Annotated in this window: 60 protein-coding genes (1 of these 60 only partly in view); 23 read left to right on the forward strand and 37 right to left on the reverse strand. The window is 47.0% G+C overall.

The window, feature by feature from the left end:
- Positions 1-328: 328 nt before the first annotated feature.
- The gene (locus NDJ01_RS16850; protein ID WP_257888110.1) at positions 329-877 is read left to right on the forward strand and encodes a gamma carbonic anhydrase family protein; all 549 of its coding nucleotides are present in this window, start codon (positions 329-331) and stop codon (positions 875-877) included.
- 7 nt (positions 878-884) lie between these two features.
- Here NDJ01_RS16850 and NDJ01_RS16855 read toward each other — a convergent pair whose 3' ends face one another.
- From NDJ01_RS16855 to NDJ01_RS16870, 4 genes are all read right to left on the reverse strand, one after another.
- Positions 885-1148 (reverse strand): DUF1488 domain-containing protein, encoded by a 264-nt coding sequence (locus tag NDJ01_RS16855; RefSeq protein ID WP_012841273.1) that lies wholly within the window; start codon positions 1146-1148, stop codon positions 885-887.
- 3 nt (positions 1149-1151) lie between these two features.
- Positions 1152-1985 carry a shikimate dehydrogenase gene (aroE, locus tag NDJ01_RS16860; protein ID WP_258587033.1) on the reverse strand — a complete coding sequence of 278 codons (834 nt, stop codon included), beginning with the start codon at positions 1983-1985 and terminating at the stop codon, positions 1152-1154.
- A gap of 101 nt (positions 1986-2086) precedes the next feature.
- The gene (gene hemF, locus NDJ01_RS16865) at positions 2087-3004 is read right to left on the reverse strand and encodes an oxygen-dependent coproporphyrinogen oxidase (protein WP_258587034.1); all 918 of its coding nucleotides are present in this window, start codon (positions 3002-3004) and stop codon (positions 2087-2089) included.
- Between the two features lie 47 nt (positions 3005-3051).
- Positions 3052-3609 carry an L-threonylcarbamoyladenylate synthase gene (locus tag NDJ01_RS16870; protein ID WP_046874602.1) on the reverse strand — a complete coding sequence of 186 codons (558 nt, stop codon included), beginning with the start codon at positions 3607-3609 and terminating at the stop codon, positions 3052-3054.
- Positions 3610-3808: 199 nt separating this feature from the next.
- On the opposite strand from NDJ01_RS16870, the gene purE reads away from it, so the two are divergent.
- A complete protein-coding gene (gene purE / locus NDJ01_RS16875; RefSeq protein WP_258587035.1) occupies positions 3809-4294 on the forward strand; it encodes a 5-(carboxyamino)imidazole ribonucleotide mutase in 486 nt (161 codons plus the stop codon).
- Between the two features lie 4 nt (positions 4295-4298).
- On the forward strand, positions 4299-5432 hold the full coding sequence (locus NDJ01_RS16880; RefSeq protein WP_258587036.1) for a 5-(carboxyamino)imidazole ribonucleotide synthase: 1134 nt from the start codon (positions 4299-4301) through the stop codon (positions 5430-5432).
- Positions 5433-5497: 65 nt separating this feature from the next.
- On the opposite strand, the gene NDJ01_RS16885 is transcribed toward NDJ01_RS16880, so the two are convergent.
- The 4 genes from NDJ01_RS16885 to NDJ01_RS16900 all read right to left on the reverse strand — a co-directional run bounded on the left by NDJ01_RS16885 (position 5498) and on the right by NDJ01_RS16900 (position 8813).
- Positions 5498-6067, reverse strand: a complete 570-nt coding sequence (locus NDJ01_RS16885; RefSeq protein ID WP_065646625.1) for a type I DNA topoisomerase — start codon at positions 6065-6067, stop codon at positions 5498-5500.
- A gap of 76 nt (positions 6068-6143) precedes the next feature.
- On the reverse strand, positions 6144-6623 hold the full coding sequence (locus NDJ01_RS16890; protein ID WP_005379074.1) for a DUF494 family protein: 480 nt from the start codon (positions 6621-6623) through the stop codon (positions 6144-6146).
- A 2-nt stretch (positions 6624-6625) separates the two neighbouring features.
- Positions 6626-7735, reverse strand: coding sequence for a DNA-processing protein DprA (gene dprA / locus NDJ01_RS16895; RefSeq protein WP_006742929.1), 1110 nt, complete (start codon positions 7733-7735; stop codon positions 6626-6628).
- A complete protein-coding gene (locus NDJ01_RS16900; protein WP_258587037.1) occupies positions 7719-8813 on the reverse strand; it encodes a LysM peptidoglycan-binding domain-containing protein in 1095 nt (364 codons plus the stop codon). Before NDJ01_RS16900 ends, dprA begins: the two co-directional genes overlap by 17 nt.
- Positions 8814-8951: 138 nt before the next feature.
- On the opposite strand from NDJ01_RS16900, the gene def reads away from it, so the two are divergent.
- The 6 genes from def to NDJ01_RS16930 all read left to right on the forward strand — a co-directional run bounded on the left by def (position 8952) and on the right by NDJ01_RS16930 (position 15321).
- Positions 8952-9470 carry a peptide deformylase gene (gene def / locus NDJ01_RS16905; RefSeq protein ID WP_005379068.1) on the forward strand — a complete coding sequence of 173 codons (519 nt, stop codon included), beginning with the start codon at positions 8952-8954 and terminating at the stop codon, positions 9468-9470.
- A 33-nt stretch (positions 9471-9503) separates the two neighbouring features.
- Entirely contained in the window at positions 9504-10451 is a 948-nt protein-coding gene (gene fmt, locus NDJ01_RS16910; protein ID WP_258587038.1) for a methionyl-tRNA formyltransferase, read from the forward strand.
- Positions 10452-10531: 80 nt separating this feature from the next.
- Positions 10532-11815 carry a 16S rRNA (cytosine(967)-C(5))-methyltransferase RsmB gene (rsmB, locus tag NDJ01_RS16915; protein WP_005394040.1) on the forward strand — a complete coding sequence of 428 codons (1284 nt, stop codon included), beginning with the start codon at positions 10532-10534 and terminating at the stop codon, positions 11813-11815.
- 64 nt (positions 11816-11879) lie between these two features.
- Positions 11880-13256 carry a Trk system potassium transporter TrkA gene (gene trkA, locus NDJ01_RS16920; protein ID WP_005394041.1) on the forward strand — a complete coding sequence of 459 codons (1377 nt, stop codon included), beginning with the start codon at positions 11880-11882 and terminating at the stop codon, positions 13254-13256.
- Positions 13257-13265: 9 nt separating this feature from the next.
- The gene (locus NDJ01_RS16925; protein ID WP_258587039.1) at positions 13266-14711 is read left to right on the forward strand and encodes a TrkH family potassium uptake protein; all 1446 of its coding nucleotides are present in this window, start codon (positions 13266-13268) and stop codon (positions 14709-14711) included.
- 25 nt (positions 14712-14736) lie between these two features.
- Positions 14737-15321: a DUF3157 family protein gene (locus NDJ01_RS16930; RefSeq protein ID WP_170903501.1), complete on the forward strand. Its 585-nt coding sequence runs from the start codon at positions 14737-14739 to the stop codon at positions 15319-15321.
- 38 nt (positions 15322-15359) lie between these two features.
- On the opposite strand, the gene NDJ01_RS16935 is transcribed toward NDJ01_RS16930, so the two are convergent.
- Both NDJ01_RS16935 and NDJ01_RS16940 read right to left on the reverse strand, forming a co-directional pair.
- Complete coding sequence (locus NDJ01_RS16935; RefSeq protein ID WP_005394044.1) at positions 15360-16013, reverse strand: hemolysin III family protein; 654 nt, start codon at positions 16011-16013, stop codon at positions 15360-15362.
- Positions 16014-16083: 70 nt separating this feature from the next.
- Positions 16084-16890 carry a sporulation protein gene (locus NDJ01_RS16940; protein WP_005394045.1) on the reverse strand — a complete coding sequence of 269 codons (807 nt, stop codon included), beginning with the start codon at positions 16888-16890 and terminating at the stop codon, positions 16084-16086.
- A 296-nt stretch (positions 16891-17186) separates the two neighbouring features.
- Between NDJ01_RS16940 and NDJ01_RS16945 the strand changes: the two genes are divergently transcribed.
- From NDJ01_RS16945 to NDJ01_RS16965, 5 genes are all read left to right on the forward strand, one after another.
- Positions 17187-17354 carry a hypothetical protein gene (locus NDJ01_RS16945; protein WP_005379043.1) on the forward strand — a complete coding sequence of 56 codons (168 nt, stop codon included), beginning with the start codon at positions 17187-17189 and terminating at the stop codon, positions 17352-17354.
- A 166-nt stretch (positions 17355-17520) separates the two neighbouring features.
- Positions 17521-17787 (forward strand): YihD family protein, encoded by a 267-nt coding sequence (locus NDJ01_RS16950; RefSeq protein ID WP_047010287.1) that lies wholly within the window; start codon positions 17521-17523, stop codon positions 17785-17787.
- A 313-nt stretch (positions 17788-18100) separates the two neighbouring features.
- Entirely contained in the window at positions 18101-19522 is a 1422-nt protein-coding gene (gene ccoG / locus NDJ01_RS16955; protein ID WP_258587040.1) for a cytochrome c oxidase accessory protein CcoG, read from the forward strand.
- Between the two features lie 54 nt (positions 19523-19576).
- Entirely contained in the window at positions 19577-20563 is a 987-nt protein-coding gene (locus tag NDJ01_RS16960) for a serine/threonine protein kinase (RefSeq protein WP_258587050.1), read from the forward strand.
- Between the two features lie 34 nt (positions 20564-20597).
- A complete protein-coding gene (locus NDJ01_RS16965; protein WP_005379036.1) occupies positions 20598-21200 on the forward strand; it encodes a thiol:disulfide interchange protein DsbA/DsbL in 603 nt (200 codons plus the stop codon).
- A gap of 46 nt (positions 21201-21246) precedes the next feature.
- Here the strand turns inward: NDJ01_RS16965 and NDJ01_RS16970 are convergent, their stop codons facing one another.
- The gene (locus tag NDJ01_RS16970) at positions 21247-22125 is read right to left on the reverse strand and encodes an acyltransferase (RefSeq protein ID WP_139060353.1); all 879 of its coding nucleotides are present in this window, start codon (positions 22123-22125) and stop codon (positions 21247-21249) included.
- A 149-nt stretch (positions 22126-22274) separates the two neighbouring features.
- Here NDJ01_RS16970 and NDJ01_RS16975 point away from each other — a divergent pair, with 149 nt between their 5' ends.
- Positions 22275-23231, forward strand: a complete 957-nt coding sequence (locus NDJ01_RS16975; RefSeq protein ID WP_258587041.1) for a DUF2860 domain-containing protein — start codon at positions 22275-22277, stop codon at positions 23229-23231.
- Between the two features lie 57 nt (positions 23232-23288).
- Here NDJ01_RS16975 and NDJ01_RS16980 read toward each other — a convergent pair whose 3' ends face one another.
- Positions 23289-24812 carry a YifB family Mg chelatase-like AAA ATPase gene (locus NDJ01_RS16980; protein WP_006742918.1) on the reverse strand — a complete coding sequence of 508 codons (1524 nt, stop codon included), beginning with the start codon at positions 24810-24812 and terminating at the stop codon, positions 23289-23291.
- A gap of 464 nt (positions 24813-25276) precedes the next feature.
- Here NDJ01_RS16980 and ilvG point away from each other — a divergent pair, with 464 nt between their 5' ends.
- From ilvG to ilvA, 5 genes are read left to right on the forward strand one after another with little or no spacing between them, the layout of a single operon-like run.
- Positions 25277-26923: an acetolactate synthase 2 catalytic subunit gene (ilvG, locus tag NDJ01_RS16985; protein WP_005394061.1), complete on the forward strand. Its 1647-nt coding sequence runs from the start codon at positions 25277-25279 to the stop codon at positions 26921-26923.
- An 11-nt stretch (positions 26924-26934) separates the two neighbouring features.
- Complete coding sequence (gene ilvM, locus NDJ01_RS16990) at positions 26935-27219, forward strand: acetolactate synthase 2 small subunit (protein WP_005378958.1); 285 nt, start codon at positions 26935-26937, stop codon at positions 27217-27219.
- A 12-nt stretch (positions 27220-27231) separates the two neighbouring features.
- Entirely contained in the window at positions 27232-28170 is a 939-nt protein-coding gene (gene ilvE, locus NDJ01_RS16995) for a branched-chain-amino-acid transaminase (protein WP_005378953.1), read from the forward strand.
- Between the two features lie 14 nt (positions 28171-28184).
- Positions 28185-30026: a dihydroxy-acid dehydratase gene (gene ilvD, locus NDJ01_RS17000; RefSeq protein WP_139060355.1), complete on the forward strand. Its 1842-nt coding sequence runs from the start codon at positions 28185-28187 to the stop codon at positions 30024-30026.
- A gap of 2 nt (positions 30027-30028) precedes the next feature.
- On the forward strand, positions 30029-31576 hold the full coding sequence (gene ilvA, locus NDJ01_RS17005) for a threonine ammonia-lyase, biosynthetic (RefSeq protein WP_053807526.1): 1548 nt from the start codon (positions 30029-30031) through the stop codon (positions 31574-31576).
- Positions 31577-31631: 55 nt separating this feature from the next.
- Here ilvA and punR read toward each other — a convergent pair whose 3' ends face one another.
- The gene (gene punR, locus NDJ01_RS17010; RefSeq protein WP_065646617.1) at positions 31632-32534 is read right to left on the reverse strand and encodes a DNA-binding transcriptional activator PunR; all 903 of its coding nucleotides are present in this window, start codon (positions 32532-32534) and stop codon (positions 31632-31634) included.
- A gap of 152 nt (positions 32535-32686) precedes the next feature.
- Between punR and punC the strand changes: the two genes are divergently transcribed.
- On the forward strand, positions 32687-33892 hold the full coding sequence (gene punC, locus NDJ01_RS17015) for a purine nucleoside transporter PunC (protein WP_031780373.1): 1206 nt from the start codon (positions 32687-32689) through the stop codon (positions 33890-33892).
- 45 nt (positions 33893-33937) lie between these two features.
- Here the strand turns inward: punC and NDJ01_RS17020 are convergent, their stop codons facing one another.
- Entirely contained in the window at positions 33938-34714 is a 777-nt protein-coding gene (locus NDJ01_RS17020) for a transporter substrate-binding domain-containing protein (RefSeq protein WP_005394073.1), read from the reverse strand.
- A gap of 115 nt (positions 34715-34829) precedes the next feature.
- Here NDJ01_RS17020 and NDJ01_RS17025 point away from each other — a divergent pair, with 115 nt between their 5' ends.
- A complete protein-coding gene (locus tag NDJ01_RS17025; protein WP_258587042.1) occupies positions 34830-35570 on the forward strand; it encodes an amino acid ABC transporter permease in 741 nt (246 codons plus the stop codon).
- An 81-nt stretch (positions 35571-35651) separates the two neighbouring features.
- Here NDJ01_RS17025 and glmU read toward each other — a convergent pair whose 3' ends face one another.
- From glmU to NDJ01_RS17140, 23 genes are all read right to left on the reverse strand, one after another.
- Entirely contained in the window at positions 35652-37013 is a 1362-nt protein-coding gene (gene glmU, locus NDJ01_RS17030; protein ID WP_005394079.1) for a bifunctional UDP-N-acetylglucosamine diphosphorylase/glucosamine-1-phosphate N-acetyltransferase GlmU, read from the reverse strand.
- Between the two features lie 149 nt (positions 37014-37162).
- On the reverse strand, positions 37163-37585 hold the full coding sequence (locus tag NDJ01_RS17035) for a F0F1 ATP synthase subunit epsilon (RefSeq protein ID WP_005378937.1): 423 nt from the start codon (positions 37583-37585) through the stop codon (positions 37163-37165).
- Between the two features lie 18 nt (positions 37586-37603).
- Entirely contained in the window at positions 37604-39007 is a 1404-nt protein-coding gene (gene atpD, locus NDJ01_RS17040; protein WP_005383849.1) for a F0F1 ATP synthase subunit beta, read from the reverse strand.
- Between the two features lie 35 nt (positions 39008-39042).
- Complete coding sequence (atpG, locus tag NDJ01_RS17045; RefSeq protein WP_005394082.1) at positions 39043-39909, reverse strand: F0F1 ATP synthase subunit gamma; 867 nt, start codon at positions 39907-39909, stop codon at positions 39043-39045.
- A gap of 44 nt (positions 39910-39953) precedes the next feature.
- Positions 39954-41495 (reverse strand): F0F1 ATP synthase subunit alpha, encoded by a 1542-nt coding sequence (gene atpA / locus NDJ01_RS17050; protein WP_005394084.1) that lies wholly within the window; start codon positions 41493-41495, stop codon positions 39954-39956.
- 13 nt (positions 41496-41508) lie between these two features.
- Positions 41509-42042 carry a F0F1 ATP synthase subunit delta gene (gene atpH, locus NDJ01_RS17055; RefSeq protein ID WP_005394085.1) on the reverse strand — a complete coding sequence of 178 codons (534 nt, stop codon included), beginning with the start codon at positions 42040-42042 and terminating at the stop codon, positions 41509-41511.
- A gap of 14 nt (positions 42043-42056) precedes the next feature.
- Positions 42057-42527: a F0F1 ATP synthase subunit B gene (gene atpF / locus NDJ01_RS17060; protein ID WP_031780375.1), complete on the reverse strand. Its 471-nt coding sequence runs from the start codon at positions 42525-42527 to the stop codon at positions 42057-42059.
- A gap of 74 nt (positions 42528-42601) precedes the next feature.
- Positions 42602-42856, reverse strand: a complete 255-nt coding sequence (atpE, locus tag NDJ01_RS17065; RefSeq protein ID WP_002540812.1) for a F0F1 ATP synthase subunit C — start codon at positions 42854-42856, stop codon at positions 42602-42604.
- Positions 42857-42913: 57 nt separating this feature from the next.
- Complete coding sequence (gene atpB / locus NDJ01_RS17070) at positions 42914-43726, reverse strand: F0F1 ATP synthase subunit A (protein ID WP_005378922.1); 813 nt, start codon at positions 43724-43726, stop codon at positions 42914-42916.
- Between the two features lie 8 nt (positions 43727-43734).
- A complete protein-coding gene (locus NDJ01_RS17075) occupies positions 43735-44124 on the reverse strand; it encodes a F0F1 ATP synthase subunit I (RefSeq protein WP_005378921.1) in 390 nt (129 codons plus the stop codon).
- Positions 44125-44313: 189 nt separating this feature from the next.
- Positions 44314-45195 (reverse strand): ParB/RepB/Spo0J family partition protein, encoded by an 882-nt coding sequence (locus tag NDJ01_RS17080; protein ID WP_258587043.1) that lies wholly within the window; start codon positions 45193-45195, stop codon positions 44314-44316.
- Positions 45196-45219: 24 nt separating this feature from the next.
- Positions 45220-45993, reverse strand: a complete 774-nt coding sequence (locus NDJ01_RS17085; protein ID WP_005383838.1) for a ParA family protein — start codon at positions 45991-45993, stop codon at positions 45220-45222.
- Positions 45994-46003: 10 nt separating this feature from the next.
- Positions 46004-46639, reverse strand: a complete 636-nt coding sequence (gene rsmG / locus NDJ01_RS17090; protein ID WP_005378902.1) for a 16S rRNA (guanine(527)-N(7))-methyltransferase RsmG — start codon at positions 46637-46639, stop codon at positions 46004-46006.
- Positions 46639-48534 carry a tRNA uridine-5-carboxymethylaminomethyl(34) synthesis enzyme MnmG gene (gene mnmG / locus NDJ01_RS17095; protein ID WP_005394094.1) on the reverse strand — a complete coding sequence of 632 codons (1896 nt, stop codon included), beginning with the start codon at positions 48532-48534 and terminating at the stop codon, positions 46639-46641. Before mnmG ends, rsmG begins: the two co-directional genes overlap by 1 nt.
- 477 nt (positions 48535-49011) lie before the next feature.
- Positions 49012-49446, reverse strand: a complete 435-nt coding sequence (gene mioC, locus NDJ01_RS17100) for an FMN-binding protein MioC (protein ID WP_005394096.1) — start codon at positions 49444-49446, stop codon at positions 49012-49014.
- A 99-nt stretch (positions 49447-49545) separates the two neighbouring features.
- The gene (gene mnmE, locus NDJ01_RS17105; RefSeq protein WP_258587044.1) at positions 49546-50907 is read right to left on the reverse strand and encodes a tRNA uridine-5-carboxymethylaminomethyl(34) synthesis GTPase MnmE; all 1362 of its coding nucleotides are present in this window, start codon (positions 50905-50907) and stop codon (positions 49546-49548) included.
- Between the two features lie 117 nt (positions 50908-51024).
- On the reverse strand, positions 51025-52647 hold the full coding sequence (gene yidC, locus NDJ01_RS17110; protein WP_005383834.1) for a membrane protein insertase YidC: 1623 nt from the start codon (positions 52645-52647) through the stop codon (positions 51025-51027).
- Positions 52648-52649: 2 nt separating this feature from the next.
- A complete protein-coding gene (gene yidD / locus NDJ01_RS17115) occupies positions 52650-52907 on the reverse strand; it encodes a membrane protein insertion efficiency factor YidD (RefSeq protein WP_005378822.1) in 258 nt (85 codons plus the stop codon).
- On the reverse strand, positions 52874-53197 hold the full coding sequence (rnpA, locus tag NDJ01_RS17120; protein ID WP_005394102.1) for a ribonuclease P protein component: 324 nt from the start codon (positions 53195-53197) through the stop codon (positions 52874-52876). Before rnpA ends, yidD begins: the two co-directional genes overlap by 34 nt.
- A gap of 46 nt (positions 53198-53243) precedes the next feature.
- A complete protein-coding gene (rpmH, locus tag NDJ01_RS17125) occupies positions 53244-53378 on the reverse strand; it encodes a 50S ribosomal protein L34 (RefSeq protein ID WP_005378825.1) in 135 nt (44 codons plus the stop codon).
- Positions 53379-53620: 242 nt separating this feature from the next.
- The gene (locus NDJ01_RS17130) at positions 53621-54358 is read right to left on the reverse strand and encodes an amino acid ABC transporter ATP-binding protein (protein WP_005378827.1); all 738 of its coding nucleotides are present in this window, start codon (positions 54356-54358) and stop codon (positions 53621-53623) included.
- Positions 54355-55026: an amino acid ABC transporter permease gene (locus tag NDJ01_RS17135; RefSeq protein WP_005378829.1), complete on the reverse strand. Its 672-nt coding sequence runs from the start codon at positions 55024-55026 to the stop codon at positions 54355-54357. Before NDJ01_RS17135 ends, NDJ01_RS17130 begins: the two co-directional genes overlap by 4 nt.
- A 114-nt stretch (positions 55027-55140) precedes the next feature.
- Positions 55141-55887: an amino acid ABC transporter substrate-binding protein gene (locus NDJ01_RS17140; protein WP_005378831.1), complete on the reverse strand. Its 747-nt coding sequence runs from the start codon at positions 55885-55887 to the stop codon at positions 55141-55143.
- 412 nt (positions 55888-56299) lie between these two features.
- Here NDJ01_RS17140 and dnaA point away from each other — a divergent pair, with 412 nt between their 5' ends.
- A protein-coding gene (gene dnaA, locus NDJ01_RS17145; protein ID WP_005378835.1) for a chromosomal replication initiator protein DnaA crosses the window boundary here: on the forward strand, positions 56300-56703 show its 5' portion. 1003 nt of this gene lie beyond the right edge of the window; only the first 404 of its 1407 coding nucleotides appear in the window; the start codon lies at positions 56300-56302; its stop codon lies off the right edge, out of view.

Here is a 56703-nt window from a genome sequence, read left to right on the forward strand (position 1 = left end):
TATATTGTTAAAGAGCTTTTCCTGTTGAGCTTTGCTCAAAACAGGACGGCCATTTTAGCGAGTTAAAGTTTAGTGTCAATCACTTTTTTCAAACTTTTTTCAAGCGTTTCCGCTTGGCTAATTTGGCTTGCTAACCTCAACTTCGTTTCTTTCGAAGCGTTGCCGTGTCAGCGAGGTGGCATTATAGAGATTGCGATCACATTGGCAAGCCCTTTTTCACGTTTTTTTTGATTTTTTTATCGTTTGGGTGTTTTTTATTCTAAAAGGCGAGTTTTCACTACTATTCTACCTCCATGTCCTCTGTACTCGCCCCTAATAAGGAGAAAAGATGAGCTTAATTAGAAGCTACAAAGGTATAAAGCCTCAACTTGGTGAGCGTGTTTACGTTGACTCAACCTCAGTGTTAGTCGGAGATATCCGTGTTGGGGACGATTCTAGCATTTGGCCATTAGTAGCGGCACGAGGCGATGTGAACCACATTCACATTGGTGATCGAACTAATATTCAAGATGGCAGTGTTTTGCATGTCACCCATAAGAACGCCGAAAACCCAAACGGCTACCCACTTATCATTGGCAATGACGTTACGATTGGCCACAAAGTGATGCTGCACGGTTGTGAGATCCACGATCGTGTTTTGGTTGGTATGGGGGCGATTGTTTTAGATGCTGTCGTTATTGAATCAGAGGTGATGATTGGAGCGGGCAGTTTAGTGCCGCCAGGAAAGAGATTAGAAAGCGGCTATCTTTATGTCGGTAGTCCAGTTAAACAAGCTCGTCCTCTATCAGAGACAGAACGAGCTTTTTTGCAAAAGTCTGCCAATAACTATGTTCAAAACAAAAACGACTACTTACATGAAGTAGAAGACTTGAACTAAAGGTCTATTAGCCGATGATAATATGGCCTTCTTCGTTGAAGGCTTCATCTTCTATTAACTCTTCTGCTATTTCTTCCAGATCAAATCGGTAGTCAATAAAAGCAGAGAGCACGGCCTGCTCCGTATCTAACTCTGAGCCAGATAACTTTTCTAACTTTTGTTTCGTCACAAAGCATTCTATTAGTGCGCCTGATTGTTGCGCCGCAAAGTTTACTGATTGTGATACTTCATCCCATGATTGCATGTCTGGGAATAAAATGGATTGATTCATCGCTTATTGACCTTCAAGGTTCTTTCTTAATTCACGCAAAATCTGTTTGGCGCCTGGACGAAGACCGCGCCATAGCATAAAACTCTCAGCAGCTTGGCCAACTAACATACCTAAACCATCATAAGCATGTGCCGCACCGTGTTGCTTAGCCCATTGGTTAAATGTGGTATCACCTTTGCCATACATCATATCGTAGCTTGTACTATTGGTGGCGAATACCGAGGAAGAGATTGCAGGTAACTCACCACTCAATGATGCAGATGTGGAGTTAATTACGACGTCGTACTCTTCAGCAATGGTATTCATCTCTTTTGCTGTAACAGGGCCATACGCAGAAAACAATTCTGCCAATTGTTCGGCTTTGGAAAATGAACGATTAGTTATCGTTAGAGATGTTGGCTTTTGATCGAGCAATGGTTTAATCACTCCTCGAGCGGCACCACCAGCTCCTATGATCAGGATGCGTGCACCTTCTAAAACGACTTGATGTTGCAACAAGTCCTGCACTAAGCCTGCACCATCAGTGTTATCACCAATGATTTCACCATCATCAAGCTTCTTAAGTGTATTCACTGCTCCAGCAAGCTGAGCACGCTCGGTCAAACGGCTGGCAAATTGATAGGCATCTTCTTTAAAAGGCAAGGTCACGTTACAGCCTTTGCCGCCGTCAGCAAAAAATGCTTTCGCCGCTTCGATAAATCCACCCACAGGCGCACATTCTGCGGTGTATGTTAGGGACTGATTAGTTTGACGAGCAAAGAGTGTATGGATAAATGGCGACTTGCTGTGCCCGATAGGGTTACCAAACACGGCGTAACGATCGATTTGCGGGGTCATGTCCTTACCTTTATTCCTTACTTAGATATAGAGAAAACAGGGCCATCTGATTACGGATGACCCTATCACTATCTATCTATATAGAAAAGGAGATTCCGTGCTTACCACTCTCGTGGCGTTAGGTATCGCTCGTAAAGTTCAGCTTCTGGCGATCCCGCTTCTGGCTCGTAGCAGTACTCCCATCGCGCTAACGGCGGCATCGACATCAGAATCGACTCGGTACGCCCACCACTTTGTAAACCGAATAAAGTGCCACGGTCGTACACTAAGTTGAACTCAACATAACGACCACGACGGTAAAGTTGGAATTCACGTTCGCGCTCGCCATATTCGATGTCTTTACGACGAGACACGATCGGCAAATAAGCTTGGCAATAGCCTTCACCCACCGCTTTGATGTAATCGAAACACTTATCAAACTCCCAGTGATTCAAATCATCAAAGAACAAACCACCGACACCACGAGTTTCGTTTCGATGTGGCAAGAAGAAGTACTTATCACACCAAGCTTTGTGTTCTGCATATACTTCTTCACCAAATGGGGCACAGATTGCCTTAGCTGTATCGTGCCATGACTGACAATCTTCTTCGAAAGGATAGAAAGGAGTCAGGTCGAAACCACCACCAAACCACCAAATTGGTTCTTCGCCCTCTTTCTCGGCGATAAAGAAGCGGACATTGGCGTGTGAAGTCGGTACATAAGGGTTTTTGGGATGGATAACCAAAGAGACCCCCATCGCTTCAAAGCGGCGACCAGCTAGCTCCGGACGATGTGCCGTCGCAGATGCTGGCATTTCTTTCCCTTCTACATGCGAAAAGTTCACCCCACCTTGCTCGAAAACAAGGCCATCACGCATAACACGTGAGCGCCCACCGCCACCAAGACGTTCGCCCGGTTCACGATGCCATGCATCCTCGACAAAGACGGCCTCTCCATCTTCTTGTTCTAACTGCTGACAAATGGAGTCCTGAAGTGACATCAGGAACTGCTTTACGGCGTGCTTATCGATTGCTGACATACGTTATTACCTATTACGTGATACCGGTTGATGACTGGCAAGCAGGGTTAGCCCTGTCTTAATATTTGTGAAGTCTTGGCGTCACGAATCTCGCTGGGTTTATCACGACCGCTGGTTTCACCACGAAGAATGGCCACCAGCTTGTCACCCAATTGCTCTTCGACTTCTTCCGTGGTCATACACGGTGGCAAGCCGGAAAGATTCGCGCTGGTAGAGGTTAACGGCTTTCCGAATGCATTACACATCTTTTGAACCAAAGGATGATCAGTCACACGAACTGCAATTGAATCAAACTGCCCTGAAACCCAGTTGGAGACTTTATCGCTCGCAGGCATGATCCAAGTGTATGGACCTGGCCAAGTTGCATGAACGGTCGCTAATTGTTCTCGAGTCAGTTGAGATTCATCAATATACGGCAAGAGCTGCTCATAACTTGCAGCGATCAGAATCAGCCCTTTTTCCACCGGGCGCTGCTTGAGCTCCAGCAGTTTTTGAATTGCTTCTGGGTTATCTGGATCGCATCCGACACCAAAAACCCCTTCTGTTGGGTAGGCAATCACTTCGCCTTGTTGTAGTGCGTTGAGCACTTGTTCAAAGTTATCCACCGATTACTTCCTGATTGTCTGACTGTATTATTTTCACTAAGTGTACAAATATTCATTCTCAGACACTAAAGCAATTTTTTTATAAAATGTATCAATAGCGTCAACAACAAGACGCAAACGTTTGCTTGAGATAAAAATCCTCGTATAATGCGCACAAATTTATCAGCTCACCTAATTTTGCAGCTTGAAGGAGTTTGAGATGAAAGTCGGTATCATCATGGGTTCTAAATCCGATTGGCCAACCATGAAACTAGCAGCGGACATGCTAGACCAATTTGGCGTACCTTACGAAACAAAAGTCGTGTCAGCACACCGAACTCCTCAATTACTGGCGGACTACGCCAGTGGCGCAAAAGAACGCGGCATCAAAGTTATCATCGCAGGCGCAGGTGGTGCAGCCCACCTACCAGGTATGGTTGCTGCGTTTACTAGTTTGCCAGTGCTTGGTGTTCCCGTTCAGTCTCGTGCACTGAAAGGTATGGATTCACTGCTCTCTATTGTACAGATGCCAAAGGGAATTGCGGTTGGTACATTAGCGATTGGCGAAGCGGGCGCAGCAAACGCCGGTATCCTAGCAGCGCAAATCCTAGGCACTCATGATGAAAACATCATGGCGAAGGTAGAAGCGTTCCGCAATGAACAGACGGAAACCGTACTGGCTAACCCAAATCCAGCTGAGGATTAATCAAATGCATGTACTGGTTCTCGGATCAGGTCAGTTGGCTCGCATGATGTCTCTGGCTGGTGCACCACTGAATATTCAAATTTCAGCTTACGATGTCAGCAGCGGTGATGTCGTTCACCCTTTAACTCAACAGGTACTTGGCCATGGCTTGGAAAATACGATTACGCAAGTTGATGTGATTACTGCCGAGTTCGAGCATATTCCACATGACGTGCTCAAGGTTTGCGAAGCGAGCGGCAAGTTCCTACCAAGTACGCAAGCCATCAAAGCAGGTGGTGATCGCCGTATTGAAAAAGCACTGCTTGATGATGCTGGCGTGCGCAACGCGAAATACTACGTCATTGAAACTCGTGAAGACTTTGAGCGCGCAATTGAACACGTTGGTATGCCAATGGTTCTGAAAAGTGCATTAGGTGGTTACGATGGTAAAGGCCAATGGCGCTTAAAAGAAGCTTCTCAAGTCGACGACATTTGGACTGAGATGGCAGAGTGCATCGCGGCAACACCAACTCAAGCGATTGTTGCTGAAGAGTTTGTTCCTTTTAACCGCGAAGTATCACTGGTTGGTGCTCGAAGCAAAGATGGCAGTGTGGAAGTGTATCCTCTGGCAGAGAATGTTCACACCAACGGTGTATTGAGTCTTTCTACTGCGATTGATGCGCCAGGGTTACAGGAACAAGCAAAGCAAATGTTCACGGCAGTCGCAGATAGCCTAGATTACGTTGGCGTATTAGCGCTTGAGTTCTTTGATGTCGATGGGGCACTTTTAGTGAATGAGATTGCTCCACGCGTGCACAACTCTGGTCACTGGACACAGCAAGGTGCAGAAACGTGTCAGTTTGAAAACCATCTGCGCGCAGTATGCGGCTTACCATTAGGTAGTACGAAATTGGTTCGTGAAACCTCAATGATCAATATTCTTGGTGAAGACACACTACCAGAAGCATTGTTATCAATGGATGGTTGCCACCTTCATTGGTATGGCAAAGAGAAACGTGCAGGTCGCAAGATGGGACACATCAACGTGTGTGGCGACTACCCAGGAGAATTGCACCGCAGGTTGTGCGCTCTGGCAGACATCTTAGACCCAATAGCTTTCCCAGCCGTGCAAGCGTTCGCTAAACAGCCTCAGCACTAACGTTTGGCAGCAAAAAAACAAAAAAGGGTCGCACGATGCGACCCTTTTTAATTCCTTTGATGTCTTTACCCTTGTTGGGTGTGCTGGCACTTACGATTGGCACATTGCAATTTCACACCACTGGCGAGTTTCTTCTCCACCAACAAAGTAAAACCACATTCTTCGCATCTCCCTTTAACCGGAGGGAGATTCACTGCAAATTTGCATTTAGGGTAGTTATCACATGCGTAGAAAGCTTTACCAAAGCGCGTCTTACGCTCAACTAAATGACCTTTACCACATTCAGGACACGCGTGTTGCTCTTGCGGCTGCTTTTCTGGCTCAGGTTGATTAATCGACTCAATATGATGACAAGCCGGATAGTTACTGCAACCAACAAACATCCCATAACGCCCTTGGCGTAATACCAACTCGTTACCACACTCTGGACAAGGAACGCCAAGCTCTTTGACGATGTGTCCATCATTGTTGTACAGGGCTTTGATGTAATCACAGCTTGGATAGTGGCTACAGCCAAGAAAGGGACCGTGTTTGCCATGTTTGAGGGTCAACTCGCTGCCACATTTAGGACACGGCTCGTGTTCCAATGCGTGTTCATGGGCAGAGAAAAGGGTGTTGTCGATTTTACTACTCATACTTACCGTTTCGTGAAAAACACACAAAAAGACAAGCTCGCGTTTATTCTAGCTAAACTCGAACTTGCCCAGATGGTTAGTGAAGAATCCCTTGTTCCTTGGTATACAACAGCTCTTCCATTAGCGTGTAAGCGTTTTCGTTGCCAGGCACATTAAACAGCACCATCAGAATGATCCATTTGAGATCTTCAAGCTCAAACTCACTCGTTTCTAATCCCATCACTCGGTCAATCACCATTTCGCGAGTTTCTGTGGTTAACACATTGATTTGCTCGAGAAACAATAGAAACCCTCGGCATTCCAAATCTAAACGCTGCATCTCTTTCGCTGTGTAGATACGAGTTGATGACGAAGCCATGCAAGTCGAGATTGCAGAAGAGGTGTCACTTTGCTGCAATGCGGCAAGCTCTTCTAACCAGACAAGGGCTTTGTAGATATCTTTTTGTTGGAAGCCTGCACGGAGCAATTCTTCTTCCAACTCGTCTTGTTCGACCTGTAACTCTGCATCGCTATGGATGTAGGTTTCGAATAGATACATCAATATATCCATCATCATAGCTAGCCCCTCCCCTTTCGAATATAGCCACCTGAAACCGCAACGACATGCCCAGAGAGTTCTAACTCTAAGAGCTGCATCATGACTTCCTGGACAGGTATATTGGTCCTGTTTGCAAGAATATCAACCGGTGTAGCTTCACTTCCTACGTTAGCTAACAGCTGAGGAAATGGCAATTCTTCTTCATCATTTAACGTAGAAAATAAATCGGTACTCTGATTAATAGACCAATCAAGCAAAGACTGTATTTCATCTAAGACATCTTTCGTCTTTTCTACGAGGCAAGCACCATGACGTATCAACTGGTTGCCACCGCTGGCATTAGGGGCATTTATCGAAGCTGGCAGCGCAAACACTTCTCGACCTTGCTCAAGCGCGTAACGAGCAGTAATTAACGAGCCACTCCTTTCCGCCGCTTCCACAACTAACACACCTAGCGATAATCCGCTAATAATGCGGTTTCGACGCGGGAAGTTTTCCGGGCGCGGCTTGGCGTTGGGGCGAAACTCAGACACCAAAGCCCCATGTTCAATAACACGTTGCGCTAAACCACGATGACGTGCCGGATAAATATTTTCTAAGCCAGATCCCAGCACCGCAATCGTCTTACCTTTTGCTTGCAACGCACCATCATGCGCATGACCGTCAATGCCTAAAGCGAGACCACTGGTGACAATAAAATCGTGCTGAACAAATTCTGCGGCAAAGTGGCGTGCATGCTGTAAGCCATCAATACTCGCATTTCGGCTGCCAACCATTGCTATTTGTGGCTGCGAAAGACAAGTAGAATTTCCTTGAACAAAAAGCAGAGGTGGCGGCGCAACGATTTGTTTGAGTTGAGGTGGATAAAGAGGGTCAGTCAGTGTCAGGATATGATGATTTGTAGAAGCCTCAAGCCAACTTAAACAAGCATCAACTTCTTTATCTGTTGAAGCCCAAGCTTGAATTTGCTTAGTTGTTAACCCAAGTTGTTGTAGCTGTTCGGGAGAGAAGTTTACGATGTTACGCGGCGTGTCTCTTGCCAGTAGCTTATTCATTTTGACCCCGCCAATGCCTGGTAAACAACTCAGTTTTAACCAGGCAGCGAGATCATCGTTATTTCGTCGATTCATCGATGGTTAATTCGTTCGCCAACGGTGACACCACCGAAACATCTTGGTTAATGGGTTTAGTACTGTTAGTGATCAGTGCCAAGCTAAAGTACTGATACGGACGAATCACAAGCAATTCGCCAACTTTACTCTGTGGCAGAGTAATTTTCTTATCAAGCACGCCAAACTCTTTCTTGAACTCATCGCCGTCTTTGTAAACTGGGTGCGCGTCTTCTTTTAAATCAAACACACTGCCTTGTTTCAGATTGTCTGACGTGCCTTTATCAATCACCACGACTTGGTTAGTTGAACTAAAGCGAATACCTTCGATATTGCCCAGCAACTTTGCAGAGCTGTCTCGTGGCGACGGCAGCGGGTAGAACGTTGTTGTGAAGTCAGTGTTCTCAACCGATTGATTTGGCAACGCGATATCGTTACGCAGGATTTCTTGCAATTGAGAAGTGATCTTCAAACCAGAATAATCGCTCGAAGCTTCAACGAGCTCACCTTTGGCAATCAAACGCAGCGCGGTAATCTCTTCGGACACATCGTCACGCGAAAAGGTAGCTACTGGTCGGTAAATAGCCCAACCTGTCGCGGTCTGATTACCATTGATATACAGCACATCTTCTGCAGTCAGATACTTACTGCCTTTGCTGCTACCCATCACTTTTGCTGCACTGTTCAACGCATCTTGATCCAGCAACCGATCCGATTTGAGGTAAGGCATCACCAAACCTTCCGCGACCGTTGGTACCGCTTTCTTTTCCGTGATACGTGCTTTCGGGCTCAGCTTCTTAACCGGTTTTAGGCTCAACACGGGCTGACCGTTAATCCACACCAAAGACAGCTTGTCACCGGGATAAATTAAATGAGGGTTGTCGATTTCCGGGTTTACTTGCCATAAACGAGGCCACAACCACGGGCTATCCAAGTACATGGCCGAAATATCCCATAGCGTATCGCCCTTCACGACTACATATGTTTGTGGCGCATCATCTTTAACAGTCAGTGGTTTCGCATCCACATTTGCTACAGCGTTGAAAGAGAAAAGTAACGGCAACGTAACACTGGCAACGTTGCGGAAAATTCGATTCATGACCCTTGTCCTTGGTCTATTAAGCAGGAACCAGAATGGAAATTGGTGCAAGGATGCTGTCATTTAGGCTATAAAATGTCTAGAATTGAGCCAACAAGGTTTGTGCTGTTTCGGCACAGTTCAATATTTCGAGTGAATATGTCTGTATTACAAGTATTAACATTCCCGGATGATCGCCTGCGCACAGTCGCAAAGCCTGTTGAAGCGGTGACGCCTGAGATTCAAAAAATCGTCGATGACATGATTGAAACCATGTACGACGAAGAAGGTATTGGCCTTGCTGCAACGCAGGTTGATATCCACAAACGTATCGTAGTGATTGATATTTCAGAAACTCGCGATGAGCCGATGGTGCTAATCAACCCTGAGATTCTGGAAAAGCGTGGCGAAGATGGCATCGAAGAAGGCTGTCTGTCGGTACCAGGTGCACGCGCACTTGTGCCTCGCGCTGCAGAAGTTACCGTTAAAGCACTGGATCGTGATGGCAAAGAGTTCACCTTTGAAGCCGACGACCTGCTAGCGATTTGTGTTCAACACGAGCTTGATCACCTACAAGGTAAGCTATTCGTGGATTACCTATCGCCACTGAAACGCAAACGCATTCAGGACAAGCTAGCGAAAATCAAACGCTTTAACGAGAAGCAGCAAAACGCTTAATCTCGAACCATACCAATTAGAAGGAAGCCTACCTTGAGTCAGTCTTTACGTATTGTCTTTGCAGGTACTCCGGATTTCGCCGCCCGTCACTTGGCGGCGTTGTTGTCTTCGGAGCATGAAGTCATCGCGGTTTACACAAACCCAGATCGTCCAGCGGGTCGTGGCAAGAAATTGGCTGCGCCACCGGTAAAACAACTGGCGCTGGAACACAACATCCCGGTTTACCAACCTGAAAGCTTTAAGTCCGACGAAGCGAAACAAGAACTTGCCGACCTGAACGCCGATCTCATGGTTGTCGTGGCATACGGTATGCTACTGCCACAAGCGGTTCTTGATACCCCTAAACTGGGTTGTATCAACGTACATGGTTCTATCCTACCTCGTTGGCGTGGTGCGGCTCCAATCCAACGCTCTATTTGGGCGGGCGATGCAGAAACTGGCGTGACCATCATGCAGATGGACATCGGTCTCGACACTGGTGATATGCTGAAGATTGCCACGCTGCCAATCGAAGCGACAGATACCAGCGCTTCAATGTACGAAAAATTGGCGGAGCTTGGTCCAGAAGCCCTGATTGACTGCCTAGCAGACATTGCTGCGAGTAAAGCAGTGCCAGTGAAGCAAGACGATGAGCTCGCGAACTATGCGAAAAAGCTCAGCAAAGAAGAAGCACGCATCAACTGGAACGACGATGCGGCGCACATTGAGCGCTGCGTTCGCGCATTTAACCCATGGCCAATGAGCCACTTTGAGGCGGCAGAAAACAGCATCAAAGTATGGCAAAGCCGTGTGGCAGAGCAAACCAGTGACAAGCCAGCCGGCACCATCGTGCAAGCAGATAAAACCGGTATCTATGTTGCGACAGGCAACGGCGTACTGGTGCTAGAGCAACTGCAAGTTCCTGGCAAAAAAGCCATGTCAGTTCAGGATATTCTGAACTCACGTGCAGCTTGGTTTGAAGTCGGCACTCTGCTGGTTTAAGCCATACTAGGGGTAATCATCCCCAATAATACGAACTTTTAGAGGGCAGAGATGCCCTCCTTTACTTTAAGGTACTCATCATGAATGTTCGCGCTGCGGCTGCTAACGTCCTGTATCTTGTCGTCGACAAGGGCCACTCACTTTCAAGCGCTCTTCCAGCGGCTCAACAAACGGTACGACCTCGTGACCACGCTCTGCTACAAGAGATCTGTTACGGTGCGCTACGTTACCTACCTCGCCTAGAAATGATCGCAAACCAGTTGATGGATAAGCCGCTCAAAGGCAAACAACGTGTATTCCATCACCTAATTCTGGTTGGCATTTACCAACTGAGCTTCATGCGTATTCCTGCGCACGCAGCAGTCGGTGAAACGGTTGAAGGCACTAAAGAGCTGAAAGGTCCTCGTCTGCGTGGTTTGATTAACGCTGTATTGCGTAACTACCAACGCAACCAAGAAGAACTCGACCAAATGGCTGTCAGCAACAACGCTGGCAAGTACGGTCACCCAAGCTGGTTACTAAAACTGCTGCAAGAGGCCTACCCACAGCAATGGGAAAGCATTGTTGAAGCGAATAACCAAAAAGCACCAATGTGGCTGCGTGTGAACCATCAACACCACACTCGTGATGAATACCTTGCGCTGCTCAAAAATGAAAACATTGATAGCACGCCACACACAGAAGCAATGGACGCCATAAAATTGGCCGCACCATGTGACGTGATGAAGCTACCTGGCTTTGATAAAGGTTGGGTTTCGGTACAAGATGCGGCGGCGCAGCTCTCGATCAACTATCTAAAACCACAAGACGGCGAGCTGATTTTAGATTGCTGTGCTGCGCCAGGTGGCAAGACGGCGCACATTCTAGAGCGCACGTCGGGCAGTGAAGTGGTCGCGATTGACTGCGACGACACACGCTTGAAACGTGTGCATGAAAACCTGAAGCGTCTCAACCTTCAGGCAAAAGTGGTTTGCGGTGATGCGCGTAATCCACAAGAATGGTGGCAAGGCGAGCAATTTGATCGCATTTTGCTGGATGCCCCATGTTCTGCGACTGGCGTGATTCGTCGTCACCCAGACATCAAATGGCTACGTCGTGCAGACGACATCGCCGCATTAGCAGAGCTACAAAGTGAAATTTTTGATGCCATGTGGACGCAACTGAAACCCGGCGGCACCATGGTTTACGCGACTTGTTCAATCACACCGCAAGAAAACGTGGAGCAAGTAAAAGCGTTTTTAGCACGTACCGCGGATGCGCAACTGCTGGATTCTGATCCCGACCAGCCTGGTCGTCAAATTCTACCAGGCGAAGAAGACATGGATGGTTTCTACTACGCAGTGCTAACTAAAACACACGCGTAACAGCATGCTAAATAGGGCGATTGGAGTGATTTCAATCGCCTTTTTCAGATAACGAGAAAAGAGTATGAAGATCATTATTCTTGGTGCAGGTCAGGTTGGCGGCACACTGGCAGAAAACCTAGTGGGTGAAAACAACGACATCACCATCGTCGATAACAATGCCGATCGACTGCGTGAATTGCAGGACAAATACGACCTGCGTGTGGTCAATGGCCATGCGAGCCACCCCGACGTGCTGCACGAAGCTGGTGCGCAAGACGCCGATATGCTCGTCGCAGTAACCAACACTGATGAAACCAACATGGCCGCCTGTCAGGTCGCGTTCACTCTATTCAACACCCCAAACCGCGTTGCGCGTATTCGATCTCCAGAATATCTGGCCGAAAAAGAAGCCCTGTTTAAATCTGGCGCCATTCCTGTCGATCACCTTATCGCACCAGAAGAACTCGTTACGAGCTACATCGAACGTCTGATCCAATACCCAGGCGCGCTGCAAGTGGTGAGCTTTGCTGAACAGAAAGTCAGCCTAGTGGCGGTAAAAGCCTACTACGGTGGACCGTTGGTGGGTAACGCGCTGTCTGCTTTGCGTGAGCACATGCCACACATCGATACCCGTGTGGCAGCGATTTTCCGTCAAGGCCGTCCGATTCGCCCGCAAGGCACTACCATCATTGAAGCCGACGATGAAGTGTTCTTCGTTGCAGCAAGTAATCATATTCGCTCAGTGATGAGTGAACTTCAGCGCCTAGAAAAACCGTACCGCCGCATCATGATTGTTGGCGGGGGTAACATTGGTGCCAGTCTCGCAAAGCGCTTAGAACAAAACTACAGCGTGAAGCTGATTGAACGTAACTACCAACGTGCAGAAAAACTGTCAGAAGAGCTAGAAAACACCATCGTGTTCTGCGGCGACGCGGCAGACCAAGAGCTTCTCTCGGAAGAGAACATCGACCAAGTCGACGTCTTCATCGCGCTGACCAACGAAGATGAAACCAACATCATGTCTGCGATGTTGGCAAAACGCATGGGTGCGAAAAAAGTAATGGTGCTGATCCAACGTGGCGCTTATGTAGATCTGGTACAAGGCGGCGTAATTGATGTGGCGATATCACCTCAGCAAGCGACCATTTCCGCCTTGCTGACACACGTTCGTCGTGCCGACATCGTGAACGTATCCTCACTTCGCCGCGGCGCTGCAGAAGCCATTGAAGCCGTCGCTCACGGTGATGAAAGTACATCCAAAGTGGTTGGGCGCGCGATTGGAGATATTAAACTTCCACCTGGGACCACCATTGGTGCTATCGTTCGTGGCGAAGAAGTCCTTATTGCCCACGACCGTACGGTCATCGAGCAGGATGACCATGTGGTGATGTTCCTGGTCAACAAAAAATACGTATCAGACGTCGAAGCGCTATTCCAGCCGAGTCCATTCTTCCTCTAGGATTTTCCTATGGTCAACTTACGTCCCGTACTATTTGTTATCGGGCTGGTTTTATCCAAACTGGCCCTTTTTATGTACGTGCCGACTTTGGTCGCTTTCTTCACTGGTACGGGGGGATTTCTCGATTTCGCCCAAGCCGTTGTGATCACGCACCTTGCCGCCTTCATTTGTTTGACGATCGGTCGAACCGCTAAGTTCAAACTCAGCGTACGCGATATGTTCCTCATCACCAGTTTGGTTTGGACCATCGCGAGTGCGTTTGCCGCCTTGCCGTTTGTGTTCATCAACCACATCAGCTTCACTGACGCCTACTTTGAAACCATGTCAGGCATTACTACCACTGGTTCCACAGTGCTCAGCGGTTTAGACAACATGGCGCCAAGTATTTTGTTGTGGCGTTCTATCTTGCAGTGGCTTGGGGGGATTGGTTTTATCGTAATGGCGGTGGCGGTGCTACCTATGCTCAATGTCGGTGGTATGAAACTATTCCAAACCGAATCATCCGACTGGTCGGATAAAAGTAGCCCGAGAGCAAAAACGGTCGCCAAAAACATCGTAGCAGTTTATTTGATGCTTACTGGCTTATGCATTGTGGGCTACTTGGTCACAGGCATGAACCTGTTTGAAGCGATCAATCACGCCTTTACCACGCTATCAACGGGCGGATACTCTACATCCGACGGGTCGATGAACCACTTCTCTAATGGCGCACACTGGGTGGCCACTACCTTTATGTTCTTAGGTGGCTTGCCATTTTTGCTCTTCATCGCCGCGTTACGTAAACGCCGTATTGATGTGTTGGTTAACGACGCTCAAGTTCGAGGATTCGCGTACCTGTTCGTGTTCTCAAGCTTAGTGATTTCAGCCTGGTTAGTGATTCGAGATGGATACACCATTTTGGATGCGCTACGAGTGTCGATGTTTAATATCGTCTCTGTCGTCACCACAACCGGCTTTGGCTTAGAGGACTTCACCGCGTGGGGCGCATTACCCACAACTCTTTTTGCCTTCTTAATGATGGCGGGGGCATGCTCAGGATCAACGTCTGGCGGGATCAAAATCTTCCGTTTCCAAATCGCAATGACACTGCTGAACAAACAGATGATGAAATTGATTCACCCTTCAGGTGTGTTTGTACAGCGCTACAACCAACGCCCAGTGAATGATGACATTGTTCGCTCGGTGGTCGCGTTTGGCTTGATGTTCTTTATCACCATCATCTTTATCGCGGGTTGCTTGAGTGCACTGGGTTTAGACCCTATCACTAGCATCTCTGGTGCCATCACTGCGGTAGCCAACGTCGGCCCAGGTATGGGAAGCGTGATTGGACCGACGGGTAACTTCGCGTCTCTGCCAGATACCGCCAAGTGGCTCCTGAGCTTTGGCATGTTAATGGGCCGCTTGGAAATTCTGACTATTCTTGTACTGTTCTTCCCTGCGTTTTGGCGCCGTTAAGCAGACACAAATAAAAGGTATAACAATGAAAACATGGATCACTCTGGCGACCCTACTTGCCGCCTCATCCACATACGCCGCTGAAGTCATCACTTTAGCCGATGGTCGAGAAGTGAAGTTAAACGATGACTTTACTTGGGAATACGTCATGAAAAAAACTGCGCAGCAAGCAACAGAGACGCAAGCGACAACAAGTGCGGTTGAAACGATCGCATCTCCCGCAATTGCGACAATTCCAGTGGTGACGAAAACTGTTGGCACTACCGTGGTGGTAAACGCCAAAAAGCCAACCATGCAGCTGTCTGACTCTGGTGTCGACGTACTGATTGGCTCCGCGAGCTATCAAGATGGTGAGCTCGTACTGCCAACGTCCATTACCAATCAAAGCTCACAATCGGTGATTCAAGTTGAAGTGGAAGTTCAGGTATTTGATATGTCTGGCCAGCAACTGGCGAAAGAAAAAGTCACAGTTTGGCAATCCATCAAGCGAATGGCGGATACTTACCTGCGACCAAAGCAAGCAGAACAGGGTAAAAGCATCAAACTGGCAGTGCCGCAGTCTCAGCAATACCAGTTTTCAGCCAAAGTGTTAGAAGTGAAAACTCGTTAATGTGATAACACATGTTTTGTCGAGTTCATATCTATCCGTTAGATAGGCTCGACAAAATAATAAATTGCGAAGAAGTGACACACACAACCCGCTAAAACGAAGCCGTGCCAAATCGCATGATTGAATGGAATACGCTTCGCAACGTAGAAAATCACCCCCAGTGAATACACAATCCCACCAGCTGCGAGTAATGTCAGTCCGCCAATATCCAAGTTGATCGCCAACTGATAAATCACAATCAACGACAGCCAGCCCATGACCAAATACGTCATCAAGGAAAGCTTTTTAAATCGGTAAACAAACGCGACTTTCATGATGATGCCGAGTAGAGCGATGGTCCAGATAACAATCATCAAACCAAACGCGAGCGGCGTACGTAAACTCACCAACAAAAAAGGCGTATAACTGCCAGCAATGAGTAGATAAATGGCGCAGTGATCGAAAGTTTTTAGCCAACGTTTGGCGTTGGGGTGCGGAATTGCATGATACAGCGTCGAAGCCAAAAATAGCACGATAATACTCGCACCGTAGACAGCCATACTGGCCAGCGTCAGCGTATCAGCTTGCTGGTCTATGGCTTTGATTAGCAGCAGTATCAGGCCAACAATACCAAAAATCATCCCAATGCCATGAGTGATGGTATTGGCCAGTTCTTCGCGTTGACTGTATTGAGGTTTCTGCAGTTCAGACATCAATGCGCCTATACTAGAGTTTGAAATTTGCTCTAGTATGGCACATTAGGCTTACACGTGTAAGCTTAAATTAAGACTCATGAACGGCCGTGGTTTGGTCGAGGTAATTAAGTACAAGTTCGCCCACTTGATCAAGCTTAGTTGTTGCTGGAATGGTCAACTCTCGTTTGAGTTTTCCGCTACCCAGTAAGCTTGCGAGCATGCCACCCTCGCCCTTGCGTGTTCGGTCAACTTCAAACCATAATTTGAGTTCTTGCTCGCTACGATGAGCGACAAATTCTAACTCACGCCACACGCCATGGTATGGCCCGTCAGTCGGCACCATCTCAAATTCTTGCACAAATGGCAGGTCGAACCCTTTCACTTCCTCACACTCCACTTGGCGAATACGCAAACCTTGCGCTTCAAATGCGGATAACACCGCATCCATTAGTGGATCAGGTCGAACGGTGAGGATGTCTTTATCGGTCGGGTCTAAAGCAGCAGCAACGTCCAAGCCGGTTTCGAGCCACACTTTGGCGTCACCAATGGTGACAGGCGTATTCCAAGGCACATCGAGCTGAACATCGAAGGTACGCTCTTCGCCGGAATGGATGGTAAACGCATAAGGGAGGCTCCACTTAGCAAGCACATGAGTCTGAGGTACTCGGCGCATGCTGTGTCCTTCTCGCGCACCACGGTCATCAGGAGCTTCCGCGATATAGCGGCAACACAGTTTTAAATCGATGTTGTCGATCGCTTGTTCAGTGGCACCACCATAAACATGGATAGACACATCCACACTTTGACCAGGATATAGCACGTCTTGATTTAGGATTGAGTCGACCTTAGCGCTCCCAATCCCAAAACTGGCAAGTGTCTTCTTCAAAAATGACATAGGCACCTCCTTCGTCGAGATATCATACTACTACTGCTGATCGAGGGATCAAACAAAAATTGCCTCGATCATCGCGACAAAATGACAAAATCTAAACAATTCAATTGCTCAACTATCGACCAATTATTACAAGGATGCTAATCTTATACATGATATGCATGCATATCGGTATTCCTGATTCATTAACTGGATTGGCGAGAGCCAGAAGAGTGATTCTTCAATCTTGTTGGAGCCTAGCTCATAATGATTCAGGCCATTACATCGGCAATGGATATGCCTGACAGTTAGGTAAATTAATGCGCCCAACAACAGTCAGGTTCGCACACACTAATACTAGTGCAATGCGCCGCCGCAGTGGCTTTACTACTGCACCAAAGGCAAAGCAAGTTGCGCCAGCAATGACATTGGTTGAGAAGACAGCAATGATGTCGAGTGTTCCGGCCAAAGTTATCAAAGCAGCTTAATCAAAAGCGCGGCGCCAGCTGCGCTTTTTTCTTTGCACGCGACTCAAACCACCTCAACGACTTAGAACAAAACACAGTGAAATAGATAGTTTTTCCTATTTGGTCTTCGCAAAGCAATTTGGTACCTTTACAGCTAATTACACCTATAAATTCTGTGGAGAAAGAAATGAAGTGTCATCGCATTGAAGAGCTGCTTGAGCTACTAGAGCCTGAATGGCATAAAGACCAAGAAATGAACCTACTGCAGTTCATCGTGAAGCTAGCGAAAGAAGCAGGCTACGAAGGCAAGCTAGAAGATCTGACCGACGACGTGCTGATCTACCACCTTAAAATGCGTAACAGCAGCAAAGACGAAATGATCCCAGGTCTTAAGAAAGATCAAGAAGATGATTTTAAAACTGCGATTCTGCGCGCTCGTGGCGTCATCAAATAACCGGCTCAACAACCCAGTATTCTTTAAGCGACTCCCTCAAATGAGTCGCTTTTTTATAACTAAAATTTTTAGTCCCACAGTTGGTTATAACTGTTCAGCCAATTATCAGGTTAACTGTACTGACTTTTGTTGTTAAACGTTGACTGCGTTAAAGAAAAGGAATTGTTATTGATTGTATAATCGCCGTTCATCAGTATTTACTAAAATAATTATGTCCGGTCATGATTTATGATAAGGACGAAGTAGCAATGTCATCGAGCGACATCAATAGAAATGACGCCGTACATTATAAAAGCCTAAGAAGGATGAGTGCATGAGTCAGGATAAGATCGATATCAAAGATGTGACTCCTAAAACCTACAACCCCAAGACTCATAAAGGGAATGGGGATCGGTTCAACCCAAGTAATCGCATCTATGTACGCGAAAGCAAAGGGACTTACCAGAAACTGCGTCGTTACGGTGGTTGGTTCTTACTGCTTCTCTTCGCTTTGATACCGTGGATCCCTTACGGTGAACGTCAAGCGATCTTGCTCGATATTGGCAACCAGCAGTTCAACTTTTTCGGTACCACGTTGTATCCGCAAGATCTTACCCTACTCGCCTTGCTATTTGTGATCGCGGCGTTTGGGTTGTTCTTTATTACCACCTTCTTAGGTCGAGTTTGGTGTGGCTATCTCTGCCCACAAACCGTCTGGACCTTCATGTATATCTGGTTTGAAGAGAAACTGGAAGGCAGCGCCAATAAGCGTCGTAAGCAGGACTCCAATAAGCTGACGGCAAGTTTAGCGATGCGCAAAACCATCAAACATATCGCTTGGTTTGCCATTGCGCTCGCCACTGGTTTTACTTTTGTTGGCTACTTCGTTCCAATGAAGCAATTGGTTATCGACTTTTTCACTTTTAACGCCAACTTCTGGCCCGTCTTTTGGATAATGTTCTTTGCCATTTGTACTTATGGTAATGCTGGTTGGATGCGTTCCATCATGTGTATTCACATGTGTCCTTACGCGCGCTTCCAGTCTGCCATGTTTGATAAAGACACCTTCATCGTTGGCTATGATGCAAAACGTGGTGAAAAGCGTGGTCCACGTCCACGCAAAGCCGATCCAAAGCAGCTTGGTTTGGGGGATTGTATTGATTGTGATTTGTGTGTGCAGGTGTGCCCAACAGGTATCGATATTCGTGACGGCTTACAATATGAATGTATTAACTGTGGCGCCTGTATTGATGCGTGTGACAACACCATGGACCGCATGGGTTACGAAAAAGGCCTAATCAGCTACACCACCGAGCATCGCTTATCGGGTAAGAGTACCAAAGTCATGCGTCCGAAGCTGCTGGGCTATGGAGCTGTGCTACTGGTCATGATTGGTCTGTTCTTTGCCCAAATCGCAGCGGTAGACCCAGCAGGCATGAGTGTTATTCGCGACCGTAACCAACTGTTCCGGGTAAATAGCTCAGGCGAAGTAGAAAACACCTACACCCTCAAAGTGATCAACAAAACCCAGCAAGTGCAAGAATACTCGTTGGATGTTGAAGGGCTATCCGATGTAAGCTGGTACGGTAAGCAGACAATTCAGGTACAGCCAGGTGAAGTATTGAACTTACCAATGAGTCTTGGCGCCGATCCTGACAAGCTAAACTCTGCGATTACGACAATTCAGTTTATACTCACCGATAAGAGCAACGAATTCACCATTGAAGTGGAAAGCCGCTTTATAAAAAAACTATAGCGTCTACTTCAGTGACTAATGGAAAAAGGCTCAGCAATGAGCCTTTTTGTTTATATGTCCCAAAGTATGTTTAACTTTGACGCCCTTACCCCAGATTTTATGTGGTACGCGTTAGAAAGCATCGTCGTTCGCGCAGAATCAGGCTTTCTTCCCCTCAATAGCTACGAAAACCGTGTTTATCAATTCACTGACGAAGAGCGTCGTCGTTATGTCGTCAAGTTCTACCGCCCTGAACGTTGGAGCAACGAACAGATCCAAGAGGAGCACGACTTCACTTTAGAACTAATTGGCAACGAAATCCCCGTCGCACCACCTGTGCGCATCAACGGTAAAACCCTGCATCACTATCAAGGCTATGCCTTTGCGCTGTTTGAGAGCGTGGGTGGTCGCCAGTACGAGGTTGACAACTTAGATCAGCTCGAAGGTGTAGGGCGTTTCCTTGGTCGCATCCACAAAGTGGGTAGCCGCCAAGCCTTCCAACATCGCCCAACGATTGGCTTGCAAGAATACCTGTATCAACCAAGAGAGATTCTGCAAAACGCCAACATGATTCCAATGCACTTGGAGAACAGCTTCTTCAATGACTTGGATATGCTGATCAAATCGATTGAAAGCCACTGGCAAGAAGGCTTCAATACCATTCGCCTGCATGGCGATTGCCACCCAGGCAACATTTTGTGGCGAGATGGCCCTATGTTTGTTGATTTGGATGACGCTCGTAACGGCCCTGCTGTGCAGGACTTATGGATGCTGCTGAACGGTGAGCGCCAAGACAAACTGATGCAGCTGGATATTGTTTTAGAAGCTTATCAAGAGTTTTGCGACTTTAACCCCGCAGAATTGAAACTAATTGAGCCACTTCGCGGTCTACGAATGGTGCACTATATGGCATGGCTAGCAAAACGTTGGCATGACCCTGCGTTTCCTCTCGCTTTTCCATGGTTTAATGAGCCAAAATACTGGGAAGGTCAGGTCCTTGCATTTAAAGAGCAGATCGCCGCTTTAGAAGAAGCACCGCTGTCTTTAATGCCTCAATGGTAAGTCAGGCCACAAATTCAAAAATGGAGATATTTCGATGAAAAAACTGTTCGCACTGTTTTCTATGCTGATGCTAAGCCTGTCGGCACATGCAGCGCAATTCAAAGAAGGTGAACATTACAAAGTATTGGATCTTGAGGCATCAAAAAAACCTCTTGTGACGGAGTTTTTCTCTTTCTACTGCCCGCACTGTAATAGCTTTGAACCTGTTATCCAGCAACTGAAAAAGCAGTTGCCAGAAGGTACTAAGCTACTAAAAAACCACGTTTCTTTCATGGGTGGCAACATGGGCCCATCAATGAGCAAAGCCTACGCGACCATGGTTGCACTAAAAGTGGAAGACAAAATGGTGCCAGTGATGTTTAACCGCATTCACAATCTAAAGAAGGCGCCACGTAACGATGAAGAGCTTCGCCAAATCTTCCTTGATGAAGGTGTAGACGCGAAGAAATTCGACTCTGCATTCAAAGGCTTTGCGGTTGATTCCATGGTTCGCCGTATGGACAAGCAATTTGAAAACAGCGGTCTAACCGGCGTTCCTGCGGTTATCGTTAACAACAAATACCTAGTTCAAGCACAAAGCATCAAGACGATGGATGAGTACTTCTCTCTGGTGAACTACTTGCTGACACTAAAATAAGCGCATCGATATCAATCAAAAGGGGAGCTCACCGCTCCCCTTTTGTTTATTTGTAAATCTCTTGTAGCAACCGATCTTTTTCTTGCCACACATCACCCAACCATTGCTGAAATTGTCGCTTATAGGGCTTATCGTTAAAGTAATCACCAAGCACTCGTTCATCGACGGGCAACACATTCACACGCACGACAACCTTGCCCATTCGGCCCATTAATAAATCCTTGAATGGCTTATTTGTATTTTCTGGGTACGCCAGCGTCACATCGATAATGCTCTCGAACTGCTCCCCCATTGCCGCTAACGTGTATGCGATCCCGCCCGATTTTGGTTGCAGCAAATATTGGTAGCTCGTCTTGCTCTTACGCTGTTTTTCTTCGGTAAATCGAGTGCCTTCGACATAATTAACCACTGTGGTTGGTGCATGTTTGAACTTGGCGCACGAACGACGTGTCGTCTCTAAATCTTGACCTCGTTTGTGCGGGTTTCGGATCAGATACTCTCGCGAATAACGACGCATAAATGGCATGTCGAGCGCCCAACACGCCATCCCAATGAAAGGCACATACAACAGTTGTTGTTTGAGGAAAAACTTCGGCATAGGAATGCGATCTTTAAACACACAACAAAGCACCACAATATCGGTCCAACTGAGATGGTTACTGATCAACAGATACCACCCGTCTTTTTTCAGCGCCTCACCGCCCTGAACATCCCAGTCAACACGGTTAGAAACCGCCAGAATGCCCGCATTGACGGTAGCCCATAACCACATCACCTTGTTGGCACAAGCGGTCGCTTTCGCTTTTAGCTCCACGCTTGGAAGCAATACTTTAAACACAGCGATAATACAAATTGCGATTGAACACAGCGCAGAATTGAGAATCACAAAAGAAGCGTTAAAAAAAAATAACAAATATGCCAACATGATAGTCAAACAACAGTGATAATGTGTGAAGAATAAAACAGCGTGTAATTATACTGCGCCTTTGCCACATTGGAATATGCGTGGGAATGGTCAGATTTGTTACCTCAACCAATATTTGCACCACTCATTCGACAATAAGGAGATAACGAATGAAACCAAGGCTAATTCTCTTGCCTTTGGCCTTTGTCGTCAGTTCTGCTCAGGCTCAACTCGCTGAAACCGCAGGTTTTGGCGGTGAAATTTCGCTGAATGCCGGATTTGTATCATCAGAATCCAACTTCAATACGGAAAGTAGTAACACCATCGATTCTCTCGATAAGCGCGCCGATAGTGACAGTTCCGTTATCGCTGCGCCGCTAGGAAGCATTACTTACACTTTTGGTAACCGACTCAATCACCAAGTATACGCGGGTACCACACGCTCCGATGTCGCGGTTGGTACACTCGCTTTTCAGTTGGGCTATCAACACGAGTTGCCGTCCGGCACCGTGCTCGATATTTCCTATCTACCGACCGTGCTCAAAAGCGAAACTTGGCGTAACCCATATCAAGTCGGAATCGCCCGTCAAGAAACGGATGTGGACGGCAATGCCTATCGCTTTCAAATCAAAGGATTGATTGATAAAAACTTCAACCTTGATCTCGCTTATGCTGATAAAGACATTGAGCAAGAAGAAGTAACGGACCGTTCACTCGCTCGCGATGCGAGCCTTTACTACGTTAAAGGTGACTATCGGATTTCACTTAATCAAACATCCATGTTGCAACCCGCTTTCACCTACATCAATCAAGATGCCGACGGTAAGGCGGAATCATTTGATTCGTACGGGTTTGACATCAGCTGGTTTAAATTTATCAACCGCCATCGATTGGCCCTCACCGCAGGTTATGCATGGAAAGACTATCAAGCCGCTAGCCAAACTTTTGCTAAAACACGAAATGACGACACCGTCAGCCTATTTGCAGCCTATGAATATCAAAACGTATTTGACTGGCAAAACTGGTCGTTCATCTCTTTAGCCGGCTACAGCCAAACGGACTCCAATATCACGTTCTATGATGAGAAAGAGTACCTGTTGTCTCTTGGTCTCAACTACACCTTCTAACGTCCTTCATCGCAACAAGGCACTTACAACACTTGTTGCGGTGATATTTGCACGTATCTATACCGCTTGCGCCGTGAGTTGTTTCAGTAAGCGATCCATCGCTCGATACCCAAGCGCCTCGGCCAAGTGCGCTCGTTCAATCTGCTCCGCCCCATCAAGATCGGCGATTGTTCGCGCCACTTTGATAATGCGATGATACGCGCGAATCGAAAGCCCCAAACGATGCAAAGCGGTTTCAAGAAACTCCGCATCACTTTTGTGTAAGGGGCAAAACGCCTCGATTTCTCGACTACCTAACAGTGCATTTACCTTACCGCTGCGGTTCAACATATTGGTACGCGCATGATTCACACGTTCTTTAACGATAGCGGTCGGCTCACCGCGATCACCACCTTCTGCTAATGTTCCTTTGGGCAAAGCTGGGATTTCTAAAGACATATCAAAGCGATCTAACAGTGGTCCAGATAATCGACCAAGGTAACGCAAAATAGCTTGTGGATTGGTGCGAGCTTGATTGCCTTCGTAATATCCTGTCGGACTTGGGTTCAGTGCACCAACTAATTGGAAGCGAGCCGGAAAACGTGTTTTACCTTGCGCCCGAGAGATAATGATCTCACCAGATTCGAGCGGTTCGCGTAACGAGTCCAGCACCTTTCGGTCAAATTCGGGCATTTCGTCGAGAAACAACAAGCCGTTGTGGGCTAAAGAGATCTCCCCTGGTCTGGGTACCGAGCCACCGCCAACTAATGCAGCCATTGAACTTGAATGATGCGGAGAGCGAAACGGACGCGACTTCCAATTGTGCTCATTAATTTCACTCTGCGTCAGCGACGCCACCGAAGCGGTTTCCATTGCTTCTTCGTCACTCATCTCCGGTAGTAAGTCACACAAACGCGAAGCCAACATGGTTTTCCCGGTACCTGGCGGGCCAAGGAAAAGTAAGTTGTGGTTTCCAGCGGCAGCAATCTCCAGTGCGCGCTTACCTTGTTGTTGGCCAATAATATCTTGTAAGTCTCGACCATGTTTTTCGACTATTTTGCGCTTAGGCGTTTGAAAAAGATTCAGTCGATGTTGGCCACAAAGCTCAGCACATACTTCCAGTAGAGATTGAGCCGATTTATGTTGTTCTTTCCCCACTAGAGCCGCTTGATCGCCATTCACATGTGGGACCACTAAATGACGCTGAATCTTACTGGCTTCCAACGCAGCAGGCAGCACACCTTTTACAGGTCTTAGACCACCAGATAACGCTAACTCTCCAACAAATTCGTAGTTTTTAAGCTTATCTGTCGCGATTTGCTCCGAAGCGGCCAAAATCCCTAATGCGATAGGAAGATCAAAACGCCCTCCCTCTTTGGGCAAATCTGCTGGAGCTAAATTAACGGTGATCCGCTTAGCTGGAAACTGAAAATTAGAATTAATGATCGCGCTACGAACGCGATCTTTGGACTCTTTTACCGTCGTCTCTGGCAGCCCTACCAAGGTAAACCCGGGCATACCATTGCTAATATGAACTTCTACACTAACCGATGGCGCTTGCACCCCGACGCTTGCTCGACTATGAATGATTGCCAGCCCCATACGTTCCTCAATTTATTGAACACTCTGTAAACAAATGTTTTATCTAGTTGGTTATGTTATATACCGCGTCCCAATTGAGAGTTAATGTGAAAAAAGAATGACTTTTTGCTTGTCATGCAGCGGAATTGTGTGATACCACTAATGACGCAAACAATTTCGTAGAACATTACACAACATTTTTTAACGAAAAAAGAACGACAGACAGATGAACCTTTTCGCTCATATCAACGCACTGCTAGCCCTGATTATCGTGGTCATTATTGGCACCGCGCGGGGTATTGTGGGCGAAAGGTAACCACAAATTACAAAAAACCCCCGCACTGAAAAGTCCGGGGGTTTTTTTACAACTACAAGTTGTCATCTGTCTAACCCTCGGACAGTTTAACGGGAAGAATGGGAGTGCACATGAAGTGCAATAAATATGGCAATAGCTACGAGCCACAACGTAGCAAAGGAGGTTTACGATGACTGGTGCACAACTTGTCGTAGCCGCTTTAAGACAGCAAGGCATCGAAACCGTTTTTGGCTACCCTGGCGGGGCCATCATGCCAATCTACGATGCTTTGTATGACGGAGGGGTGGAGCACATCCTATGCCGTCATGAGCAAGGGGCCGCCATGGCCGCAATTGGTATGGCTCGTTCCACTCAAGACGTTGCTGTATGCATGGCAACTTCCGGCCCAGGGGCCACTAACCTTGTTACCGGCCTTGCCGACGCTTTCCTTGACTCCGTACCTCTAGTTGCCATCACAGGCCAGGTTGCTAGCTCTCATATCGGTACCGATGCATTCCAAGAAATGGATGTGATCGGAATGTCCCTAGCCTGTACTAAGCACAGCTATCTCGTGACCGAAATTGAAGACCTAGCGCCAACGCTAGCCGAAGCGTTTGAAGTGGCCAAAACGGGTCGTCCGGGTCCAGTCATTGTCGATATCGCCAAAGACGTTCAACTGGCTCAAACCCCAACAGATCTACTGCCTCCATACGTAGCGCCTGCAATCGAAGATGTCAGCGCTGAAGATATCAAACGTGCGCAAGATGTACTGGCGGCCTCAACTCGCCCAGTGTTGTATGTTGGTGGTGGCGTGCAACTCGCGAAAGCAACCGATGCAGTACGCGAATTCCTTCGCTTAAACCCAATGCCAGCAGTTAGCACACTAAAAGGCCTCGGTACCATTGAACGCCATGACCCTCACTATCTTGGTATGTTGGGCATGCACGGCACCAAAGCCGCTAACCTAGTGGTTCAAGAAGCCGATCTATTGATTGTGGTTGGCGCGCGTTTTGATGACCGTGTGACGGGTAAGCTCGACACGTTTGCACCAAATGCGAAAGTGATTCACATCGACATTGATGCTGCGGAGATTCATAAACTGCGCCACGCCAACGCACCATTACGTGGCGACATCAACACCATTCTTCCTCAGCTAGAGCTGACTCAAGATATCTCACCGTGGGTTCATCACAGTGAAAGTCTGCGCAGCGGCTTTAAGTGGCGTTACGACCACCCGGGCGAGTTAATCTACGCACCGCTATTGCTTAAACAACTGTCAGACATGATGCCAGACAGCTCAATTGTCTCGACTGATGTCGGTCAGCACCAGATGTGGGCAGCGCAACATATCCAGCCACGCGAACCACAAAATTTCATCACTTCTGCTGGCCTTGGCACCATGGGCTTTGGCTTGCCAGCAGCGATGGGGGCAGCAGTCGCACGTCCTGATGATCAGTCTATCCTTATTACAGGTGACGGTTCATTTATGATGAACGTGCAGGAATTGGGCACGCTGAAGCGTCGTCAGATTCCAGTGAAGATTGTCCTTCTTAATAACCAACGTCTTGGCATGGTTCGCCAATGGCAATCGCTGTTTTTCGACGGTCGCCACAGTGAAACCATTCTTGATGACAACCCAGATTTCGTGATGCTAGCCAAAGCGTTCGATATCCCGGGCAAGACCATCACCAAGAAAGAAGAAGTGGAGCCAGCGCTGAAAGAGATGCTAGCGAGTGAAACTTCTTACATGCTTCACGTTTTGATTGATGAAGAAGAAAACGTGTGGCCATTGGTGCCACCTGGCGCATCAAACAGTGATATGTTGGAAAATACATAGGAGACAATCGCATGGACAGATATTTACTCGACATCAAAGCCGATGACAAACCGGTACTGTTGGAGCGCGTTCTACGTGTGATTCGTCACCGAGGCTTCGTGATCAAACAAGTCGCTGCTACGCAAAACCATGAAAGTAAAGTAGCCAGCGTCGAGATCATTGTCGACAGCGATCGACCAATCTCGTTTTTGATCAATCAAATAGAGAAGTTGTGGGACGTTCGTAAGGTTGAGGTGCTAAAAATCCGCAACGATGAACTGCCAAATCACAACTTACAACAACACGTAAGTGCATAAGGAAGGCAACAAATGGCAACGAAAACTGCAGATTTCATTTGGTTTAATGGTGAGATGGTTCCATGGGCAGAGGCGAACGTTCACGTTCTAACTCACGCAATGCATTATGGTACATCCGTGTTTGAAGGCGTGCGCTGTTATAACACACCAAAAGGCCCAATTGTCTTCCGTCACCGTGAGCATGCACAACGTTTAAAAGATTCCGCCAAGATTTACCGTTTCCCGATCCCTTTTTCTGTAGAAGAAATCATGGAAGCGACCCGCGAAACACTGCGCCAAAACAAACTCGATAGCGCTTACATTCGTCCATTAGGTTTTGTCGGTAATGTTGGTTTGGGCGTGTGCCCACCAGTTGGCACTGAAATGGATCTAATCATTGCGGCATTTCCTTGGGGCTCTTACTTAGGCGAAGAAGCGCTAGAGAAAGGCGTGGATGCGATGATTTCAAGCTGGAACCGCGCGGCACCAAACACCATCCCGACAGCAGCCAAGGCCGGCGGTAACTACCTATCTTCACTACTGGTTGGTGGTGAAGCCCGTCGTCACGGATACGACGAAGGTATCGCACTGAGCGTTGATGGTTACCTATCTGAAGGGGCTGGCGAAAACATCTTCGTTATCAAAGATGGCGTGATCACCACACCACCAGCAACCAGCGCGATTCTGCCAGGCATCACTCGTGATTCGATCATGACGATTGCACGCGATAAAGGCTACGAAGTACGTGAAGCCAACATTGCTCGTGAAGCCCTTTACCTTGCCGATGAAGTCTTCATGACAGGTACTGCGGCTGAAATTGTGCCAGTGGCAACCATCGACAAAATTGAAGTGGGCACAGGTAAACGCGGCCCAATCACTAAAGAACTACAAGCAGCCTACTTTGGCCTATTTGACGGCACCACGGAAGATAAGTGGGGCTGGTTAGACTATGTGTACCCAGAACAGAAGTAAGAAGGATTTAAGAAATGCCAAAATATAGATCAGCAACCACAACACATGGTCGTAACATGGCGGGTGCACGAGCACTATGGCGTGCAACGGGTGTGAAAGAAGAAGACTTCGGTAAACCAATCATTGCCGTCGTAAACTCGTTTACTCAATTTGTTCCGGGTCACGTACACCTAAAAGACATGGGTCAGCTTGTCGCACGCGAAATTGAAAAAGCTGGCGGTATTGCCAAAGAGTTCAACACCATCGCGGTTGATGATGGTATCGCAATGGGTCACGGCGGCATGCTGTACTCACTGCCTTCACGCGAACTGATCGCAGACTCAGTAGAATACATGGTGAATGCGCATTGTGCTGATGCCATGGTATGTATCTCTAACTGTGACAAAATCACTCCGGGAATGTTGATGGCATCTATGCGTCTTAACATCCCAGTTATCTTTGTTTCTGGTGGCCCGATGGAAGCGGGTAAAACAAAGCTTTCTGATCAGATCATCAAACTAGACCTTGTTGATGCAATGATCCAAGGCGCGGATCCAAAAGTATCTGATGAGCAAAGCGAGCAAATCGAACGCAGCGCATGTCCAACCTGTGGATCGTGTTCAGGCATGTTCACGGCAAACTCGATGAACTGTCTAACGGAAGCGCTGGGTCTTTCTCAGCCGGGCAACGGTTCTATGCTGGCAACGCACGCTGACCGTGAACAGCTGTTCCTTAATGCAGGTCGTCGCATCGTTGAACTGACTCGTCGTTACTACGAGCAAGATGACGAATCAGCACTGCCTCGCAACATCGCTACGTTTGATGCCTTCGAAAACGCAATGGCACTGGATATTGCAATGGGTGGCTCAACCAACACCATTTTGCACCTGTTGGCTGCAGCGCAAGAAGGTGAAGTGGATTTCGATATGGAAGATATCGATCGCCTATCACGCCAAGTACCACACCTATGTAAAGTGGCACCATCTACCCAGAAATATCACATGGAAGACGTACACCGCGCTGGTGGCGTAATGGCGATTCTTGGTGAATTAGATCGTGCTGGTCTACTGCACAATGATGCGCGCACCGTACTGGGTCTTTCAATGAAAGAGCAGTTGGCAAAATACGACATCATCCAAACGGAAGACCAAGAAGTACTTAAATTCTACCGTGCCGGTCCGGCTGGTATTCGTACCACCCAAGCGTTCTCGCAAGATTGTCGTTGGGATCGCCTTGATGACGACCGTGCAGAAGGTTGTATTCGCGCGAAAGACAACGCCTTCAGCCAAGAAGGTGGCCTAGCCGTTCTATCAGGCAACATCGCATTGGATGGCTGTATCGTTAAGACAGCCGGTGTTGATGAAAGCATTCTTAAGTTCACTGGTCCAGCTGTGGTATTTGAGAGCCAAGAAGATGCGGTGGAAGGCATCTTGGGTGGCAAAGTCAAAGCAGGTGACGTGGTTGTTATCCGTTACGAGGGCCCTAAAGGTGGTCCGGGCATGCAAGAAATGCTTTACCCAACCACTTACCTAAAATCGATGGGCCTTGGTAAAGAATGTGCACTGCTGACTGACGGTCGCTTCTCTGGTGGTACATCAGGACTCTCTATCGGCCATGCTTCTCCTGAAGCCGCTAACGGCGGTGCTATTGGACTGGTGAAACCGGGCGATATGATCGCGATTGATATTCCGAACCGTTCAATTTCACTCGAAGTGTCTGAACAAGAACTTGCAGAGCGCCGTGCAAAACAAGATGAACTTGGCTGGAAACCTGTTGATCGTCAAAGAGAAGTTTCCTTTGCACTTAAAGCGTACGCGAGCATGGCCACCAGTGCTGACAAGGGTGCAGTACGAGACAAGTCGAAGCTAGAGGGCTAGCAATGATGGAATCTCAACCCGAAAAGAAAGTAAATCAAACTGGCGCAGACTATCTGCGCCAAATCCTCCGCGCTCCGGTGTATGAAGTCGCAACAGTAACACCACTGCAAGAAATGCCTCGTTTATCTGCGCGTATTGGTAACAATGTGCAAATCAAGCGCGAAGATCGCCAACCCGTGCACTCATTTAAATTACGCGGTGCGTACAACATGGTGGCAAGTTTATCTGAAGCGCAGAAAGCCGCTGGTGTCATCGCTGCATCGGCAGGTAACCATGCTCAAGGCATGGCACTGTCTGGCACTAAGCTGGGAATCAAAACCACTATCGTGATGCCAAAGACCACGCCGGATATCAAAGTCGACGCAGTACGCAGCTTTGGTGGCAATGTGGTACTACACGGCAGCAACTTTGATGAAGCAAAAGCAGAAGCCGAACGTTTGTCAGAGCAATATGGCTATACTTTTGTGCCCCCCTTTGATCACCCACTGGTGATCGCAGGTCAAGGCACCATCGGTATGGAAATGCTGCAACAAAATGGTCACCTTGATTACATCTTTGTTCCTGTCGGTGGCGGCGGTTTGGCCGCTGGTGTTGCGGTACTCGTGAAGCAGTTAATGCCAGAAATCAAAGTCATTGCTGTAGAGCCGGAAGACTCATCTTGTCTTAAAGCCGCGCTGGATGCTGGTGAACCTGTCGTACTAGACCAAGTCAGCATGTTTGCCGATGGCGTCGCAGTAAAGCGCATTGGTGAAGAGACTTTCCGTCTGTGCCAGAAGTACATTGATGGCCATATTGCGGTCTCTAGTGATGAAATCTGCGCAGCCGTAAAAGACATCTTTGAAGATACCCGTGCGATTGCTGAGCCTTCGGGTGCGCTTGCTCTGGCCGGTTTGAAGAAATTTGCTGAACAGAACAAGCTGAAAGACAAAAACCTAGGCACGGTACTGTCTGGCGCAAACACCAACTTCCACGGGTTACGCTATGTGTCAGAACGTTGCGAGCTAGGTGAAAAACGTGAAGGTTTATTGGCAGTGACGATCCCTGAACGCCAAGGAGCGTTCTTTGAGTTCTGTAACTTGATTGGCGGCCGTGCAGTTACGGAGTTTAACTATCGTTATAACGATGACGAACTCGCTAATATCTTTGTCGGTGTCCGTCTGCAAGGCGGTCAAGAAGAGTTGGAAAACATCATTCACGATCTACGTGAAGGTGGCTATCCGGTGGTTGACCTTTCTGACGATGAAATGGCGAAGCTACACGTTCGCTACATGATCGGCGGGAAGCCATCGAAGCAACTCAAAGAGCGACTCTACAGCTTTGAATTTCCAGAGTACCCAGGTGCCTTGCTGAAATTCTTAAGCACTCTTGGTACCCATTGGAATATTAGCTTGTTCAACTACCGTAACCACGGCGCAGACTACGGACGCGTTTTATGTGGTTTCGAGTTAGATGAAGGAGATTTAGCTCAGTTTTCGGCACATTTGCGCGAACTTGGCTATCAATGCAAAGACGAAACAGACAACCCGTCTTACAAGTTCTTCCTGTCATAAAACGCCACGCTCCAAACATATCAAATAAAACACCTCGCTATTGCGAGGTGTTTTTTTATGACTGTAACCAATCTTGATGTAGTTGATTAGGCGATCCTAGGTAATCCACCATCCATTGGATCAATTTATGATTATCATCTTTGCGCCAGACCAAGCAACAATGACTGAGCGGCTTATCATCTGGCATCACCTTCTCCACCAGCACACCATCATTGATCAGTGGCGTTGCAATATGACGTGGCATATAACCCACGCCAACTCCATTTTTCAAACATTCAATTGCACTGTACCAGTTGGGTAGTAACAATCGGCGTTGTTGCGGATAATGGCCAGTATGGCGCTTTGGCAGCACGTTCGAAGTATCATCAAGGCAGATCGCCGGAAATTGACTCACAAACTCTTCAGTAAGCACTTGTTGGCGAACACAGGGATGAGCGGGAGACATCACAAATGCCCAATCCAATACGCCCATATCTTTGACTTCAAAATCCCCACCAACGGGAACCGCAGACGTGGCTCCAACGACTATATCAGCTCGTCCTTGTGCTATAGCCTCCCAAGAACCATTGAAGACCTCCATATTGATCTGCAATTCAGCAAATTCAAACTCGCGATAAAAATCTTCCACCAAAGGCTTGAGCTTCTCTAACTTCACCACGTTATCTAAGGTCAGTTTTAACGTGCTCTTCCATCCTTGAGCGACTCGGCGTGTTTGTGCTTTCACCTCTTCCATTTGACGCAGCAAAGAGCGCGCCTCGGCCATAAAAAGTTCACCCGCTGGAGTTAGCTCCACTTTCCTCGGTAAGCGTCGAAACAGCACCACATCTAAATCTTGCTCGACCTGCCTTACTCCATAACTGATGGCTGAAGGGACTTTATGCAGCACCTCAGCCGCAGCGGTGAAACTGCCTAAACGGGCAACCGTATCCAGCATTTCCAGAGACGCTTTAGAGAACATGATTTAACCTTTCAAAAAATTTGATTGATAACCAACAATTTTAGCGTTTTATTTTCTTAAAATCGAAAAATAGAATAATAAGGTAAATAAATCAGGGTTGGCGCCAACTGATGTTGATTAAAAAATGATTAAATAATTTGACTGGTTGAATCATGAAAATATCAAAACTACAGCTCATTTATCTGGCAGCATTATCGATGCTTGGCTTCGTTGCTACCGATATGTATCTGCCAGCATTCAAAGCGATGGAAATCGACTTTGCAACAGGCCCTGAGCAAATAGCGCTCTCTTTAACAGTATTCCTAGTTGGTATGGCGGTTGGCCAGCTAATGTGGGGATTGGCATCCGATAAATTTGGCCACCGCAATACACTCGCGGCCGGGTTAGTGCTGTTTACTATCGCGTCATTCGGTTTGGCTTTCTGTGACCAAGTATGGCAACTACTGACACTGCGCTTTATCCAAGCTATCGGTGTATGTGCACCAGCCGTGATCTGGCAAGCTATGGTCATTAAACGCTACTCAAGCAGCAGTCAGCAAATTTTCGCAACGATCATGCCGTTAGTCGCGCTATCACCAGCGCTAGCACCTCAATTAGGGGTAGTGTTGGCAGATAACTTCGGCTGGCACAGTATCTTTATTACGCTAACACTAGTTGGTGTCTTCTTGGTCTTTGCGACAATGGCCCAAAAAGACGAGAAAGCAGAAATCAAACAAACCAGTATGTCTGCCGACATCAAAGCGCTGCTGAGTTCTAAAAAGTACCTTGGCAACGTGTTTATGTTTGCGACGGCTTCGGCTGCATTCTTTGCTTACCTAACTGGTATGCCAGAAATCATGGCGCAACTAGGCTATGAAGCAAAAGATATTGGTTTGAGCTTTATCCCACAAACTATCGCGTTTATGGCTGGTGGTTACTTGGGTAAAGTCGGCGTTCGTAAATTTGGTGATGAAAAAGTTCTACGTCAATTGATTGGACTATTTAGTGTCGCGGCAATAATGATATTCATTGCCTCACAATGGGAACTGTCTTCTATCTGGCCAATTCTAGCGCCTTTCTGTTTAATTGCGGTAGCCAATGGTGCGCTATACCCAATCGTAGTAAACCGCGCGTTGGCAAGTGCTAAGCAAAGCCCTGCAACAGCTGCAGGCCTGCAAAACAGCTTACAAATTACTGTGAGCAGTCTATCAAGCGCATTAGTTGCTGCAATGGCAAGCCAAGCTCAAATGGTAACGGGCGTTGCAATCATCATCTGTATGGGTGGTCTTTGGATGGGTTACATCTTATCTAACCGTGAATTGTCTCAGCACTTCACGACTCCAGACAATGCTCGTGTAGTGAGTGAAGACGAACTTTAATTGTTCAGATAATAAAAAAGAGCCGCGTAATGCGGCTCTTTTTGTTTATAAGCTTTTCAACCCCCACTTCTTGGCAGTCAGCTTGAAAAAGCCTTGGGTCTTTTTCAGCTCAACCCAATGGTTGATGTAATTAATCCATACTTGATCGTCTTGCGGCAACAGCATCGCAATTGGTGTCGGTTTACGCGGAGCGGTCACTGGTACTATCGCCAGTTGTTTAAACTTGTCCACCAACGTCGCTGCTTCCACATTGGACGTCACCGATACATCGGCCCTGCGAGCTAGTAATTCTTGGAAGTCGCGCGCTGGCGCTTCAATCACAATGTGTTGAGCCAGCGGGAAAAACTCTTTCACCATTTTTTCTTGCACCGTTCCTAGTGTCGCCGCGACTTTCACATCAGGCGTATTAAAATCTGCCCAATCAGAGAATTTGGCGAGATCTTTCTTTTGCACAACAGGTACAAAGGCAAGGTAGAAATACGGTTGGCTGTATCCAGCGACTTTCGCGCGCGACATATTCAGGGACGCGCTGCCAGTAATATCGTATTTGTTGGCGGTAATGCCATTGACTAGCGTCTTCCAATCCGTGGCTACATACTCTACTTTTACACCGAGATCTTTAGCAAGCTCTGTCGTTACGTCGATATCAAAGCCACGATAACTGTTGGTTGCAGGGTCTTTCATCGTCATCGGATTCCAATCTCCCGTCGTTCCAACACGGAGTACACCACTGTCTAAAATGGATTGAAGACGGCTTTCAGCATGAGCAATTTGAGTTGCAGCAAGTAAACACATTCCTAGCGCTAGTAAAATCTTTTTCATTTTTATTCCCTTAAAAATAATGACCTTATGCGGTTTAATGATTAACCTTTATTAAAGCTCTATTGATAACATAGCAGCAACAATGGAAGTTTTTTAGTTAATTCAGGGAGTAAATGTGACCTTTCGAACTCTATGGCTGATTTCGCTGCTGTTGCTCACAGGTTGCTCAGATTATCAATGGGGCTGGTATGTGCTCGATCCCTCCACGGAGCAAGGACTCACCAATCTGAAGTTTTTAATCGCCGGATTTAGTGACACCATCCAAGTATCACTCCTCAGTATGTTATTTGCGATGACCTTAGGTTTAATCATCGCCCTACCGGCTCTGTCGAACTCTCCCTACTTGAAGTGGATCAACCGCATTTATGTCGAGGTAGTCCGTTCAGTGCCTGTTTTAGTCTTACTACTTTGGGTGTATTACGGCATGCCAACGCTGTTGGATGTCTCACTCAATCACTTTTGGGCGGGTGTTATTGCCCTGACCATTGCTGAGAGTGCGTTTATGGCGGAGGTGTTTCGCGGCGGAATCCAAGCCATCAGTCGTGGCCAGCATGAAGCGGCTGAATCTTTGGGCTTAAGCTATTGGCAAAAGATGCACTTGGTAATTCTTCCCCAAGCGTTTCGACAAATTCTCCCACCATTGGGCAATCAATTTGTCTACATCCTCAAGATGAGCTCTTTAGTCAGTGTGATTGGTTTAAGCGATCTCACTCGCCGTGCCAATGAGCTGGTGGTGCATGAGTACTTACCCCTAGAGATTTATACCTTCCTCGTTTTGGAGTACTTGTTGCTCATTCTATTCGTATCCCAAGCCGTTCGTTGGCTCGAAAAACGCATCGCCATTCCCAGTTACTAACGATGAAGCCTTTAGCTAGAAACAACAAAGCCGCTCTTGTTGAGCGGCTTTGACAATATATCTACAGAGTGCAGGTACTGCTTATTTCTGTTTTACAGGGCGTTGCCAGCCATTAATTTTGCGCTCTTTGACGCGAGTAATCACTAACTCGCCTTCTTCAACATCTTTTGTCAGCGTCGTGCCTGCACCGATGGTTGCGCCATCAGCGATAGTGACAGGAGCCACCAGCTGACTATCAGAACCAACAAATACATCATTACCGATGATGGTTTTAAACTTGTTCGCACCATCGTAGTTACAAGTAATCGTACCGGCACCGATGTTCGTACGTTGACCGATTTCAGCATCACCAAGGTAAGTTAGGTGGTTCGCTTTTGAGCCTTCTCCGATGCGCGCATTTTTCACTTCTACGAAGTTACCCACATGGGAATCGTTACGCATCTCAGCACCAGGACGAAGGCGAGTAAATGGACCAACGGTACATTCTTCACCAACCGTTGCACCTTCAATCACACTGTAAGGGCGAACGATGGTGTTGTCGTCGATTTCGCAATCTTTCAGTACACAGCCAGCACCGATAACCACGTTATCACCGAGTGATACTTTACCTTCAATGATAACATTCACGTCAATTTCACAGTCCATACCGCACTGCAACTCACCACGCAAATCAAAGCGTGCTGGATCGCGTAGCATCACACCTTGCTCTAGTAGCTTCTGAGCTTGCATTGATTGGAAGGCACGCTCTAGACGAGCAAGCTGTGCACGGTCGTTGACCCCTTCCACTTCAATCGCGTTTACTGGGTGTACTGCCTCAACGGCACGACCTTCATCATGTGCGGCTGCAATAACGTCAGTTAGGTAGTACTCGCCTTGCGCGTTGTTATTGTTTAAGCCAGACAACCAACGCTTAAGATCCCCACCAGTCGCAACCATCACGCCAGTGTTGATCTCTTTAATTTGTTTTTGTTCTTCCGTTGCGTCTTTTTGCTCAACAATCGCAACAACAGGACCATTTTTACGAATAATACGACCATAACCTGTTGGGTTATCAAGCATCACTGTAAGCAGTGCAATACCACCAGTTGGTTGAGCATCCAACAAATTCTCGATGGTTTCAGCTGAGATTAATGGCACATCACCATAAAGCACGAGGATTTTCTCATCGTCTTCGAAGCGAGGAGATGCTTGGTCAACTGCATGGCCAGTTCCCAACTGATCCGCTTGCAGCACCCAGTTTACTGGCTCTTCAGCAAGAGTGGTTTGCATTTGATCACCACCGTGACCAAATACTAAGTGAATATTTTGTGCACCAAGACCAGTACATGTATCAATCACATGTTTTGCCATTGGCTTCCCTGCCAAAGTGTGTAGCACTTTAGGCATGTTCGAATGCATACGGGTACCTTTACCCGCAGCAAGAATCACAGCACTGAATTTCATTGAGAACCTATTGACGTTTTATGTTAATTGGCCGTTATTTTAAACAGCTCTTTTAAAATAGTTAATGGAGTAAGGTAAATTTCCAACTAAAATTAATCAAAAAGGCGACCATTTGGCCGCCTTTTGTCATGCAACGTTGCTAATTGAGCTTAGCGACGCTTTTTTGTCAGCTCGATAACTCGTAGCTGAGCAATGGCTTTAGCCAGTTCACTGGCCGCTTGTGCGAAGTCCATGTCACCATGCTGATTCTGGATTTGCTCCTCAGCGCGGCGCTTGGCTTCTTCTGCCTTCGCTGCGTCTAGCTCTTCACCACGGATAGCGGTATCAGCCAGTACAGTCGCTGTACCAGGCTGAATCTCTACCATACCACCAGAAACATAAATGATTTCTTCGTGGCCGTGCTGTTTCACAATACGCACCATACCAGGCTTGATAGCGGTCAGCAGCGGTGTGTGACCATGGAAAATACCAAGTTCACCTTCGCTACCGGTCACCTGAAACGTTTCAACACGACCAGAGAAGATTTTCTTCTCAGCGCTTACTACGTCTAGGTGAAAGGTTATTGCTGCCATATCGCCTCCTAGTTAGCCTTATAGCTTCTTCGCATTCTCAATAGCATCGTCGATGCTACCGCAGTACATGAATGCCTGCTCAGGAATGTCGTCGTATTCACCAGCTAGTAGACCTTTGAAGCCACGTAGAGTCTCTTTTAGAGGTACGTAAATACCAGGGTCACCTGTAAATACTTCTGCTACGTGGTAAGGCTGAGTTAGGAAACGCTCAATCTTACGTGCACGAGATACAACTTGCTTATCTTCTTCAGATAGCTCGTCCATACCTAGGATAGCAATGATGTCTTTCAGCTCTTTGTAGCGCTGAAGTGTCTGCTGAACGCCACGAGCAACTTCGTAGTGATCTTGACCAACTACTAGTGGATCAAGCATACGAGATGTTGAATCTAGTGGGTCGATCGCAGGGTATAGACCCATTGCAGCGATGTTACGGTTAAGTACAACCGTTGCATCCAAGTGCGCGAACGTTGTTGCTGGAGACGGGTCAGTCAAGTCATCCGCAGGTACGTATACCGCCTGTACAGACGTGATAGAACCTGATTTCGTTGACGTGATACGCTCCTGAAGTACACCCATCTCTTCTGCAAGAGTTGGCTGGTAACCTACCGCAGAAGGCATACGACCTAGCAGTGCCGATACCTCTGTACCTGCCAGTGTGTAACGGTAGATGTTATCAATGAACAGTAGTACGTCACGACCTTCGTCACGGAAACGTTCTGCCATTGTTAGACCAGTCAGTGCAACACGTAGACGGTTACCTGGTGGCTCGTTCATCTGACCGTAAACCATCGCTACTTTCGATTCTTCAGGCTTCTCAACGTTTACAACGCCCGCTTCCTGCATCTCGTAGTAGAAATCGTTACCTTCACGAGTACGCTCACCAACACCCGCAAATACGGATAGACCTGAGTGCTGTAGTGCGATGTTGTTGATAAGTTCCATCATGTTAACGGTCTTACCTACACCTGCACCACCGAATAGACCGATTTTACCACCCTTAGCGAATGGACAAATTAGGTCGATTACTTTAACGCCCGTTTCTAGAAGTGCGATCTCGTTTGATTGTTCTTCGTAGCTTGGTGCGCTGCGGTGGATAGAGTAAACCTCTTCCGCGCCCACTTCACCACGCTCATCAATCGCGTCACCTAGGACGTTCATGATACGACCTAGAGTTTTAGTACCGACTGGTACTGAAATTGGAGCGCCAGTGTTAACCACTTCAACTCCACGACGTAAACCATCAGAGCTACCCATTACGATACAACGAACTACGCCACCGCCTAGCTGTTGTTGAACTTCAAGAACTAGACGCTCTTTTGAGTCCGTTACGTTTAGAGCGTCATATACACTAGGTACATTGCTCTGTGGGAACTCTACGTCGACTACCGCACCGATGATCTGTACGATCTTACCTGTAGCCATCGTTAATCCTCTAAACTATTTCGTTTTACCTAAGCTTAAACCGCAGCTGCACCACCAACGATTTCCGATAGTTCTTGTGTGATCGCAGCCTGACGGGCTTTGTTGTACACAAGTTCCAAATCGTCAATCAAGTTGGTTGCGTTATCCGTTGCAGCCTTCATCGCAATCATTCGAGCCGCTTGTTCACAAGCAAGGTTCTCAACCACACCTTGGTATACCTGAGACTCTACGTAACGCACTAGTAGCGTATCCAGTAGAGGTTTTGGCTCAGGCTCATAGATGTAGTCCCATGAGTGCTCACGCTGCATCTCTTCGCTGTCCGATTTAGGCAAAGGTAGCAATTGATCGATCGTTGGTTGCTGAACCATAGTATTCACAAACTTGTTGAATACTACGTATAGACGGTCCAGTTCACCTTCATCGTATTTCTTCAGCATTACGCCAACAGAACCGATTAGGTCTTCTAAGCTTGGGTTATCACCCAGGCCAGAAACCTGTGCCGCAACTTTTGCGCCACCATGTTTAAAGAAAGCTGTTGCTTTTGAGCCAACAACGGCAAGCTCAATCTCAGCACCTTTCTCTCTCCATGCTTGCATGTCTGTAACGGCTTTTTTGAACACGTTAATGTTCAAACCACCACACAGACCACGGTCTGTCGAAACGATGATGTAACCAACACGTTTAGCTTCACGCTCTTCTAGGTACGGATGACGGTACTCTAGGTTTGCGTTAGCCACATGACCGATCACTTTACGCATTGTTTCAGCGTATGGACGAGAAGCTTCCATTGCATCTTGAGAACGACGCATTTTTGAAGCTGCTACCATTTCCATCGCTTTCGTAATTTTCTGCGTGCTTTTAACACTACCGATTTTATTACGTATCTCTTTTGCGCCGGCCATCGTTACTCTCCGTTAGTTGGTGGCAGAAACTGCCACCGACCTAATTACCAAGTTTGGGTTGCTTTGAAGTCGTCAGTCAGTTTCTTCAACTGAGCTTCGATTTCATCGTTGTAAGCGCCAGACTTGTCGATCTCAGCTGCTAGTTCAGCGTATTGACCGCGAGCGTACGATAGTAGAGCCGCCTCGAAATCTAGAACTTTGTTAAGTTCTACATCATCAAGGTAACCGCGCTCTGCCGCGAAGATAGTTAGAGCTTGGTCAAATACAGACATTGGAGCGTACTGCTTCTGCTTCATTAGTTCTGTTACTTTTTGACCATGGTCTAGCTGTTTCTTCGTTGCTTCATCAAGGTCAGAAGAGAACTGAGCAAATGCTGCTAGTTCGCGGTATGCAGCTAGTGCTGTACGGATACCACCTGATAGTTTCTTGATGATTTTCGTCTGAGCTGAACCACCTACACGAGATACTGAGATACCTGGGTCAACCGCTGGACGAACACCGGCGTTGAATAGCTCAGTTTGTAGGAAGATCTGACCATCGGTAATCGAGATTACGTTAGTCGGTACGAATGCTGAAACGTCACCTGCTTGAGTTTCGATGATAGGAAGAGCAGTCAATGAACCAGTCTTACCTTTCACTTCACCGTTAGTGAAACGCTCTACGTACTCTTCGTTTACACGAGCTGCACGCTCTAGTAGACGCGAGTGTAAGTAGAATACGTCACCTGGGAATGCCTCACGGCCTGGTGGACGTTTAAGTAGTAGAGAGATCTGACGGTAAGCTACCGCTTGCTTAGATAGGTCATCGTAAACAATCAGTGCGTCTTCACCGCGATCGCGGAAGTATTCACCCATCGCACAACCTGCGTATGGCGCTAGGTATTGCAGCGCTGCAGATTCAGAAGCTGATGCAACTACAACAATCGTGTTTTGTAGTGCGCCGTGCTCTTCTAGTTTGCGAACTACGTTAGCGATAGTCGATGCTTTCTGACCAATTGCTACGTAGATAGAGAAAATACCAGAGTCTTTCTGGTTGATGATCGCGTCGATCGCCAGTGCTGTTTTACCAATCTGACGGTCACCGATAATAAGCTCACGCTGACCACGACCGATTGGGATCATTGAGTCAACTGACTTATAACCAGTTTGCACAGGTTGGTCTACCGATTTACGGTCGATTACACCTGGTGCGATCACTTCTACAGGCGAAGTCATTTTCGCTTCGATTGGACCTTTACCATCGATAGGCTCACCCAGCGTGTTTACTACGCGGCCTAGTAGTTCTGGACCAACTGGCACTTCAAGAATGCGGCCAGTACCTGTAACTTTCATGCCTTCCTTAAGGTCAGCATATGGGCCCATTACAACCGCACCAACCGAGTCACGCTCAAGGTTAAGTGCCAGTGCATAACGGCCACCCGGTAATTCAATCATTTCACCTTGCATCACGTCCGCTAGGCCGTGGATGCGGATGATACCATCGCTTACCGATACGATAGTACCCTCGTTGCGAGCTTCACTAACAACTTCGAAAGATTCGATGCGTTGTTTGATTAGATCGCTAATTTCCGTGGAATTAAGTTGCATGCTCCAATCCCCATTAAGACTGCAATGCATCGCTCAGGCGGTTCAAACGACCACGCGCTGAGTCATCGATGACTAGGTCTCCGGCTCGAATAATAACCCCACCAAGTAGGGTCTCATCTACACTGCAATTCAGCTTCACTTTGCGTTCAAGACGCTTTTCAAGTTTGCTGCCAATGTTTGCAAGTTGCTCATCAGAAAGTTCTGTTGCTGAAATGACTTCAACATCGATTTCTTTCTCATGCTCTTTCTTCAGAGTGTAAAACTCTGTGCAAACATCAGGAAGGGCCGCTAAACGACCATTCTCAGCCATCACCTTCAAAAGGTTTTGACCGTGCGTATCAACTTGTTCGCCGCAAACTGCAACAAAAATCTCTGCCATTTTATCAGCAGAAACCGAACCGGTTAGAAGTTCGTTCATTTGTTCGTTTTTGGCCACTTCAGCAGCAAAAGATAACATTTGGCCCCATTGGTCCAACTGGTCTTTCTCTAAAGCAAAGTCGAAGGCTGCTTTAGCATAGGGGCGTGCGATAGTAGTCAAATCAGACATATGCGCCCCCAGACTTAAAGTTTTGCAGTAATGTTGTCGAGAATATCTTTTTGCGCATCTTTATCGATAGAACGCTCAAGGATTTTCTCAGCACCAGCTACAGCCAGAGTAGCAACTTGTTTGCGCAGGTCATCGCGCGCACGATTGCGTTCAGCTTCAAGTTCTGCTTCTGCTTGCGCTAGGATTTTCTGGCGTTCTGCCTGAGCTTCCTCGCGAGCTTCATCAAGAATTTGAGACTTGCGCTTGTTCGCTTGTTCGATGATCTCAGTTGCTGTGCGCTTCGCTTCTTTCAATTGATCAGAAGCGTTGGCTTGTGCTAGATCCAAGTCTTTCGCAGCACGTTCTGCTGCTTGAAGGCCATCAGCAATTTTCTTCTGACGCTCTTCGATCGCTTTCATCAATGGTGGCCATACATACTTCATGCAGAACCACACAAATAGTGCAAACGAGATTGCTTGACCTAGCAGAGTTGCGTTTATGTTCACAACAGCTACCCCTCTATTTGGACTTAGTGTTAATCAGTGACAAGCGCTAATCGCTCGTCCCGAGTTAAAGGTGATTAACCTAGTTGACCAACGAATGGGTTTGCGAAAGTGAATAGTAGCGCGATTACGATACCGATCATTGGAACCGCATCAAGTAGACCCGCGATGATGAACATCTTAACTTGTAGCATAGGAGCCATTTCTGGTTGACGTGCAGCACCTTCTAGGAATTTACCACCTAGCAGTGCGAAACCAATCGCTGTACCAAGAGAAGCAAGACCGACGATAATACCTACGGCGATTGCAGAAAAGCTCAGTAAAGTTTCCATTACTATCTCCAATTTATAGTTGTTGGCTTAGTGCCCAAATAAAAAGCTTTAAAAAAATTAATGATCAGGATCTTCGTGTGCCATTGACAGGTAAACAATTGTCAACATCATGAATACGAAGGCTTGAATCGTAATAACCAAGATATGGAAGATTGCCCACGGTAGTGAACCCATCCATTGTAAGTACCATGGTAGCATTGCCGCACAAAGAATGAATACAACCTCACCCGCGAACATGTTACCGAATAAACGCATACCAAGTGATAGAGGTTTCGCCAGTAGCGATACCACTTCAATCAGTAGGTTAAACGGAATCATAAGTGGGTGATTGAATGGATGTAGTGCAAGTTCTTTTGCGAATCCACCTAGACCTTTCACTTTGATGCTGTAGTAAATCATCAATGCAAAAACGCCTAGAGCCATAGCCATGGTGATATTCACATCAGCAGACGGTACAACCTTAAGGTAAGGGATACCTAGCCAATGTTCTGCTGGGTACGGTAAGAAGTCGATAGGAACTAAGTCCATCACGTTCATCAAAAATACCCAACAAAAGATAGTCAGTGCTAAAGGCGCGATCAGTGGGTTGCGTCCATGGAACGTGTCTTTGACGTTATCGGCGACAAATTCAACGATCATTTCTACAGCACACTGAAGCTTACCCGGTACACCCGCTGTTGTTCTCTTCGCTACTTTGTAAAAAATTCCGAGGAAGATTAAACCAGTAAACCAAGAAAAAAACAGGCTATCGATATGTACGTTCCAGAAACTTGTCTCCGACCCTACTAAACCCAACTTATACAGCGATAGGTTAGAAAGGTGGTGGGCAATGTAACCGGACGATGTTAGCGCTTCACCTGGCGCAGCCATAACTCATCCTATTTTTTGTTGTTAATGAATAGCACTGGTGCACAGATATTAATACCTAGTACCAGCAAATAGGTTAGTTTGAGGGGAACAAGTTCCACCTGCATATACATGTAGGCAACATAGAACAGTGCAACCGTGATGAGAATTTTCAGTACTTCACCCGTATAGAAGGAAGCCGCGATGCGCTTGGCAGCGCGAGCCCCACTAAACATGAAAGCACACAGCGCGAATACTGCATTGGCAACAACAAAAATGCCTCCGCCAATCAGCGCTGAAAATCCCCAGTCAGGATTTATGGCTACCGCCATTCCTGCTGCCACAAAAATAACCGCGCCAGACTGGATCATTAACAATTGCCTTGCGAGCTCTCGTCCTGGTCTAGCTAACGCAGCTACCATGTATTCGTACCTCTAGTAATATCCACTTCGCACTAAACTCTCTGTGCTGGGAAATTGGCGAAAATTATACGTTCAGTTCAACGTAAAGCAATTCGATTGCATCAAAAACTTACAGTTTTGTTTACAAAACGACAACTTTCGCACAAAATTCGATTAATTAGATTAATTGACCTAAATCAATTATCTCATCTAGGCCTCAAGCTTGGCAATTAGTTGGTCCAATTTGTGAGGCTCATCAATACTTATCGTCAATTTCGCTTTTCCGTTTGCAGAACGGGTCAGAGAAACTTTTGCATCAAGCAGCTGACTCAATTTATGCGACATTTGCTCAGCTTCGGTATCTTCTTGTTGCCCTTTTTGCTCATTTTGTGGGGCTAAGCACTTTTTTACTAACTGTTCGGTTTGGCGAACAGTCATTTGCTTTTTCGCGACTTGTTGAGCAACCTCAACCTGCTGCTCACCCTGCAAGGCCAATAGCGCTCGCGCATGACCCATTTCTAGCAATTTATCCGCAACCAAGCTTTTCACATCGGACTCAAGCTGGTTTAAACGTAACAAGTTACTGACCGTCGTTCTCGACTTACCAATCACTTCTGCGACTTGTTGATGCGTAAGCGTAAATTCGTCTTGTAAGCGCTCAAGCGCTTGTGCTTCTTCAATCACATTCAAGTCTTCACGTTGAATGTTCTCAATCAACGCCATGGCAATCGCCGCGCGATCTTCGACTTTCTTCACCAAACACGGCACGCGTTTTAAACCAGCCTGCCTTGCCGCACGCCAGCGGCGCTCACCTGCGATGATCTCAAACTGGCCGTTTTCAACCTGGCGAACCACAATTGGCTGAATAATGCCTTGTGACTGAATCGAAGCCGCTAATTCTTCTAGCGCTTCAGGCGCCATATCTTTACGCGGTTGGTATACGCCCGGTTGCAAGTGACCAATCGCTAAGTCGGTTAACTCACCGTCTGCCGATAATTCTTGGCTATGCGATGCAATATGCTGTTTTTCACGAGCAAACGAACTGGTCGACAATAACGCATCCAGTCCTTTTCCGAGACCACGCTTAGACATGGGATTGAATTCCTTAGGTTAGAGTTAAACTGGGATTTCTTCGCGGCGGAGCATTTCGCCCGCTAGAGCAAGATACGCTTTGGCCCCTGCAGAGTACTTATCGTAGTACATCGCTGGTTTACCGTGACTTGGCGCTTCAGCCAAACGCACATTACGCGGAATGACGGTACGGTAAACTTTATTGCCAAAGTGTTTTTTAAGTTGATCGGACACTTCATTCGATAGGCGGTTGCGCGGGTCGTACATCGTACGCAGTAAACCTTCAATCTTGAGGTTTTCGTTTACCACAGCCGCCAACTTGCTGATTGTGTCCATAAGAGCAGTTAAACCTTCTAACGCAAAGTATTCACATTGCATCGGCACCAGCACAGAATCAGCTGCTGCCATCGCATTGATTGTAAGAAGGTTTAGAGAAGGAGGACAATCAATAAAGATGAAATCATAGTTATCGCGAACTGACGACAATGCATTTTTTAAACGCACTTCGCGAGCGAACACTTCCATCAATTTGATCTCTGCCGCGGTTACGTCACCGTTCGCCGCGATCAAATCATACTTCCCTGTGGTTTGGGTACATACGACTTGATCGAACGGTGTATCTTCGACCAAAAGATCGTATGCGGTGGCATCGACCATATACTTATCCACGCCACTGGCCATCGTAGCATTGCCTTGCGGGTCGAGATCGATCACCAAAACCTTGCGCTTTGTTGCCGCCATCGAAGCCGCTAAGTTAATGCACGTTGTTGTTTTGCCGACCCCACCTTTCTGGTTGGCGATTGCTACAATTTTACCCACGATTACCTCGCTAATTTTCCTTGCGCGATAAGATTACTAGATGACGATCACCTTCCAACTCAGGAACAGCTAAAGATATGATCTCTGTCACACTGCACCATTCAGGAAGCTGATCCATTTCATCTTTAGGGTGCTGTCCTTTCAGCGCTAGAAACACCCCATGCTCTTGTTTCGGCAAATGGTGGCACCATTCCACCATGTCTGTCATTGAAGCAAAAGCTCGACTCAAAACGCCATCAAATTTTTCTTCAGGTTGGAATTCTTCGACGCGACTTTGAATTGGTGTCACGTTTTTCAGCCCTAATGTGTGCACGACTTGCTTGATAAAACGGATGCGTTTGCCAAGACTGTCGAGCAAGAAGAAGGTCTTCTCAGGGTTCATGATTGCCAAAGGTATGCCCGGTAAGCCCGGACCAGTACCAACATCAATAAAGCGCTCACCGGGCAGGTGTGCGCTCACCACGATGCTATCAAGAATATGTTTCACTAACATATCAAGCGGATCACGTACCGATGTTAAATTGTACGCTTTGTTCCACTTATCGAGCAGTTCGACGTAACCGACCAATTGCTCTCTTTGTTGCTCTGACACTTCTAAATCGGTTTTCGCGATCAGTGAATCCAGCTTTGTTCGCAATGCGCTCATTATTCTTCCTCACCTTTCTTCAGCAAACCATGCTTTTTCAAGTGAACAAGTAGAATAGAAATTGCAGCAGGCGTAATACCAGAAATGCGCGATGCAATACCGATGCTCTCTGGTTTGGCTTCACTCAGTTTAGCAACGACTTCGTTTGATAAACCTTTTACATCGCGGTAATCCAAATCTGCGGGTAGCTTGGTATTTTCGTGACGCAATGATTTTTCGATCTCTTCCTGCTGACGCTTGATGTAACCATCGTATTTTACTTGAATTTCAACTTGCTCAGCCGCTTGCTGATCTTCAAGTGCAGGAGCAAACGCTTCAAGTTGCGTCAGTTGCGAATAAGTGATCTCAGGACGACGCAGAAGATCCTCACCACTAGCTTCACGTGCCATTGGGGTTTTCAGCAGCTTGTTCAGCTCATCCACGCCTTCTGACTTCGGATTCATCCACGTTGATTTCAAACGCTGACGTTCCGTTTCCATGTTATTGATTTTCTCGTTAAAGCGAGCCCAACGAACATCGTCAATCAAGCCTAACTCGCGTGCTTTTTCCGTTAAACGTAAATCGGCGTTATCTTCACGTAGCAACAAGCGGTATTCCGCACGAGAAGTGAACATGCGGTACGGTTCTTTCGTACCCATGGTCGATAAATCATCAATCAATACGCCCATATAAGCTTGGTCACGACGTGGGCTCCAGCCTTCTTTGTCTTGGCTGTACAAGCTTGCGTTTAGACCGGCCATCAAGCCTTGCGCTGCGGCTTCTTCGTAGCCAGTCGTACCATTAATCTGACCGGCAAAGAACAGACCATGAATAAACTTGGTTTCGTACGTTTGCTTCAAATCACGTGGATCGAAGAAATCGTACTCAATCGCATAACCAGGACGAACGATATGCGCATTTTCAAAGCCTTTCATTGAGCGAACGATTTGTACTTGCACATCAAATGGCAAGCTAGTCGAGATACCGTTAGGGTATAGCTCGTGCGTCGTTAAACCTTCTGGCTCAATGAAGATTTGGTGGCTATTTTTATCCGCAAAACGCATCACTTTGTCTTCAATCGACGGGCAGTAACGCGGACCAATGCCTTCAATCACACCCGCGTACATCGGACTGCGATCCAAGTTGCTACGGATCACATCGTGCGTTTGCTCATTGGTGTGCGTAATAAAACATGGGATCTGACGCGGGTGTTGTTCGCGTTTACCCATGAATGAAAATACAGGGGTAGGGTTATCACCGTGCTGAGCTTCAAGCACTGAAAAATCAACGGTGCGAGCATCAATGCGCGGTGGGGTACCCGTTTTTAAACGATCCACACGGAATGGCAGTTCACGTAATCGATCCGCTAATGCGATCGACGGTGGATCTCCTGCACGTCCGCCTGAAGAGCTCTCCATGCCAATGTGGATCTTACCACCAAGGAACGTACCTACCGTTAGTACGACGGCTTTCGCATGGAAGCGAAGTCCCATTTGAGTCACCACGCCAACTGCGCGGTCTTGTTCAACAATCAGATCATCCACTGACTGCTGGAACAGCGTTAAGTTAGGTGCATTTTCTAATGCGTTACGGACGTACGCTTTGTACAGAGCACGATCCGCTTGAGCTCGAGTCGCTCGAACTGCAGGACCTTTGGAGGCATTTAGTGTACGGAATTGAATACCTGCATGGTCGATGGCTTCAGCCATCAAACCGCCCATAGCATCCACTTCTTTTACTAAGTGACCTTTACCAATACCACCAATCGCCGGGTTACAAGACATCTGGCCTAATGTATCGATGTTATGGGTAAGGAGAAGCGTTTTTTGTCCTGTGCGTGCAGATGCGAGCGCGGCTTCCGTTCCTGCGTGTCCGCCACCGACAACAATGACGTCAAAGTTTTCGTGATAAAGCATGAACTGACCTCAGGTATTCAAAGGGATTTAATGGACAGATAAAGGAGCAGTATTTTACCTGCTTTATGCCACAGAGAAAAACGTTTTCTCGTTTTATCCGTTTTAAGCTTCAAGATAAATATATATAAGATCTATATATATGATCTTTTATTAGATCTACTATTAGGATCGACCATTTCTGTGGATAACCTAAAAATGATCAACAAGATCATGGATCTTCTTTAGATCATATCTTGTGATCATGACTGGATCAGATCGAGGATTACCTGGGATCAAAAGTGGTAGTTATACACAGGGGGTAAAATTGATCAAAGTTGTTATTGGGATAACTAAAGGAAAATCACTGGATCTTATCGTAGTTATCCACAGTTCGTTTGGTTGGTTTTTGAGCAGTTAAACAAAATAATTTGACGGGAGTTATTCACATTGGGGAAAACAGAGCCGAATTTCGACTCTGTTGAAGGGAAAGCGGGGAGCTTAAAAGCGTTCGATATTTTCTTTTAACCATGCCTCTGCGGCGTCTTCGGGTACAGCATGGCTCAGTACATCAATCTTAAGACAATCAGCGAGCGGTGTGGCACCAATGTCCTCTAGTAAATCATAAGCGTGTTGACCAGCGGCGCAGAACGTATCATAGCTTGAATCACCAATCGCAATCACTGCGAACTTTACGTCGGTCATTTTCGGCGGGGTATTTTGTAATGCCGCGATAAAAGGTTGAATATTATCAGGGTACTCACCAGCCCCATGGGTTGAGGTGATCACCAACCACGTTCCTTGATTTTCGATCTCATCAAGAGATGGCTGATTGTGGATCGTTGTTTCAAATCCATTCTCGTTGAGTAGATCACTCAGGTGATCCCCTACGTATTCTGCGCCACCTAGCGTGCTGCCTGTAATAATGTGGATCATACTTCTTCCTTATTGAATGCGACGGCTAAAGCTCAGGATGGCTTGCCGTACAAAAAGAAACGCGGTGTGAGTTAAGCTCAGCACCGCGCGTTCGATTATTTACTTCCCGATACAGAATGAAGAGAAGATTCGGCCCAGTAAGTCGTCAGAACTGAACTCGCCGGTAATCTCGTTGAGATGCTGCTGGGTGATGCGCAGCTCTTCTGCCAGTATCTCACCAGCCATATAGCCTTCAAGCTGTTCCTGGCCTATTTGAAGGTGCTGTGCGGCGCGTTCCAACGCATCGAGGTGACGGCGACGAGCCATAAAGCCACCCTCACTGTTGCCTGAGAAGCCCATGCATTCTTTTAGGTGTTCACGCAGAGCTTCAACCCCTGCACCAGTTTTCGCTGACAAGCGGATGAGGGTAGGGTTATTGACGTGGCAGATCCCCATTTCTTCACCCGTTTGATCCGCTTTGTTTCGGATTACGGTTATGCCGATATTGTCGGGGAGGCGATCCACAAAGTCTGGCCAGATATCTTTCGGATCGGTGGCATCGGTTGTGGTGCCATCCACCATAAACAAGACGCGGTCTGCTTGAGCTATTTCATCCCACGCGCGCTCGATACCGATTTTCTCGACTTCGTCGGAGGCATCACGCAGACCTGCTGTATCAATGATGTGCAGTGGCATTCCATCAATGTGGATATGCTCACGTAGGACGTCACGCGTGGTACCTGCGATGTCGGTTACGATTGCAGACTCTTTGCCTGATAGCGCGTTCAGTAGGCTTGATTTGCCCGCATTTGGACGACCAGCAATCACGACTTTCATCCCTTCACGCATGATCGCGCCTTGGTTGGCTTCTTTGCGCACCGCATCTAGGTTGTCGATGATGGCTTGTAGGTCACCAGCCACTTTGCCGTCGGCCAGAAAGTCGATCTCTTCTTCTGGGAAGTCGATGGCTGCCTCAACATAGATACGCAAATGAATCAGCGACTCAACTAAGGTATTAATGCGCCCTGAAAAGGCGCCCTGTAAGGATTGCAGCGCCGATTTTGCTGCTTCTTCAGAACTTGCATCAATGAGGTCTGCAATTGCTTCTGCTTGAGCGAGGTCGAGTTTATCGTTCAGGAACGCGCGTTCAGAGAACTCACCAGGGCGAGCAGCTCGAATACCATTAACACCTAGAATGCGTTTTATCAGCATATCCATCACGACGGGGCCGCCATGGCCTTGCAGCTCAAGTACGTCTTCACCTGTAAATGAGTGCGGGTTAGGGAAGTACAGAGCGATGCCCTGATCAAGCACAGTGCCATCTTCTGACTTAAACGGCAGGTACTCTGCATAGCGGGGCTTTAGTGTCTTACCCGTGACTTCTAACGCCACTTGGTTGGCTTTAGGGCCTGATACTCGAATAATACCGACACCGCCACGACCAGGTGCGGTCGCTTGAGCGACAATCGTATCTGTAGTCATAATTTTGCCTTTTGAGCTGGGCTCAAATTGAGCCATAACTTTAGTTAGCTGAATTGTAATCAGCCAAAAACAAAAAGGCGACCTTTTGGCCGCCTTTCTCAATCATTTCCTAAAAGGTTACTTGCTGTGTAAGCCTTTTTTCTCCAACCCTTTGTAGATAAGAGTTTGCTGGATAAGCGTTACGATGTTCGACACCAACCAGTACAGAACGAGACCTGATGGGAAGAACAAGAAGAAGAAGGTAAACATAACCGGCATAAAGGTCATGATCTTCTGCTGCATTGGATCCGTTACCGTTGTCGGGCTCATCTTCTGGATTAGGAACATAGACGCACCCATCAATAGCGGCAGGATGTAGTAAGGGTCCTGTGCTGAAAGGTCATGAATCCAACCGAAGAATGGTGAGTGACGAAGCTCTACCGATTCCATTAGCGCCCAGTATAGTGCGATGAAAATAGGCATCTGTAGGATAAGAGGTAAACAGCCACCTAGTGGGTTTACTTTCTCTTTCTTGTACAGTTCCATCATTTCTTGGCTCATACGCTGACGGTCATCACCGATACGCTCACGCATTGCTTGCAGCTTAGGCTGAAGCATACGCATTTTCGCCATAGACGTGTATTGCGCTTTTGTTAGTGGGTACATTGCACCACGAACGATGAAGGTCAGACAGATGATTGCCACACCCCAGTTACCAACAAAGCTCTGGATGAATGAAAGCAACATATGAAGAGGCTTCGCAATGAACCATAACCAGCCGTAGTCCACTACTAGGTCTAGGTTAGGTGCCACTTCTGCCATTTCATCTTGCAGTTTTGGACCAACCCAAAGTGTTGCTTCAAACTTAGCCTGATCGCCTGTTGCGATAGTTTTGTTTGGCATACGAACGCCGATGTCGCCTAGGTTGCCAATTACACGAGTGTATAGGTTAGTACCTGGTTCGTTACGTGGGATCCAAGCTGCGGCAAAGTAGTGCTGAATCATTGCTGCCCAACCTTGGCCATCGGCTAGGTTAAGAGACAGGTTGCGATCCTGCATATCATCAAAGCTGTACTTCTTGTAACGCGTATCTTCTGTTGAGTATGCGCCACCACGGTAAGTAGGCATTGTGATGCTGCCACCATCGTCCATTAGGTTTTGACGTAGGTGAGCGTACATACCAAATGTTGCGTTGTTGCCTGAGTTGTTCACTACATCGTATTCAACATTAAGCGCGTAGCTGCCGCGTTTAAAGATGTAAGTTTTGGTGTATTCGATGCCGTTTGCAGTGAATGTCATCGGAACTCGAAGTTCATCTTGACCGTCAGCCATTGTGAAGCTGTCTGCACTTACGTTGTAGTGAGGGCGATTTGTGCTGCTCAAGTCGATACCTTGAGGACCCACTAGACCGCTTTGAGCGATAAATTGGTGACCTTGAGCGTCTTTAAGCAGAACAAAGGAATCTGATGAATCTAACTCAGCAGAGTATTCGTTAAGGTTGGCATGTACCACATCGCCACCAACGGTGTCGATCGACAGAGTTAAAACATCAGTCGTTACTGTGATAGTTTTTGCAGAAGCTTGCTGTTGACCAGGAACTGGGTCAAGTTCATCAGCAAAAGATGGTGCAGGTAGAGTGCTGCTTGATTGAGCCTGTTCAACTGCTTGAGGTTCTGGATTCTTTGCAACTTGCCATTGTTGAAACAGCAAAAAAGAAACCAGGGCCAAACCGATGAGCAGGATATTACGTTGAGAATCCATCGTTAGTTATCTCTGTCTTGTTTTTGGACTGGTGGAACGGGGTCATACCCCCCTTCATTCAAAGGGTGGCATTTTAATAGACGTTTGCCTGATAACCAACATCCTTTTACAAAACCGTGAGCTCTCAAAGCTTCTAGCGCGTAAGTGGAACAGGTTGGTGTGAACCGGCAACGAGGACCAATCAAAGGGCTGATAAACCAGCGATACAGATAAACGAGCCCAATGGCTATCCACGTGAAGGGCGAGACAGGCGTTGCCATAGCTTATCAAACAACTTAAAAATTTCCTCATTGCTTAAATCTTGCGCGCTTTTCTTCGCAATCACAACAAAATCTTTGTTTGGAAGCTGATGTTGATTGTTACGAAAGCTTTCACGAGCCAAACGCTTAAATCGGTTACGACCGACAGCCGTTTTGATTTGCTTTTTTGGAACCGCTAAACCTAATCGTGGATGAGAAAGTTTGTTATTGCGAGCAATGATGGTGAAATGAGGCGAGCCAGCTCGATGAGCTTGCTGAAAGACGTTTTGATAATGCTCGGGAGTTAACAAACGTAACTCCCGATTAAACGCGTACGTGTTCAAAATAAACTAGCGATTATTTTGATAGGCGCGCACGGCCTTTTGCACGACGTGCGTTGATAACTTTACGACCGTTCTTAGTTGCCATGCGAGCACGGAAGCCGTGAGTACGCTTGCGCTTTAGAACTGTAGGTTGAAAAGTGCGTTTCATGATAATTACCTTTACTGATCAGTAGTTTTAGGTTCTTGTTAAACCCGGCGTGGGTATTTGCTTTCTTATATAAAGAAGCTCTTTATATAGAGAAGGACAACCGACGCCTCTCAACAAAGAGGCGGAATTGTAATCACACTCACATAATGTGTCAATGACTCAATGAGTACGAAATTCCGGCCGGGCGATTATACGTAGTGTGAGTAAAATCTCAAGGATCAATCGATCCTGATGCTTGATCGTTACTCTATTCCTACTTGGTTAAGGAATTTTTTCAAACGAGGATCTTGTGGATTATCGAAGATATCCTGTGGAGAACCTTGCTCAACGATATTGCCTTCCGCCATGAAGATCACTCTATCAGCGACTTCTTTCGCGAATTGCATCTCGTGCGTCACCACCAGCATGGTTTGATGCTGATTAGCTAACTTCTTCATTAATGAGAGAACTTCACCGACCCATTCAGGATCCAACGCAGAAGTTGGTTCGTCAAATAACAGCAGTTCTGGTTGCAGCGCCATCGCTCGGCCGATACCCACACGTTGTTGTTGGCCGCCAGACAATGCCGCTGGATAACTATCTCCTTTATCCCCAAGGCCAATGTCATCCAGAATTTGTTGCGCTCGTTTGAGAGCATCGGCTTTTTTCCAACCTCGAACGGTCACTAGACCTTCGGCAATGTTCTGGCGCGCATTCATGTGGGCAAACAGGGCATAGTTTTGGAACACAAAGCCAGTTCGACGACGCAGCGCTAATACTTCGGCTTTAGTGTGTTTTTGAGTATCAACGGAGATGTCATCTATCGTGATACGACCTTCATCTGCTTGTTCTAGAAAGTTCACCGTACGCAGCAAGGTTGATTTACCCGTGCCACTTGAGCCGATAATCACGATGATCTCGCCTTGCTTAATATCGAGGTCGATGCCTTTCAGCACTTCAGTCTCACCAAAACGTTTGTGAATATTTTCTAACTTAATCATCGTACGTACGCCTTATTCAGTTTTGCTTCTGCCCAGATTTGTACGCGAGTCAGAATCACCACCACGCCCCAGTAAATAAGAGCAACCGCAAGGAAAGCTTCAAAGAAACGGAAACTTGATGAGGCTTCCATCTGTGCTTTCGCCATGATTTCGGCCACACCAAGCGTGAAAGCGAGAGACGTTGACTTGATCATATCGATGAAATAGTTCATCAATGAAGGCAGTGCGACACGCGTTGCTTGAGGTAAAATCACTCGGCGCATTGCTTGGGATGTCGTCATACCCACCGATAAGCTGGCTTCCATCTGGCTGCGATCAATACCAATAATGGCGGCACGAATGCTTTCCGCCATATAAGCGGCAAAGTGCAGCGTTAAACCGATCACCGCTGCTGAGAAGGCGTCGATACCCACCATCAATGGGAAAATTTGTGGTAAGCCGTAATAAAGCAGGAAAAGCTGAACTAAGAGAGGGGTGCCACGGAAGAAGCTGATGTACAGTTGGCTTAATTGATCCAGAACTGGCAGTTTAAATACGCGAATATTGGCTAAAATGACGGATAAAATCAGTGAAAACACCAATCCCCACGTCGCCATTTCCATGGTAGTGCCAAGATATTTCAGCAATATCGGCAGCAGTTCCAACATGTAATTAAAGTCAAATCCCATACGGCTTACCTAAAGGCTAGAGAAAAGAAAAGGTGGAAAACAAGTTCCACCTTTACGTAAGTTTATTTTAGTCCGAGAGTGATACCACTTTGCGGCTTAAAGTACAAAGAGTTCTTATTTCGTGATGTCAGCGCCAAACCACTTCACGGAAATTTTCTCTACTGTACCATCTGCGCGCATCTCAGCCAGTGCTTTGTTTACTTCTTCTTGCAGCTTACGACCTTTCTCGTTGTCCACGAAAGGCCATGCGTTTTGAATGGTTTCAAACGGTTCGCCTGCCAATTCCAGAGGAAGGCCAGTTTTCTTAATCAGCTCTAATGCAGAAAGACGATCCATTACAAACGCGTCTGCACGACCGAGTGCCACATCATGTTCGATACCTGTATCGTACGTTTTGATGTTGATCTTGCCATCTTTGTCGTACTGACGAAGCAGTTGCTCAAAGTTAGAGCCTAGGTTCACCGCAACGGTTTTACCCGCGAGATCGTCAACACCTTTGATGCTGTCGTTGCCTTTACGCACGGTAATTTGTGCGCCATCTACAACGTAAGGGTCAGCAAATAGGTATTTGGCTTTACGCTCATCAGTCATGGTGATTTGGTTGGAGATCGTATCGATGCGACCGGTTTCTAGCAGACCAAATAAACCAGAGAAGTTAGCGGTTACGTATTCGATTTTGTAATCGTTGCGTTTGCCGATTTCATCCCACATGTCGACTTCAAAGCCTTGTAGCTTATCTTGCTTTACAAAAGTAAACGGGAAGTAGCGACCTGACATACCAACTTTGACTTCAGTAGCGGCTTGTACGGTTGCTGCCGACAGTGCAATGGCTGCAACGGCAACCTTAATCCAGTTTTTCATAATACATCTCCATAATTTTATGGTTGGAAATACTACTGTTAGTTAGCTCAATTAAATAAATAACCAAGAGCAATAACCTAGACCTGTGAGTTATTAGATAATAGAAGAAGAATGTTAAATGTGACGAAAATGCGAACTGAACCAGGGGAAATGATCGACAAAATCAGCATTGGGAATAAAATAATACACAGACTTATCACCAATCACTCGATCTTGTGAATTTTGCCCAATTGTGGATCGTTGTGTGGGCAAATTTGGGGCAAGGTGTGTTGATCTCATCAAGTTTACAGAAATAATTGTGAATAACTTGGATCTTATTCACTGGATCGTCGATCAATCGCTGGCGATCTTGGTTATCAACAGGTAAAATTGCCAGTCTTTTCCGATAATTCAATTACTCAGTGGGGGCACCGTGTCATCTTCGCTTTGGCTGCAATGTTTGCAGCAGCTTCAAGAAGAGCTACCAGCTACAGAATTCAGCATGTGGGTTCGTCCGCTACAAGCGGAGCTCAATGACAATACTCTCACTCTATTCGCGCCAAACCGCTTTGTGTTGGACTGGGTGCGTGATAAGTATCTGAACAATATTACTCGTTTACTACAGGAATACTGTGGTGGCGACATTCCTAACTTACGCTTTGAAGTGGGGAGTCGACCTGTCTCTGCTCCAAAACCAGCGCCGACACGTACGCCTGCAGATGTGGCTGCGGAGTCATCTGCACCTGCGCAATTACAGGCACGTAAGCCAGTACACAAAACCTGGGATGACGACGCTCAAGCGATTGCGGCGATCAATCACCGCTCAAACATGAACCC

It is taken from the genome of Vibrio sp. HS-50-1 (genome assembly GCF_024747315.1).
In the GTDB taxonomy this organism is placed as follows: domain Bacteria; phylum Pseudomonadota; class Gammaproteobacteria; order Enterobacterales; family Vibrionaceae; genus Vibrio; species Vibrio diabolicus.

What these genes read in the sequence shown, in the direction of transcription:
- NDJ01_RS16850 (WP_257888110.1), top strand. Translation starts at nt 329, where the DNA reads ATGAGCTTAATTAGAAGCTACAAAGGTATAAAGCCTCAACTTGGTGAG.
- NDJ01_RS16855 (WP_012841273.1), bottom strand. Translation starts at nt 1,148, where the DNA reads ATGAATCAATCCATTTTATTCCCAGACATGCAATCATGGGATGAAGTA.
- aroE (WP_258587033.1), bottom strand. Translation starts at nt 1,985, where the DNA reads ATGACCCCGCAAATCGATCGTTACGCCGTGTTTGGTAACCCTATCGGG.
- hemF (WP_258587034.1), bottom strand. Translation starts at nt 3,004, where the DNA reads ATGTCAGCAATCGATAAGCACGCCGTAAAGCAGTTCCTGATGTCACTT.
- purE (WP_258587035.1), top strand. Translation starts at nt 3,809, where the DNA reads ATGAAAGTCGGTATCATCATGGGTTCTAAATCCGATTGGCCAACCATG.
- NDJ01_RS16880 (WP_258587036.1), top strand. Translation starts at nt 4,299, where the DNA reads ATGCATGTACTGGTTCTCGGATCAGGTCAGTTGGCTCGCATGATGTCT.
- NDJ01_RS16885 (WP_065646625.1), bottom strand. Translation starts at nt 6,067, where the DNA reads ATGAGTAGTAAAATCGACAACACCCTTTTCTCTGCCCATGAACACGCA.
- NDJ01_RS16890 (WP_005379074.1), bottom strand. Translation starts at nt 6,623, where the DNA reads ATGATGATGGATATATTGATGTATCTATTCGAAACCTACATCCATAGC.
- dprA (WP_006742929.1), bottom strand. Translation starts at nt 7,735, where the DNA reads ATGAATCGACGAAATAACGATGATCTCGCTGCCTGGTTAAAACTGAGT.
- NDJ01_RS16900 (WP_258587037.1), bottom strand. Translation starts at nt 8,813, where the DNA reads ATGAATCGAATTTTCCGCAACGTTGCCAGTGTTACGTTGCCGTTACTT.
- def (WP_005379068.1), top strand. Translation starts at nt 8,952, where the DNA reads ATGTCTGTATTACAAGTATTAACATTCCCGGATGATCGCCTGCGCACA.
- rsmB (WP_005394040.1), top strand. Translation starts at nt 10,532, where the DNA reads ATGAATGTTCGCGCTGCGGCTGCTAACGTCCTGTATCTTGTCGTCGAC.
- trkA (WP_005394041.1), top strand. Translation starts at nt 11,880, where the DNA reads ATGAAGATCATTATTCTTGGTGCAGGTCAGGTTGGCGGCACACTGGCA.
- NDJ01_RS16925 (WP_258587039.1), top strand. Translation starts at nt 13,266, where the DNA reads ATGGTCAACTTACGTCCCGTACTATTTGTTATCGGGCTGGTTTTATCC.
- NDJ01_RS16930 (WP_170903501.1), top strand. Translation starts at nt 14,737, where the DNA reads ATGAAAACATGGATCACTCTGGCGACCCTACTTGCCGCCTCATCCACA.
- NDJ01_RS16935 (WP_005394044.1), bottom strand. Translation starts at nt 16,013, where the DNA reads ATGTCTGAACTGCAGAAACCTCAATACAGTCAACGCGAAGAACTGGCC.
- NDJ01_RS16940 (WP_005394045.1), bottom strand. Translation starts at nt 16,890, where the DNA reads ATGTCATTTTTGAAGAAGACACTTGCCAGTTTTGGGATTGGGAGCGCT.
- NDJ01_RS16945 (WP_005379043.1), top strand. Translation starts at nt 17,187, where the DNA reads ATGCGCCCAACAACAGTCAGGTTCGCACACACTAATACTAGTGCAATG.
- NDJ01_RS16950 (WP_047010287.1), top strand. Translation starts at nt 17,521, where the DNA reads ATGAAGTGTCATCGCATTGAAGAGCTGCTTGAGCTACTAGAGCCTGAA.
- ccoG (WP_258587040.1), top strand. Translation starts at nt 18,101, where the DNA reads ATGAGTCAGGATAAGATCGATATCAAAGATGTGACTCCTAAAACCTAC.
- NDJ01_RS16960 (WP_258587050.1), top strand. Translation starts at nt 19,577, where the DNA reads ATGTCCCAAAGTATGTTTAACTTTGACGCCCTTACCCCAGATTTTATG.
- NDJ01_RS16965 (WP_005379036.1), top strand. Translation starts at nt 20,598, where the DNA reads ATGAAAAAACTGTTCGCACTGTTTTCTATGCTGATGCTAAGCCTGTCG.
- NDJ01_RS16970 (WP_139060353.1), bottom strand. Translation starts at nt 22,125, where the DNA reads ATGTTGGCATATTTGTTATTTTTTTTTAACGCTTCTTTTGTGATTCTC.
- NDJ01_RS16975 (WP_258587041.1), top strand. Translation starts at nt 22,275, where the DNA reads ATGAAACCAAGGCTAATTCTCTTGCCTTTGGCCTTTGTCGTCAGTTCT.
- NDJ01_RS16980 (WP_006742918.1), bottom strand. Translation starts at nt 24,812, where the DNA reads ATGGGGCTGGCAATCATTCATAGTCGAGCAAGCGTCGGGGTGCAAGCG.
- ilvG (WP_005394061.1), top strand. Translation starts at nt 25,277, where the DNA reads ATGACTGGTGCACAACTTGTCGTAGCCGCTTTAAGACAGCAAGGCATC.
- ilvM (WP_005378958.1), top strand. Translation starts at nt 26,935, where the DNA reads ATGGACAGATATTTACTCGACATCAAAGCCGATGACAAACCGGTACTG.
- ilvE (WP_005378953.1), top strand. Translation starts at nt 27,232, where the DNA reads ATGGCAACGAAAACTGCAGATTTCATTTGGTTTAATGGTGAGATGGTT.
- ilvD (WP_139060355.1), top strand. Translation starts at nt 28,185, where the DNA reads ATGCCAAAATATAGATCAGCAACCACAACACATGGTCGTAACATGGCG.
- ilvA (WP_053807526.1), top strand. Translation starts at nt 30,029, where the DNA reads ATGATGGAATCTCAACCCGAAAAGAAAGTAAATCAAACTGGCGCAGAC.
- punR (WP_065646617.1), bottom strand. Translation starts at nt 32,534, where the DNA reads ATGTTCTCTAAAGCGTCTCTGGAAATGCTGGATACGGTTGCCCGTTTA.
- punC (WP_031780373.1), top strand. Translation starts at nt 32,687, where the DNA reads ATGAAAATATCAAAACTACAGCTCATTTATCTGGCAGCATTATCGATG.
- NDJ01_RS17020 (WP_005394073.1), bottom strand. Translation starts at nt 34,714, where the DNA reads ATGAAAAAGATTTTACTAGCGCTAGGAATGTGTTTACTTGCTGCAACT.
- glmU (WP_005394079.1), bottom strand. Translation starts at nt 37,013, where the DNA reads ATGAAATTCAGTGCTGTGATTCTTGCTGCGGGTAAAGGTACCCGTATG.
- NDJ01_RS17035 (WP_005378937.1), bottom strand. Translation starts at nt 37,585, where the DNA reads ATGGCAGCAATAACCTTTCACCTAGACGTAGTAAGCGCTGAGAAGAAA.
- atpD (WP_005383849.1), bottom strand. Translation starts at nt 39,007, where the DNA reads ATGGCTACAGGTAAGATCGTACAGATCATCGGTGCGGTAGTCGACGTA.
- atpG (WP_005394082.1), bottom strand. Translation starts at nt 39,909, where the DNA reads ATGGCCGGCGCAAAAGAGATACGTAATAAAATCGGTAGTGTTAAAAGC.
- atpA (WP_005394084.1), bottom strand. Translation starts at nt 41,495, where the DNA reads ATGCAACTTAATTCCACGGAAATTAGCGATCTAATCAAACAACGCATC.
- atpH (WP_005394085.1), bottom strand. Translation starts at nt 42,042, where the DNA reads ATGTCTGATTTGACTACTATCGCACGCCCCTATGCTAAAGCAGCCTTC.
- atpE (WP_002540812.1), bottom strand. Translation starts at nt 42,856, where the DNA reads ATGGAAACTTTACTGAGCTTTTCTGCAATCGCCGTAGGTATTATCGTC.
- atpB (WP_005378922.1), bottom strand. Translation starts at nt 43,726, where the DNA reads ATGGCTGCGCCAGGTGAAGCGCTAACATCGTCCGGTTACATTGCCCAC.
- NDJ01_RS17075 (WP_005378921.1), bottom strand. Translation starts at nt 44,124, where the DNA reads ATGGTAGCTGCGTTAGCTAGACCAGGACGAGAGCTCGCAAGGCAATTG.
- NDJ01_RS17080 (WP_258587043.1), bottom strand. Translation starts at nt 45,195, where the DNA reads ATGTCTAAGCGTGGTCTCGGAAAAGGACTGGATGCGTTATTGTCGACC.
- rsmG (WP_005378902.1), bottom strand. Translation starts at nt 46,639, where the DNA reads ATGAGCGCATTGCGAACAAAGCTGGATTCACTGATCGCGAAAACCGAT.
- mnmG (WP_005394094.1), bottom strand. Translation starts at nt 48,534, where the DNA reads ATGCTTTATCACGAAAACTTTGACGTCATTGTTGTCGGTGGCGGACAC.
- mioC (WP_005394096.1), bottom strand. Translation starts at nt 49,446, where the DNA reads ATGATCCACATTATTACAGGCAGCACGCTAGGTGGCGCAGAATACGTA.
- mnmE (WP_258587044.1), bottom strand. Translation starts at nt 50,907, where the DNA reads ATGACTACAGATACGATTGTCGCTCAAGCGACCGCACCTGGTCGTGGC.
- yidC (WP_005383834.1), bottom strand. Translation starts at nt 52,647, where the DNA reads ATGGATTCTCAACGTAATATCCTGCTCATCGGTTTGGCCCTGGTTTCT.
- yidD (WP_005378822.1), bottom strand. Translation starts at nt 52,907, where the DNA reads ATGGCAACGCCTGTCTCGCCCTTCACGTGGATAGCCATTGGGCTCGTT.
- rpmH (WP_005378825.1), bottom strand. Translation starts at nt 53,378, where the DNA reads ATGAAACGCACTTTTCAACCTACAGTTCTAAAGCGCAAGCGTACTCAC.
- NDJ01_RS17130 (WP_005378827.1), bottom strand. Translation starts at nt 54,358, where the DNA reads ATGATTAAGTTAGAAAATATTCACAAACGTTTTGGTGAGACTGAAGTG.
- NDJ01_RS17135 (WP_005378829.1), bottom strand. Translation starts at nt 55,026, where the DNA reads ATGGGATTTGACTTTAATTACATGTTGGAACTGCTGCCGATATTGCTG.
- NDJ01_RS17140 (WP_005378831.1), bottom strand. Translation starts at nt 55,887, where the DNA reads ATGAAAAACTGGATTAAGGTTGCCGTTGCAGCCATTGCACTGTCGGCA.